General features: G+C 69.6%; 49 protein-coding genes and 1 pseudogene (1 of these 50 running past the window's edge). 15 read left to right on the top strand and 35 right to left on the bottom strand.

Annotation, left to right across the window (positions count from 1 at the left end; all coding sequences use genetic code 11):
- The 5 genes from A6A27_RS25495 to A6A27_RS45140 all read left to right on the top strand — a co-directional run.
- Nucleotides 1–545: the 3' end of an MFS transporter gene (locus A6A27_RS25495; protein WP_241825450.1), read on the top strand. 667 nt of this gene lie to the left of the window's left edge; the window shows 545 of its 1,212 coding nt (coding positions 668–1,212); its start codon lies beyond the left edge, outside the window; it ends in the stop codon at nt 543–545.
- A gap of 107 nt (nt 546–652) precedes the next feature.
- Entirely contained in the window at nt 653–1,366 is a 714-nt protein-coding gene (locus A6A27_RS25490; RefSeq protein WP_073837182.1) for a type 1 glutamine amidotransferase domain-containing protein, read from the top strand.
- Nucleotides 1,367–1,577: 211 nt separating this feature from the next.
- Nucleotides 1,578–2,075, top strand: coding sequence for a YcxB family protein (locus A6A27_RS25485; RefSeq protein ID WP_073837181.1), 498 nt, complete (start codon nt 1,578–1,580; stop codon nt 2,073–2,075).
- Between the two features lie 48 nt (nt 2,076–2,123).
- On the top strand, nt 2,124–2,444 hold the full coding sequence (locus A6A27_RS25480) for a hypothetical protein (RefSeq protein ID WP_198940443.1): 321 nt from the start codon (nt 2,124–2,126) through the stop codon (nt 2,442–2,444).
- Nucleotides 2,410–2,706 carry a hypothetical protein gene (locus A6A27_RS45140; protein ID WP_073837180.1) on the top strand — a complete coding sequence of 99 codons (297 nt, stop codon included), beginning with the start codon at nt 2,410–2,412 and terminating at the stop codon, nt 2,704–2,706. The genes A6A27_RS25480 and A6A27_RS45140 overlap by 35 nt, the downstream gene beginning before the upstream one ends.
- 45 nt (nt 2,707–2,751) lie before the next feature.
- Here the strand turns inward: A6A27_RS45140 and A6A27_RS25470 are convergent, their stop codons facing one another.
- From A6A27_RS25470 to A6A27_RS25385, 18 genes are all read right to left on the bottom strand, one after another.
- A complete protein-coding gene (locus A6A27_RS25470; protein WP_241825449.1) occupies nt 2,752–3,603 on the bottom strand; it encodes an HpcH/HpaI aldolase/citrate lyase family protein in 852 nt (283 codons plus the stop codon).
- Nucleotides 3,604–3,623: 20 nt separating this feature from the next.
- A complete protein-coding gene (locus A6A27_RS25465; protein WP_073837178.1) occupies nt 3,624–5,087 on the bottom strand; it encodes a dihydroorotase in 1,464 nt (487 codons plus the stop codon).
- 21 nt (nt 5,088–5,108) lie between these two features.
- Nucleotides 5,109–6,554, bottom strand: a complete 1,446-nt coding sequence (locus tag A6A27_RS25460; RefSeq protein WP_073837177.1) for an MmgE/PrpD family protein — start codon at nt 6,552–6,554, stop codon at nt 5,109–5,111.
- Nucleotides 6,547–7,386 (bottom strand): cyclase family protein, encoded by an 840-nt coding sequence (locus tag A6A27_RS25455; protein WP_073837176.1) that lies wholly within the window; start codon nt 7,384–7,386, stop codon nt 6,547–6,549. The genes A6A27_RS25460 and A6A27_RS25455 overlap by 8 nt, the downstream gene beginning before the upstream one ends.
- A 37-nt stretch (nt 7,387–7,423) precedes the next feature.
- Entirely contained in the window at nt 7,424–8,620 is a 1,197-nt protein-coding gene (locus A6A27_RS25450; protein ID WP_083672846.1) for a CaiB/BaiF CoA transferase family protein, read from the bottom strand.
- A gap of 79 nt (nt 8,621–8,699) precedes the next feature.
- Entirely contained in the window at nt 8,700–9,542 is an 843-nt protein-coding gene (locus A6A27_RS25445) for an IclR family transcriptional regulator (RefSeq protein WP_073837174.1), read from the bottom strand.
- Between the two features lie 45 nt (nt 9,543–9,587).
- Nucleotides 9,588–10,574, bottom strand: coding sequence for an EamA family transporter (locus A6A27_RS25440; protein WP_073837173.1), 987 nt, complete (start codon nt 10,572–10,574; stop codon nt 9,588–9,590).
- Complete coding sequence (locus A6A27_RS25435; RefSeq protein WP_073837172.1) at nt 10,561–11,025, bottom strand: Ohr family peroxiredoxin; 465 nt, start codon at nt 11,023–11,025, stop codon at nt 10,561–10,563. The genes A6A27_RS25440 and A6A27_RS25435 overlap by 14 nt, the downstream gene beginning before the upstream one ends.
- Nucleotides 11,022–11,846: an alpha/beta fold hydrolase gene (locus A6A27_RS25430; RefSeq protein ID WP_073837171.1), complete on the bottom strand. Its 825-nt coding sequence runs from the start codon at nt 11,844–11,846 to the stop codon at nt 11,022–11,024. Before A6A27_RS25430 ends, A6A27_RS25435 begins: the two co-directional genes overlap by 4 nt.
- A complete protein-coding gene (locus A6A27_RS25425; protein WP_073837170.1) occupies nt 11,843–13,207 on the bottom strand; it encodes a M20/M25/M40 family metallo-hydrolase in 1,365 nt (454 codons plus the stop codon). The genes A6A27_RS25430 and A6A27_RS25425 overlap by 4 nt, the downstream gene beginning before the upstream one ends.
- Before the next feature lie 30 nt (nt 13,208–13,237).
- A complete protein-coding gene (locus A6A27_RS25420; RefSeq protein ID WP_241825448.1) occupies nt 13,238–14,083 on the bottom strand; it encodes an SDR family NAD(P)-dependent oxidoreductase in 846 nt (281 codons plus the stop codon).
- Nucleotides 14,080–14,934, bottom strand: a complete 855-nt coding sequence (locus tag A6A27_RS25415) for an ABC transporter permease (RefSeq protein ID WP_073837169.1) — start codon at nt 14,932–14,934, stop codon at nt 14,080–14,082. The genes A6A27_RS25420 and A6A27_RS25415 overlap by 4 nt, the downstream gene beginning before the upstream one ends.
- Before the next feature lie 13 nt (nt 14,935–14,947).
- Nucleotides 14,948–15,772, bottom strand: coding sequence for an ABC transporter ATP-binding protein (locus A6A27_RS25410; protein ID WP_083672842.1), 825 nt, complete (start codon nt 15,770–15,772; stop codon nt 14,948–14,950).
- 19 nt (nt 15,773–15,791) lie between these two features.
- Nucleotides 15,792–16,910 carry an ABC transporter substrate-binding protein gene (locus A6A27_RS25405; RefSeq protein WP_073837168.1) on the bottom strand — a complete coding sequence of 373 codons (1,119 nt, stop codon included), beginning with the start codon at nt 16,908–16,910 and terminating at the stop codon, nt 15,792–15,794.
- A gap of 61 nt (nt 16,911–16,971) precedes the next feature.
- Entirely contained in the window at nt 16,972–17,358 is a 387-nt protein-coding gene (locus A6A27_RS25400; RefSeq protein WP_073837167.1) for a hypothetical protein, read from the bottom strand.
- Nucleotides 17,358–17,669, bottom strand: a complete 312-nt coding sequence (locus A6A27_RS25395) for a hypothetical protein (RefSeq protein ID WP_073837166.1) — start codon at nt 17,667–17,669, stop codon at nt 17,358–17,360. Before A6A27_RS25395 ends, A6A27_RS25400 begins: the two co-directional genes overlap by 1 nt.
- A complete protein-coding gene (locus A6A27_RS25390; protein WP_073837165.1) occupies nt 17,669–18,745 on the bottom strand; it encodes a class I SAM-dependent methyltransferase in 1,077 nt (358 codons plus the stop codon). The genes A6A27_RS25395 and A6A27_RS25390 overlap by 1 nt, the downstream gene beginning before the upstream one ends.
- A 70-nt stretch (nt 18,746–18,815) precedes the next feature.
- Nucleotides 18,816–20,843 (bottom strand): oxidoreductase, encoded by a 2,028-nt coding sequence (locus A6A27_RS25385; RefSeq protein ID WP_073837164.1) that lies wholly within the window; start codon nt 20,841–20,843, stop codon nt 18,816–18,818.
- 473 nt (nt 20,844–21,316) lie between these two features.
- Here A6A27_RS25385 and solA point away from each other — a divergent pair, with 473 nt between their 5' ends.
- Nucleotides 21,317–22,468: an N-methyl-L-tryptophan oxidase gene (gene solA, locus A6A27_RS25380; RefSeq protein ID WP_073837163.1), complete on the top strand. Its 1,152-nt coding sequence runs from the start codon at nt 21,317–21,319 to the stop codon at nt 22,466–22,468.
- Nucleotides 22,469–22,880: 412 nt separating this feature from the next.
- Here the strand turns inward: solA and A6A27_RS44405 are convergent, their stop codons facing one another.
- The 8 genes from A6A27_RS44405 to A6A27_RS25340 form a co-directional block, all read right to left on the bottom strand.
- Nucleotides 22,881–24,617, bottom strand: a complete 1,737-nt coding sequence (locus tag A6A27_RS44405) for a DJ-1/PfpI family protein (RefSeq protein ID WP_158074043.1) — start codon at nt 24,615–24,617, stop codon at nt 22,881–22,883.
- A gap of 283 nt (nt 24,618–24,900) precedes the next feature.
- On the bottom strand, nt 24,901–25,683 hold the full coding sequence (locus A6A27_RS25370; protein WP_073837162.1) for a DUF899 domain-containing protein: 783 nt from the start codon (nt 25,681–25,683) through the stop codon (nt 24,901–24,903).
- On the bottom strand, nt 25,680–26,306 hold the full coding sequence (locus A6A27_RS25365) for a dihydrofolate reductase family protein (RefSeq protein ID WP_073837161.1): 627 nt from the start codon (nt 26,304–26,306) through the stop codon (nt 25,680–25,682). Before A6A27_RS25365 ends, A6A27_RS25370 begins: the two co-directional genes overlap by 4 nt.
- Before the next feature lie 116 nt (nt 26,307–26,422).
- Nucleotides 26,423–26,803, bottom strand: coding sequence for a hypothetical protein (locus tag A6A27_RS46205; protein WP_241825447.1), 381 nt, complete (start codon nt 26,801–26,803; stop codon nt 26,423–26,425).
- Between the two features lie 135 nt (nt 26,804–26,938).
- Nucleotides 26,939–27,319 (bottom strand): VOC family protein, encoded by a 381-nt coding sequence (locus tag A6A27_RS25355; RefSeq protein ID WP_073837159.1) that lies wholly within the window; start codon nt 27,317–27,319, stop codon nt 26,939–26,941.
- Nucleotides 27,320–27,323: 4 nt separating this feature from the next.
- The gene (locus A6A27_RS25350; RefSeq protein WP_073837158.1) at nt 27,324–27,722 is read right to left on the bottom strand and encodes a nuclear transport factor 2 family protein; all 399 of its coding nucleotides are present in this window, start codon (nt 27,720–27,722) and stop codon (nt 27,324–27,326) included.
- Between the two features lie 31 nt (nt 27,723–27,753).
- On the bottom strand, nt 27,754–28,461 hold the full coding sequence (locus A6A27_RS25345) for a DJ-1/PfpI family protein (protein WP_073837203.1): 708 nt from the start codon (nt 28,459–28,461) through the stop codon (nt 27,754–27,756).
- A gap of 116 nt (nt 28,462–28,577) precedes the next feature.
- A complete protein-coding gene (locus A6A27_RS25340; protein ID WP_073837157.1) occupies nt 28,578–29,144 on the bottom strand; it encodes a dihydrofolate reductase family protein in 567 nt (188 codons plus the stop codon).
- A 248-nt stretch (nt 29,145–29,392) separates the two neighbouring features.
- Between A6A27_RS25340 and A6A27_RS25335 the strand changes: the two genes are divergently transcribed.
- Nucleotides 29,393–30,355, top strand: a complete 963-nt coding sequence (locus A6A27_RS25335; protein ID WP_241825446.1) for a GlxA family transcriptional regulator — start codon at nt 29,393–29,395, stop codon at nt 30,353–30,355.
- Nucleotides 30,356–30,699: 344 nt separating this feature from the next.
- Here the strand turns inward: A6A27_RS25335 and A6A27_RS25325 are convergent, their stop codons facing one another.
- A complete protein-coding gene (locus tag A6A27_RS25325; RefSeq protein ID WP_073837155.1) occupies nt 30,700–31,569 on the bottom strand; it encodes an AraC family transcriptional regulator in 870 nt (289 codons plus the stop codon).
- A 304-nt stretch (nt 31,570–31,873) separates the two neighbouring features.
- Nucleotides 31,874–33,118 (bottom strand): SGNH/GDSL hydrolase family protein, encoded by a 1,245-nt coding sequence (locus tag A6A27_RS25320; protein WP_198940442.1) that lies wholly within the window; start codon nt 33,116–33,118, stop codon nt 31,874–31,876.
- A 276-nt stretch (nt 33,119–33,394) separates the two neighbouring features.
- Between A6A27_RS25320 and A6A27_RS25315 the strand changes: the two genes are divergently transcribed.
- Nucleotides 33,395–33,985 carry a sugar O-acetyltransferase gene (locus A6A27_RS25315; RefSeq protein WP_073837153.1) on the top strand — a complete coding sequence of 197 codons (591 nt, stop codon included), beginning with the start codon at nt 33,395–33,397 and terminating at the stop codon, nt 33,983–33,985.
- A 276-nt stretch (nt 33,986–34,261) separates the two neighbouring features.
- Nucleotides 34,262–37,465, top strand: a complete 3,204-nt coding sequence (locus A6A27_RS25310) for a family 78 glycoside hydrolase catalytic domain (protein ID WP_158074042.1) — start codon at nt 34,262–34,264, stop codon at nt 37,463–37,465.
- 227 nt (nt 37,466–37,692) lie between these two features.
- Here A6A27_RS25310 and A6A27_RS25305 read toward each other — a convergent pair whose 3' ends face one another.
- Nucleotides 37,693–39,363 carry a ricin-type beta-trefoil lectin domain protein gene (locus A6A27_RS25305; RefSeq protein WP_241825445.1) on the bottom strand — a complete coding sequence of 557 codons (1,671 nt, stop codon included), beginning with the start codon at nt 39,361–39,363 and terminating at the stop codon, nt 37,693–37,695.
- On the opposite strand from A6A27_RS25305, the gene A6A27_RS25300 reads away from it, so the two are divergent.
- Together A6A27_RS25300 and A6A27_RS45135 are read left to right on the top strand one after the other, a co-directional pair.
- Nucleotides 39,362–39,691 (top strand): nucleoside triphosphate pyrophosphohydrolase family protein, encoded by a 330-nt coding sequence (locus A6A27_RS25300; RefSeq protein WP_073837151.1) that lies wholly within the window; start codon nt 39,362–39,364, stop codon nt 39,689–39,691. The genes A6A27_RS25305 and A6A27_RS25300 overlap by 2 nt on opposite strands.
- A gap of 1,667 nt (nt 39,692–41,358) precedes the next feature.
- Nucleotides 41,359–41,520: a hypothetical protein gene (locus tag A6A27_RS45135; RefSeq protein WP_198940441.1), complete on the top strand. Its 162-nt coding sequence runs from the start codon at nt 41,359–41,361 to the stop codon at nt 41,518–41,520.
- A gap of 190 nt (nt 41,521–41,710) precedes the next feature.
- Here A6A27_RS45135 and A6A27_RS25285 read toward each other — a convergent pair whose 3' ends face one another.
- The 3 genes from A6A27_RS25285 to A6A27_RS25275 all read right to left on the bottom strand — a co-directional run bounded on the left by A6A27_RS25285 (nt 41,711) and on the right by A6A27_RS25275 (nt 48,112).
- On the bottom strand, nt 41,711–44,866 hold the full coding sequence (locus A6A27_RS25285) for a M36 family metallopeptidase (protein WP_083672840.1): 3,156 nt from the start codon (nt 44,864–44,866) through the stop codon (nt 41,711–41,713).
- Nucleotides 44,867–45,247: 381 nt separating this feature from the next.
- Complete coding sequence (locus A6A27_RS47180; RefSeq protein ID WP_338013308.1) at nt 45,248–46,720, bottom strand: FAD-binding oxidoreductase; 1,473 nt, start codon at nt 46,718–46,720, stop codon at nt 45,248–45,250.
- A gap of 408 nt (nt 46,721–47,128) precedes the next feature.
- Nucleotides 47,129–48,112, bottom strand: coding sequence for an NAD(P)-dependent alcohol dehydrogenase (locus tag A6A27_RS25275; protein ID WP_073837147.1), 984 nt, complete (start codon nt 48,110–48,112; stop codon nt 47,129–47,131).
- Between the two features lie 111 nt (nt 48,113–48,223).
- Between A6A27_RS25275 and A6A27_RS25270 the strand changes: the two genes are divergently transcribed.
- The 4 genes from A6A27_RS25270 to A6A27_RS25255 all read left to right on the top strand — a co-directional run bounded on the left by A6A27_RS25270 (nt 48,224) and on the right by A6A27_RS25255 (nt 55,045).
- Nucleotides 48,224–48,940 carry a TetR/AcrR family transcriptional regulator gene (locus A6A27_RS25270; RefSeq protein WP_073837146.1) on the top strand — a complete coding sequence of 239 codons (717 nt, stop codon included), beginning with the start codon at nt 48,224–48,226 and terminating at the stop codon, nt 48,938–48,940.
- A 258-nt stretch (nt 48,941–49,198) separates the two neighbouring features.
- Nucleotides 49,199–52,693 carry a beta-N-acetylglucosaminidase domain-containing protein gene (locus tag A6A27_RS25265; protein ID WP_338013307.1) on the top strand — a complete coding sequence of 1,165 codons (3,495 nt, stop codon included), beginning with the start codon at nt 49,199–49,201 and terminating at the stop codon, nt 52,691–52,693.
- A gap of 186 nt (nt 52,694–52,879) precedes the next feature.
- Nucleotides 52,880–53,965, top strand: coding sequence for a CapA family protein (locus A6A27_RS25260; RefSeq protein WP_241825444.1), 1,086 nt, complete (start codon nt 52,880–52,882; stop codon nt 53,963–53,965).
- A 162-nt stretch (nt 53,966–54,127) separates the two neighbouring features.
- The gene (locus A6A27_RS25255; RefSeq protein ID WP_241825443.1) at nt 54,128–55,045 is read left to right on the top strand and encodes an NmrA/HSCARG family protein; all 918 of its coding nucleotides are present in this window, start codon (nt 54,128–54,130) and stop codon (nt 55,043–55,045) included.
- Nucleotides 55,046–55,091: 46 nt separating this feature from the next.
- Here the strand turns inward: A6A27_RS25255 and A6A27_RS25250 are convergent, their stop codons facing one another.
- The 3 genes and pseudogenes from A6A27_RS25250 to A6A27_RS25240 form a co-directional block, all read right to left on the bottom strand.
- A complete protein-coding gene (locus A6A27_RS25250; protein ID WP_073837144.1) occupies nt 55,092–55,787 on the bottom strand; it encodes a response regulator in 696 nt (231 codons plus the stop codon).
- Nucleotides 55,784–57,025, bottom strand: a complete 1,242-nt coding sequence (locus A6A27_RS25245; RefSeq protein ID WP_143194150.1) for a sensor histidine kinase — start codon at nt 57,023–57,025, stop codon at nt 55,784–55,786. The genes A6A27_RS25250 and A6A27_RS25245 overlap by 4 nt, the downstream gene beginning before the upstream one ends.
- A gap of 109 nt (nt 57,026–57,134) precedes the next feature.
- Nucleotides 57,135–57,629: pseudogene (locus tag A6A27_RS25240) on the bottom strand (prolyl oligopeptidase family serine peptidase); the annotation flags it as partial.
- Nucleotides 57,630–57,671: the final 42 nt, after the last annotated feature.

Raw genomic sequence — 57,671 nt, 5'->3', positions numbered from 1 at the left:
TGTTCGGCGCGTTCACCTACATCGCATACACCCTGACCGAGGTCAGCGGCTTCGCCGCCGCCACCGTCCCGTGGCTGCTGGTCCTGTTCGGCGTGGGCCTGTTCGCCGGCAACACCCTCGGCGGCAAGGCCGCCGACCGGTCGGTGCCCGCGACGCTCACCGCCGTCCTCGCCGCACTGACCGCGGTCCTGGTCATCTTCGCCGTCACCGCGCCGAGCCAGATCATGACCGTCGTCTCGCTGGCGCTCATGGGCGCGTTCGGCTTCGCCACCGTGCCCGGCCTGCAGATGCGGATCATGCAGTACGCCGGGCAGGCGCCCACGCTGGCCTCCGGCGCGAACATCGCCGCCTTCAACATCGGTAACGCCCTCGGCGCCTGGATCGGCGGCGTGACCATCACCGCCGGACTCGGCTACACCTCCACGCTGTGGGACGGCGCCGCGCTCAGCTTCGCCGGCCTCCTGGTCCTGCTGATCGCCACTCGGCACGCCGTGCGCCGCGAGGCAACGCCCGCCGCGGTCAACACCGCCGGCACCTGGGCCTGATACCGAGCCATGCACCTGGACACCGGCGTCCAGCTGCATGGCCACGAGACCCCATTCCGCCCGACGAACCACGACCTGATCCCGCACACCCAGACAAGGAGCCTGCCATGACCAAGATCCTGATGATCGTCACCGGCGCCGACCGCCTGACCCTCGCCGACGGCGCCAGCCACCCGACCGGGTACTGGGCCGAGGAACTCGCCGCCTCGCACAAGGTCTTCCGCGACGCCGGTGCCGAGGTCGACATCGCCACGCCCGGCGGCATCGCACCAACCGTCGACGCGATCAGCCTCGACTCCCGCGGCGGAGTCAGCGACGCCGACGCCGCCACCTTCCGCGACTACCTCGCCAGCATCTCCTACGACCTGACCAACCCCCGCGCCATCGCCGACGTGGACGCCTCCGCCTACGACGCCATCTACATCCCGGGCGGGCACGGCCCGATGGCCGACCTCGCCACCGACAGCGATCTCGGGCGGCTGCTCACCGACGCCGACGGTCGCGGCCAGGTCATCGCCGCCCTCTGCCACGGGCCGGCGGCGCTGCTCGCCGCCCGCCGCCCGGACGGCACGTTCACCTTCGCCGGCCGCCGCCTGGTCGTGTTCACCGACGAGGAGGAACGCCAGGGCGGCCTCGGCGACACCACCCCGTGGTGGGTCGAGACAACGCTGCGCGAGCGTGGGGCGACGGTCGAGACGGGTATGCCGTGGTCGAACACCGTCGTGGTCGACGACAACCTCGTCACCGGCCAGAACCCACAGTCCAGCGTCGCTACCGCCCAGCGGGTCCTCAAGAAGCTCGGCGTCCCCACCGGGAACTGATCGCACTCTCCCCGGCAGCCGCGGCCGCACCGCCGCGCCGCGGCTGCCGGCGACACCCTCGAAGGAGAACCCGTGGGCCCCGGGCCGCACCGCCACGCCAGCAGCGGCGTCCACAGGCGCCGCCCGGAGACCGGACCGGGGTGACCTACTCACCGGCCAGCGGGGCGCGAGTCAGGCACTGCCGGCGCAGGTGGGGCACTATCGTTCTGGCGTGCACATCCGTTTTGACGTCCCAGCCGATCCCGACTACCCAGGCCGCGTGGCCGCCGCGCTCAGCAGTGTTCGGCTGCGCAAGTACGGCTATATCGGCGCGGTGCTGGCGGCGGTCGGGGCGATCGGTTTCGCCGTCTCGTGGGGGTTCGCGTGGGGCGACCGGATCTCGCCGCTGTGCTTGGCGATGGTGGTGGGTGGCCTGCTGTCGATGCTGTACTCGCCGTGGGTGCGGTTGCGCGCCCGACGCCGATCCAGTCGCTACGCCGTCGAGGGCGCCTACGACATCACCGACGACAACATCATGATGCGCAGCGGCTCGGAGTCCGGCGGCATCGCCTGGGACGGGGTGGCCCAGGTAAGGGACACCCCTGAGTTCTGGATCGTGTACGTCGGCCGGATGCCGGCGACCGTGATCCCACGCCGCTTGATGTCCGCCGAGGACGCCGAGACGTTGCGAGCCTATATGGCCAAACGCGGCCTGCTCCAGGCTCGCTGAACTCATTTGGAGCTGTGTCGCGAGTCCTCTACTGGCATCCTGTCCGCCGTGCCAGACCGCGTGATGTTCGTTCAGTTGAAGACGGGCCACGACACCGACAAAGGGCCGGCGTGGATCAGCCACGTGCGGTTCAGCAAGAGCTGGCAGACGGCTTACTGGCATGGCAAGACGCTCCGGCGCGGGCGCGGCATGTCTGACGCCAACTTCTACGACGTCGATACCGACGAGGAGTATTGGATCTCCGGACCACACCGCGACCGCGCGGACACGCGCTACAGCGGCATGCGGCCCGAGATCGATGACGACGTCCGCCAGGCGTACGAGGCATTCCTTCGTGGTGATCCGCTACCAGGCCGCGAACACGGCTGACCTTCTTGGCCCAGCGCGCTTCAACGCGGGCGTGTCCGGTGAGGTTCTCCTCCAGGCCGCCGTCGCGGCCGAGTGTGGCGAGGTTGTCCAGCACCCGCACGTGGTTGACGCCGTCGTAGGCGTCGATGCCGAAGCCGAGACTGGTCACCAGCTTGACCGGCACGTCCAGCGGGGGCACGACGGCCAGACCGCAACCGAAGAGGTCAGGCGCTACCGGTGCGAGGGTATTGGGCATCGCCGGCATGGGTGGCTGGCCAAATGACGCAGCAAGCGGATCGTGTGCCGGTCCGGGCGGGACGCGCGCCAGTTATCCGGCCGACGCGTCGGCCCGCCGTACCACTTCGGCAGCGGTGCGGACCACGGCCCGGTCCAGCAGTCGGCCGTCGGCGTCGGTCGCCACACCGGAGCCACGACGTTCTGCCCGCTCCATCGCCTCCAGGACCGCCCGGGCGGACGCCAACTCGGCGGCGGTGGGGGTGAACACGTCGTTGATGACCGCGAGTTGTCCGGGGTGGATGGCGGTGCGGGCCCGGAAGCCCTGCCGGAGCAGGGCCCGGGTCGTCTGCTCCAGCCGGGCCGCATCGCGCAGCGTTGTCTCGACGGGCCCCACGGGAGGGGTGATCCCGGCTGCGGCCGAGGCGACGACGACCTGCGAGCGGATTGGGCCGAACTCCGCCCGGTCCGCCCCCGGCTGCAACCCGAGCTCACCGGCCAGATCCGCCTCACCGATGCCGAGTCGGAGCACGCGTGGCGCGGCGGCCACCTGCGCCGCGGTAAGCACCCCTCGGGCGGTCTCGATCAGCGCCACCACCTGGAAGGTCGGCGCACCCGGGCCGAGCCGCCGCTCGGCCCGGGTGAGCGCCGCGTCGACCTCATGGAGCAGGTTCGGCTCGGCCTTGGGCACCCAGATACCCACCGCCGCCGCGGAGAGGACGGCGATGTCCGCCTCGATCTGGTCACTGTTGATCCTGACCCACAGGCCAGGCCCGGTCTGCGGGGCGGCGGCGAGGAACGCGCCGACCGTCTCACGGGCCTGCTCCTTGCGGGCCGCGATCACCGCGTCCTCGAGGTCGAGTACGAGCGCGTCGGCGCCCCGCCCGGGAGCCTTGTCCAGCAGGTCCGCCCGGTCGCCCGGCACGTACAGGTAACTGCGCGCCACCGTCTGCACTCCTCGCCTCCCTACCGCTGCGGCCGGGAGATGTATCGGCCGTGCGGCTCGCCCGCGACCTTGCCGTCGACGAGCACGTGCTCGCCGCGGACGAAGGTGTCGGTCACCTTGGCGGTCAGCTCGAAACCCTCGAACGGCGTGTACTCCTGGGTCGACTCGGAGTCCTCGGCCCGAACCGTCCAGGTCACGTCCGGGTCCACCAGGCAGATGTCCGCGTCGTAGCCCTCGGCGATCGCGCCCTTGTGGTGCAGACCGAAGCGGCGCGCCGGGTTCCACGAGGTCAGCTCGGCCACCCGCTGGTACGACAGGCCGCGCCGGCTGCCCTCGGTGACCAGGCCGGGCAGCAGGTACTCGGCGCCACCGAAGCCGGACTTCGCGACGAAGATGTCGTCGCGCGGCTCGCCGAACTTCACCTCGTCCCGGCAGCAGGCGTGGTCGCTGACCACCCAGTCGATCTTGCCGTCCAGGACGTACTCCCAGAGTGCCTCGACGTCCTCGCGGGGGCGCAGCGGCGGGTTGACCTTGCCGCCGAGCCCGTGCGCGGTGCTGATGTCGGCGAGCAGGTGCCCGATTGTCACCTCCCGGCGGAAGTCGATGTGCGGGAACGCCTGTGCCATTCGCAGCGCCGCGTCGACGGCCTTGTACGAGGACAGGTGCAGCAGGTTGATCTTCGGCAGCCCGGTCTCGTGCGCCAGGTACGACGCGATCGACACGGCAAGCCCCTCCGAGTGCGGTGGCCGGGAGGCGTGATAGGCCTCCAGCCCTCGCAGCCTGCCCTCCTGCTCGACCTGCCTGGTGTAGGCGCTCATGATCTCGGCGGTCTCACAGTGCAGCGACAGCGAGATGTCGTCGGCCAGCTCGGGGAAGCGTTCCCGCGCCGCCTGCACCCCCCGCATGACGAACTCGAAGTGGGCGTAGTCGTACCGCTCGCCCTCCGGGATCATCAGGAACGAGTTCTGGTCGGCGGAGCGGCCGTGCAGCCCGTGGCTGCCGTAGAACATGAAGATCTTGAACGAGGTGACCCCGTGCTCCGCCACCAGCTGCGGGATCTCGTTGATGTGCTCGCGCATCATCGGGGCCAGGTGGAAACCGTAGTCGATGTAGGAGCGCCCCTCGGCGGCGGCGAGGACGTCCGGGAAGAAGTCGTCGTACCGGCCGCCGCGGTTGAGGTAGTACTGCCCGGTGCGCATGTAGTTCAGTGCGGTGGTCACGCCGCCCTGCACCGAGGCGCGGCTCTCCGACACGGTGTCCTCGCCCAGCGGGTTGTAGATGCCCCAGTGCTGGTGGGCGTCGACCACGCCGGGGAACGCGAGCCGCCCCCCGCCGTCGACCACCTGGGCGGCCTCGCTCGCCTCGATGTGTGGGGCGATTCGGCTGACCCGGCCGTCGGTGACAGCGACGTCCAGCAGCTCGGGTTCGGGCCGGTCGTGCCGGACGACGCGGATGTTGGTCAGCAGCAGGTCGAAGGTAGTCATGGGGTGCTCCTCGTTGTCGGTTCAGCGGCTCGGCGCCACCGGCGCGGCGTCGGTGGCCCTCTCACACGTGATCAAGCTGGTCAGCTGCCGGACGTCGGGGGCCTGGTCCAGCCGGTGGACCTCCTCCTCGATCTGGGCGGCGATCTGCGCCGGCAGCCCGGCCGCGGCGTTGTGGCGGAACTTCACCGCCAGTTCGGCCTCGCTGAGCGGGCGTTGCGGCCCGCCGCGGTTGGCAAGGACGGCCTCGGTCCACTCCCGTCCGTCGCGGGTGACCACCCGCAGTACCGCCGGGAACTGGTTGGGGAAGATGGCGTCGCACCGTTCGTCGGGCACTACCTCGACCTTTGCCATCAGGGCCCGGCGAGCCGGCTCACGGGCCAGGTCGTCGGTGAAGTCGGCCAGCCCGACGCCGAGCCCGCCGCCCCCGCACAGTCCGGCGGCGACCGCGTACGGGCCACTGAACTGCGCCTCGTAGCCGGTCTGCGGGGCGCGCTTGCGTTCGATGGGTTGCCCGATGGTGCGGATCACCGGCGACGGCACGCCGAGTGTGATCGACTCGATCTGGTCGACCGGCAGCCCCCGCTCCCGCAGCGCGATCGCCGCGTCGATCGCGGCGTGGGTGAAGTGGTTGGCCGGGTACGGCTTGAAGAAGATGCCGGGCACCGCCCAGTCGGTGCCGAGCCCTCGGACGATCTCGTCGGCGTCGAACTCTCCGCGCAGGAACGCCTGGAAGAAGCCGAACCGTCCCTCCAGCACCGTCGGTGGGCCGGTCACGCCGTGCCGGGCCAGCAGCGCCGCGCTGACCGCCGAATGCGCCGCCCAGCCACAGTGGATCCGTTTGACCGTGCCGCCGTTGCGGTTGGCCTCGATCAGTCCGGCGGCCATCGAGGCGGCCACCCCGAGGGCGTCCAGGGTGCTGTCGGCGTCCAGCCCCAGCAGCCGGGCTGCGGCGACAGCTCCGCCGAGCGTCCCGCAGATCGAGGTGGCGTGCTGGCCGTGCTCGAAGAAGACCGAGTTGCCAGCGGTCCGGTCGTAGCCGGCCATGCCGAGTCGTACACACACCTCCAGGCCGACTGCGATGGCGGCCACCGTTTCGCGGCCGGACGCGCCGGCCAGTTCGGCGGCGGCGAGGGCGGCCGGCACCACCGACGCGCTGGGGTGCAGCACCGACGGCAGGTGCGTGTCGTCGTAGTCGAGGGAGTGCGCCAGCACGCCGTTGGCGAACGCCGCCAGCGCCGCGGGCACCCGCTCGGCCAGGCCGACCACGGTGGCCTGGCCCCGGCCGCCCTGCTCGGTGACGTACGCCAGGGCCGCCTGACTGGTCGGCAGCGGGTACGCCGCCACGCAGAGCCCGATGATGTCCAGCACCCGGGCGCGGACGCTGGCGACCACCTCGTCGGGGAGGGCGTCGGCGGGTGTGTCGGCGGCGAAGGCGGCCAGGCGCTGGCCCAGGGTCGGCTCAGCCACGGCTGATCACCGCCAGTGGACGCACCGGTGAGCCGGTGGCACCGTACAGCGGCAGCGGCGACAGGATGAAGGTGAACTCGTACACCGCGTCGCGGGCGAGTTCCTCCAGCGCCAGCGTCTCGATCAGGTAGATGCCGTGTTCCACCAGGAGGATGCGGTGCGCGGGCAGTACGCTGTGTCCCTTGCCCGGCGGCAGGCACTCGAAGGCGATGGTGTCGGCTCCGGCGGCGTGTACCCGGCGCTCGGCCAGCCAGGTGGCACCGTCCGCGCCGATCCCGGGCACCCCAGACTCCTTCCCGATGTAGCGGGTGCGGTCCTCGTGGTCGAACAGCCGCCCCCAGCCGCTGCGGATGAGCACGACGTCGCCCGGTCCCACCGACGTGCCCTGCCGGCACACTGCGGCGTCGAGGTCGGCGTCCGTGATCTCGTAGCCGGCCGGGCAGCTCTCCTGCGCCAGCGCGCCCGGGATGTCGAGCAGGACGCCCCGGCGGACCATCGGCGCGACGGTGTGCACACCCAACTCGTGGAACCGGCCGCCGACCTGCGCGGCGGTGGCGTCCACCCCGCCGTGCATCCGGCCGTTGTGGGACACGTGCGCGAGGGCATCGACGTGTGTGCCGACGTGGGTGCCCATCACCAGCAGGTCGTTGGCGGCGGAGCCGCCGTCGGGCCGGACCGTGTCGCCGTGCCGGCGCGGCAGGGTGATCCAGAATGGCGGGTGGTTCGGTGACTGCGGCATGCCGACGGTGAGCGGCCGGCCCAGGTCGTAGATCGTGACGCCGGCCTGCACGGCGTCGAGCAGGCTGTCGGCGGTTCTGGCGGTGGTGGCCACGGGGGTTCCTCGCGTTTCGGCTGTCATCACGGCGTCGTCAGGCGACGATGTCGCGGGCTTTCAGGTCGGCGATCTCGGTCGGGTCGCAGCCGAGCTCGTCGACGAGCAGGGCGTCGGTGTCGGCACCGGGATCGCGGCCGGTGAACCGGATCCGGCCCGGGGTCTCCGACATCCGCCACATCACGTTGTGCATCCGCATCGGACCGAGGTCGGGGTCGTCGGCCACGGTGATCATCTCGGTGGCTTGGACGTGCGGATCCTCGACGATGTCCTTGGCGCTGTAGATCGGGGCGACGGCGGCGCCGACCTCGGCGAACGCCTGGGTCACCTCGTCGCGGGTGCGCTGACCGATCCAGGCGCCGACGTACGCGTCGAGTTCGTCGGCGTGCGCCACCCGCCCGACGCCGGTGCGGAACCAGGGCTCGTCGATCACCTCGGGGTGGCCGACCAACCGGAGGACCCGCTCGGCGATGGCCTGGGCGCTGGTGGACACGGCCACCCACGAACCGTCCTTGGTCCGATAGGTGTTGCGGGGCGCGTTGTTGGTGGACCGGTTGCCCTGCCGGTGTTCCACCACCCCGAGCTGGTCGTAGACGGTGGGACCGGGACCGACGGCGGTCATGATCGGTTCCAGCAGGCTCATGTCGATGACCTGGCCCCGGCCCGAGCGTTCCCGGTGCCACAACGCCATCATCACCGCTGACGAGGTGGCGATCCCGCAGATGCTGTCAGCCAGCCCGAACGCGGGCAGCGTGGGCGGTCCGTCGGCGGTGCCGGTGAGGTGGGCGAAGCCGCTCATCGCCTCGGCCAGGGTGCCGAAGCCGGCCCGAGAGGCGTACGGGCCGGCCTGGCCGAAGCCGGTGATCCGGGCGATCACCAGACCGGGGTTGACCTGGTGCAGCTGTTCGGGGCCGATGCTCCACCGCTCCAGCGTGCCCGGGCGAAAGTTCTCCACCAGCACGTCGGCCCGGGCGGCCAGGCGCAGCAGCAGCGCCGCCCCCTCCGGCGCGGAGAGGCTCAGGCCGATCAGCCGCTTGTTGCGGGAGATCTCCTTCCACCACAGGGGATGGCCGTCCTTGGACTTGCCGTGCCCACGCATGCTGTCACCCATCGTCGGGTGCTCGATCTTGATTACTTCGGCGCCGAAGTCGCCGAGGATCTGACAGCACAGGGGCCCGGCGAGGATCGTCGAGACGTCCAGGACCCGCAGACCTGTCAGCGGTCCGTTGCTCACCCGTTCCACCTCCCCAGTCATCGCTCGGTTCAGCGGAAGAGCATTCCGCTGAGCAGAAATTTCGGTCGTGCCTACCGGGTCAACGGCGTGCCGGTCGACCTTCACCCGGCTCACCTGCGCGCTGCGCGGGTGCCCGGAAACCCAGCTCGGCGGAGATCTCCGCCGCCGCCGCGGCGACCAGGGCGCCGTGCCCGGCGCATACCTCGGGTGTGAACCGGTTCTGGGGTCCGCACAGCGAGATCGATCCGAACACCTGACCCGTGGAGTAGCGCACCGCCGCCGCCACGCTTCCCGCACCGCTCTGCCGCTCGCCCATGCTCACCGCGTACCCCTGGTGGCGGATCCGAGCCAGCTCGGCCCGCAGCCGCACCGGTGAGGTGATCGTGGACGGGGTGACCGCCTCCAGCGGCTGGCTGTCCAGATAGTCCTCGACCTCCGCGTCGGGCAGCGCGGCGAGGATGGCCTTGGACGACGACCCGGAGTGCAGCGGATGGCTGGTGCCCAGCGACACCGACATCCGCACCTCGTGCGGCGAGAGCACCTGGTCGATGTAGACCCGGTACCAGCCCTGCCGCACCGACAAGGTGGCCGTCTCGCCACTGGTGCGCACCAGCCGGACCAGATACCGCCGGGCGATGTCCGGCACGTCCAGGGCGCGCAGCGCGGCCAGCCCCACCGTCAGCGCGCCGGCACCGAGCCGGTACCGCTTGGTCTCCTCGTCGAAGCTGAGGAACTCGTCGGCCACCAGCTCCTTGAGGATCCGGTGCGCGACCGCCTTCGGCAGCCCCAACTCCCGCGCGATCGTCGACACGCCGAGGGTCTCCGGCGCCCGGGCGGCGATGATGTTGATGACATCAAGGGCACGTCCGAGCCCCGACCGGGTCCGGCTGACGTCATTGTCAATGACGGGTGTCGTGGTCATCCTCAGTCCTTACTGTCGACGTAGGTGGGCGGGAACCGCCGGGCGTCAGGTGGGTGCGACAGGTGTGCCGGCCGGCAGACCCTCGACCTGCCGGGGTCGTTCCACCGCGATGACCAGCGCCACCGAGGCGAGTACGACCACTCCGGCAACCACCTGCCGGCCGGTCAGCCTTTCATTCAGCATCATCATGCCGAGCAGCACCGCCACCACCGGATTGACGTACGCGTAGGTGGCGGCCAATTGCAGCGGTGCGTTTCGCAGCAACCAGGTGTAGACGCTGAACCCCACGACGGTGCAGACCACCATCAGATAGGCCCATGCCAGCCAGGAGCGGCCGGTCACCTCCGCCAGCCGCAACCGCCCCACCTCGCCGCTGACCACGCTCGCCATCGCCACCGCCACCCCGCCGACGAGCATCTGCCACCCGGTGCCGACCAGATGGTCCGCCGGCGACCTCAGCCGCTGTGCCAGCGTCGAGCCCAGCGCCCACACCATCGTGGAGAGCACCACCAGCAGCATCCCGCCGAGGTGCCACTGCCCGGCCGGCGCCGCGAACAGCAGCGCCAGGCCCGCCACCCCGCCCAGTACGCCAACCGCCGCCAGCGACGACGGCCGCGGCCCGACGCCCAACCGGAGCACCAGCACCCACAGCGGCATGCCGGCCACCAGCAGCGAGGCCAGCCCAGTCGGGACGTACTGCTGCCCAAGGGCCAGCAGCGCGCTGCCTGCCCCGACCATCAGCAGTCCACTGGCCACCACCCCGCCCCACTCGCCCCGCGCCGGCCGCAGCGCGACCCGTCCCCGCCGCGACGCCGCCACCGCGAACAGCAGCAGCGCCGCGGCCAGGAACCGCGCCGAGGTGCACACCATCGGAGGCAGGCTCTCCAGGGCAACCCGGTTGCCCAGATAGGTCGATCCCCAGAGCAGGTAGATCGCCCCGAGCCCGACGCCCAGCGCGACGGGGCCGGCAGGCCGCGGCGATGCCGCCACGGGCCTCGCCGTGGCGACACGGGACAGGTCAGCGGTGTCCATCGACCTGGATCGTCACCGGAGTGTTGCCCCGCAGGGCGTTCGAGTACGGGCACAGCTGGTCCGCCAGCGCCACCGCGCGCTCCAGATCCGCCTGGGGGCACTCCGGCGCCGACACCTCCAGCACCACCGCGATGGCGTACCGGCCCGCCTCGGTCTGCCCGAGGGAGACTGAGGCGGTGACCGTGGTCGGCCCCGGTTTCGCCCCCACCTGGCGGGCGGCGATGGCCAGCGCGCTGTCGAAGCAGGCCGCGTAACCGGCGGCGAAGAGTTCCTCGGGATCGGTGCCCACCGCGGCCGGGCCCCGCTGGGCCGGCCGGGTGAGGTCGACCCGCAGCGACCCGGTCAGCGACCGGGCCGACCCGCCCCGCCCGCCCGACACCCGCACCGCCGCGGTGTAGATGACGTTCGCCGGGACCGCCGTCGCGACCTCGGCCGGTGTCCCGATGCTCATGCCGGCCCCCCTTCCAGGTCCGCCTGCACCTGCGCGGCCACCGCGTCGGCGAACGCCTCCGGCTGCTCGTCGGCGACGAAGTCCGTCCCGCCGGGGATGGTGACCAGCGGCGCGTGCGGCAGCGCGGCCCGCACCTGCGGCGTCATCCGGTCGAGCAGGTCGTCGGCCCCGTGCAGCAGCACGATGGGCAGCGCGTCCAACGCCGCGGTGTCCACGTGATGGTCGAAGACCGCCCGGTACGCCGTGGCGTAGTCCGGTCCGGTCAACAGGTACTCGGTGACCTGCCGGTTCGCCTCCTCCGGGGTCAGTCTCGGGTAGAGGCCGTACACCCGGTCCCAGATCACCCGCAGGTGCCCGCCGTCACGCGCCGGGAGGTAACCCGGGGCGTACGACCGCTTCTTCTCCGCCCGCTCCTGCTCGTCGTAGAGCGGGATGCCCTGCAGGATCAGCCGGTGCACCCGCTGGGAGGCCCGCATCATCGCCTCGGCCCCGATGATCGCGCCGGTGTGCTGCCCGAGCAGGTGCAGCCGGGGCAGTCCGAGGGCGTCGGCGATCTGCCACACGGCGTCGGCGTATTCGGGAATGGACCAGGGGCGTGGCGGCGGGTCGGACATCCCGAACCCCGGCGTGTCCAGGGCGACGACCCGCAGGCCCCGCCGGGCCAGGGGATCGACGACCGCGTCGTAGGTCGCCGAGGACAGCGGGGACTGGTGCAGGATCAGCAGTACCGGCCGGTCGGGGTCGCCGCCGTGGCGGTAGTGCACCTGTCCCCACGGCAGGTCGACGTATGCCCGGCGGGCCACCCCGCGCGCCCGGCTCACTTCGCCACCGCCATGGCCGCCATGATCTCGATGACGTGCTTGATGCCGGCGCGGTAGTCGTCCAGCCGGATGTGCTCGTTGGGACCGTCCACCCCGGAATCGGCCCGGGACACGCCGATCCCGACGATCGGGCGGTCGGCGAGCACCCCCTGGTTGCCGATCCACTGGGTGTACGGCTCGACCACCGGCTCCGTTCCGTACACCCGGCGGGCCGCGTCGGCGACCAGCGCGACGAACGGGTCGCGATGGTCGGTGCTGTTGGGCTGGCTGGTGGCCATGACCTCGATGCGCAGGTCACCGAAGCCGGTCGCCGCCAGGTGGTCCCGGAGGCAGCCCAGCACCCGCTCCGGGTCCTGGCCGGGGACCAGCCGGATCTCCAGCTTCGCCGACGCGGTCGACGGGATGCCCAGCGTCACATCGTCGCGCATGTCGCCGCCGGTGAACCCGGCGACGGTCAGCGTCGGCACGGTACGGATGGCCAGCGCCGCCTGCCGGTCGTCGAGGTCCCCGGTGAACCGCTCGACCTCGGCCCGCTTGCGGAGGAAGTCCCCGTCGAACGCCACGTTCGCCAGCAGTTCCCGTTCCGCGTCGGTCGGCGGGCGGGCGTCGTCGGCGAAGCCGGGGATCGTCACCGTACCGTCAGGGCGCTGCAACTGGGCCAGGGCGGCGGCCAGCCGGGCCGTGGCGGCGGGCAGCAGCGCGGTGTTCTGGCTGGTCAGGTCCCGGGGCAGGGTCTGCGCGGTGAGCCGCAGGTAGAGCACGCCCTTCTCGCTGAGCTTGAGCAGCAGCCGGTCGTCGCCGTCGAGCCAGGAGTTCTCCCACAGCGCCGCGTCGCTGGCCAGTCGGCCGGCGTGCGCCCGCACGAAGGAGCCGAGGCCGGGGCTGTGCAGCCACTTCTTGCCCTCGAAGATGATCCTGCTGGTGACCGGCGGGGTGAGGCCGGCCAGCCGCCAGGCCGCCACCGCGTGGATCCGGGACATGACGACGCCCTTGTCGTCGGCAACGCCGCGGGCGTAGAGCCGCCCGTCGTGGATCTCCGCCGCGTACGGCGGGCTGATCCAGTCGGCGTCGTCCCCGGCCGGCTCGACCTCCACGTCGTAGTGGGTGAAGTGCAGCAGGGCCCGATCACCGTCCCCGGGCACCTCGGCGAGCACGTACGGGTAGGACTGCTCCCAGGGGATGATCTCGGCGCTGCCGCCCCAGCGGCGTACCGAGCCGGCGATGAACTCGGCCGTGGCCGCCATCTGCTCCGGCTCCTGCCGGCGGCTGCGGATGCGGCACAGCTGCTGTAACTCCTCGACGAACTCGTCGAAGTGCGCGTCGACCGCCGCCAAGGCGGCTGCGGTGTCAGGGTGTGGCATGCGGGTTCCTCACACAGGGGTGGCAGGGGCTCAGTGGATGGTGACGCCGCCGTCGACGAAGATCGTCTGGCCGGTGATCATGGCGGCGGCGTCGCTCAGCAGGTAGGCGACCGCGTTGGCGACGTCCTGCGGCTCCGCCATCCGACCCAACGGGATCGTGGCCATCTTGTCCGCCAGGTACGCCGGGTCGCCGCGTACGTCGGAGGTCATGTCGGTGGGCACGATGGTCGGCCCGACCGCATTGACCCGGATGTGGTCCGGTGCCCATTCGAGGGCCAGCACCCGCGCCATGTGCATGACGCCGGCCTTGCTCACGCAGTAGCCCAGCGTGTTCAGCACCGCGATGTGCCCGTTGGTGGAGCCGATGTTCACCACCGCGCCGCGGGCGTCCCGCAGGGCCGGGTAAGCGGCCTGGCACATCCGGAACGTACCGGTCAGGTTGACGTCGAGGACGGTGGTGAAGTCCTCCTCGGACATCGTCGCCGCCGGCCCGCGGCGGACCACGCCGGCGTTGTTGACCAGGAGGTCCAGGTGGCCGTGCCGGTCCAGGACCGCCGCGACCAGTTCGGCGCAGGACTGCGCCGACCGCACGTCCACCAGGTGCCGGGTGTGCGCCCCGCCGGACAGGTCGCTGTCCCAGTCGTCGAGGACGTCGGCGCGGGCCACCGTGGCCCCCCGCTCGGCGAGGGTGGCGGCGATGCGGGCGCCGATGCCGCGTGCCGCGCCGGTGACCACGGCCACCCGGCCGTCGAACCGGTTCGGGTCACTGCTCATGGCCTGCTCCAGGTTCCCGGGCCCGTCACCGGCCGGGCGGGCGGACGCCCGGCCCGACCGGTGCCCCGCGCCCGTGACGACGGTCCCGTCCACGGTCGTCACGCGCCGATCACCTTGGTCTCCTCGGCCCAGAAGGCCACCCGCTTCTGCACCAGCCGGATGACGAAGTGAGCCAGCAGACCCATCACTGACAGGACCACCAGTACGGCGAACATGCCCGCGATGTCGAAGTTGTAGTTCGTCTGGAGCAGCAGGTAGCCGAGGCCTTCCTTGGCGCCGATGAACTCACCGACGACCGCGCCGAGGATGGCGAAGACGATGCCGATGTCCAGGCCGGCGAAGATGAACGGCAGCGCGCTGGGCAGCCGCACCATCCGGAAGATCTGCGTCTTGCTCGCCCCGAACACGGTCAGCATCTGGATCTTGTCGGCGTCGGCTGCCCGTAGCCCCTCGATGACGTTGACCAGCATCGGGAAGAACGAAATCACCGCCGCCATGACCACCTTGCTGGTCAGGCCGAAGCCGAACCAGACCACGAACAGCGGGGCGAGGGCGACCTTCGGCACGGTCTGGAAGGCCACGATGTAGGGCATCAGGGTGGCCTCGACGACCTTGACCTGGGAGATGAAGGTGCCCAGCAGCACCGCGGCCCCCACGCCGATGACGAACCCGACCAGCGCCTCCTGGCTGGTCACCCAGAAGTGACCCCAGAACAGGTCGTCGCCGAGCTGCCGCCACAGCGAGTCGACCACCTGCGAGGGTCGGGGCAGGACGTACTCGTCGACACCGATCAGCTGGATGCCGTACTCCCACAGCAGCACGACCACGACGAAGACCGCCGGGACCAGCCAGAGCTGCGGCTTCTCCCGGAAGTCCAGGCGGCGCCGGGCGGCGCCGGTGGCCGCCGACGTCGGTGGCTCGGCCAGCTTGTCGACCAGGTTGGTTGTTGCCATGGCTGCCTCCCCGTCAGTCGATTACGCCGGCGGCGTTGAAGTGTCGGCGGATCCGGTCCACGTAGATCCCGGCCCGGTCGGAGGACATGACGCTGAGGTCACGGGGCCGGCCCAGGTCGATCGGCATGATCTCGGCGATCCGGCCCGGTCGCGGGCTGAGCACGACCACCCGGTCGGAAAGGAAGACCGCCTCCGGGATCGAGTGCGTGACCAGCACGATCGTCTGCCCGCTCTCCTGCCAGATCCGCAGCAGTTCGACGTTCATGTACTCGCGGGTCATCGCGTCGAGCGCGCCGAACGGTTCGTCCATCAGCAGCACCGCCGGGTCGTGCACCAGCGCCCGGCAGATACCGGCCCGCTGCTGCATGCCGCCGCTGAGCTCGTGCGGGTACTTACGCTCGAAGCCGTTCAGGCCCACCATGTCCAACAGTTGCTGGGCGCGTTCCCGGTGCCGGCGGGGATCCAGCTTCTGGATCTCCGCCGGCACCATCACGTTGTCGAAGATGGTGCGCCAGGGCAGCAGGGTCGGCGCCTGGAACACCATCCCGACCTCGGGAAGGGGTTTCGTGACGTCCCGCCCGGCGATCCGCACGGTCCCCCCGGTCTTCGGGCTCAACCCGGCGAGGATCTTCAGCAATGTGGTCTTGCCGCACCCGGACGGTCCCACGACCGAGATGAACTCGCCGCGACGCACGGTCAGATTGATGTCGCTGAGCGCCTGAGTCGGGGCCGACTTGCGGGGCCGGTACTCCTTGTCCAGCCCGGCGATCTCGATCCACGAACTCTCCGACACCGATGCCGGGGTCTGCGTCGCGCGGGCCGCCGCCTTGATGGCCATCGAAATCCCTTCCGCTACGCTAGCTGGCGGTGTAGTGGGCGGCCTTGTCGAGCACCGCCGCCTTGTCGAAGTTGTTGGCACCGGAGAGCAGGTTCGGGTCCCACAGCTTCTTCATGTCGACCTCGCCGGTGATCTGTCCGGCCTCCTTGGTGTACGCCTGGGTCTTCGCCCACTCCTGGTCGCTGATCGCGCCCCAGTCGGCGAACTGCTCCGGCGTGCCGCTGGCCGGGGTCGCCGTCTTCAGCCAGGCCGTCAGGCTCTTGGTGTCGGCAGCCAGCCGCTCGTCGACGTTCTTGCCGGCCAGGATCTGCGGGAACACCTTGTAACCGATCCGCATGGCGGCGTCCGGGTTCTTCGCCGAAAAGAGCATCGCCTTGTACGCCGCGCGCAGGAACCGCGTGTACACGTCGCGCTTGCCGGCGAAGTCGCGCGCCCCGACGCTGAAGGTCAGCGAGCGGATGCCGGTGAAGGTGTCCGGGTTGGTCAAGTACTTCAGCTGGGTGCCTGAGTTCTCGATCACCGCGTACGCCTGGGTGTAGAGCGCCAGCATGTCGACCTTGCCCTCGTTGAGCGCGGTGGCGGCCGGCGCACCGACACCCACCGGCAGCAACTCGACGTCCTTGGCCGGGTCCAGCCCGGCCGCCCGGACGTAGGCGCGGGCGTACGGGGCGGAGCCGGAGGCCAGGCTGATCACACCGATCTTCTTGCCGCGCAGGTCGGCGCCGCCGGCGATGGTGCTGTCCGGCTTGACCGCCATCACCCAGGGCCAGTTCTGCACCAGGCCGCCGATCGCCTTGATCGGGACGTTCTTCTCCGCCGCGCCGAGCACCGAGCCGGAATCGGCGGCGGTGATGTCGGCGCTGCCCGAGGCGACCGCCTGCAGCGCGGCGACCGAACCGTCGGCGTTGATGGTGTCGACGCTCAGCTTCTCGTCGGCGAAGTAGCCGAGCTCCTTGGCGACCGCGTATACGGCCACCTCCTCCTTGGGGCCGATCACCGCGGAGGCGATCGCCATTGTCACCTTGGCCTCCTTGGTCCCGCCGCCGGCCGTGGACCCCTCATCGGAGCCACTGCCGCATGCGGACAGGACCAGCGCGGCGGCCAGTGCCGCCGGCAGCAAACCCCACGTGCGTTTCATCTCCAACACCTCGTCATCAGTCGGAAGGTCCGGTCGGCCGCCGATGGCGGCCGGCCGTCAATCAGGTGTTCAGCAGCGAGGCGGCGATCGCCAGGTCGTTGTAGACGTGCTGCTCGACGATCAGCCAGTCGTCGAGGACGAACACGTCCGCATAGCGGATGCCGTCGAACGGGCTGCCGTCGTGCCACTGCCCGTACAGCCGCCCGAGTGAGGTCACCGAGATCCGTCCCTCGGCGTCACCCACCAGGTACCGGTCGCGGTGTTTGCGGACCCACCGGTAGGTTCCGGTCGACGCGGCCGCCATCTGCTCCAGCGAGGAGTACTCCCGGCCGGCGGGGAAGACCAGCCGCGCTCCCGGCGCGAGGAACCGGCCGGCCTCGTCGAGCTGGCGGTCCTCGCACAACTGCAGGTAGTGGTCGACCAGTCGGACCCCGTCGTGGATATCCATCAGCCGGTCTTGCCGCTCAGCGCCGCCTCCCACTGGTCCCGCAGCGGGTGCTCGGCGGGACCGTGCTCGGTGAGGATGCGCATCAGTCGGGCCAGCAGCTCGTCCCGCTCGCGGTCGAGGACCTGCTGCTCCTCCTGCCCGGCCACGAAACCGTCGACGGCGCCCGCGCCGAGGATGTTCCCGCGGACCAGCAACGCCTCCACGACGCGCAACCGCTGCCGGGTCACGTGCAGCTCGGTGGAGAGCTGCAACAGCAGGTCGAGCAGCTTGCCGACCTTGGGGTCTCCGAAGTAGTCGAACTCGGTGCTCATCACGCCTCCGGCTTGGTCGCGGTCAGTACGGCCCAGGGGAAGTGCCACTCCGAACGGTCGCCCCAGCCCTGCGGCTGGACGCCGTTTCGGCGCTCGTCGAACGGGGTCCAGGACACATCGGTGAGCCCGGCCTCGGTGCACACCGCGATCAGGTCGGAGCCGAACAGGGCCCGGAAGAAGGGCTCGTTGTTCCGCTCGGCGTGCTCATAGATGGTGGCGTCGCGCAGCGGGTCGCCGGTGAGCATGAACTCCAGGAACCGCAGCGAGCCGCCCGGCTTGAGCAGGCGGGCCGCCTCCTCGATCGTTTCGCGGATCGCGTCGGCCGGCATCTCGTGCAGCACCATCGTCCCGGTGACCACGTCGCAGCTGCCGGCCTCGAAGCCGGTCGCCCGGCCGTCGGCCTGGCGGTAGTCGACGGCCAGCCCGGCCGCTTCCGCCTCGGCGTGGGCGAGCCGCAGCCCAGGGGCGGCCAGGTCGATGCCGATCACCTGCGCCGTCGGGTACCGGCCCACCAGCGGGCGAGTGCTCTTGCCGAACCCGCAGCCGATGTCGACCACCCGCGTCGCCGCCGGCAACTCCGGCAGCGCGGTCTCGGTGAACAGCTTGTGGAACTTGTAGCCGTCGTTGTCGCGCAGCATGACGATGCGCGCCCCGAACTCGTACACATACGCCGACATGTCGTCGGAGAAGAAGCTCCCCGGCTGGATGTGGATGTCGTAATCGGTGTACCAGTCCGGAAGGTCCAGCCCCGGGTCCAGCTCGAGGGAGCCCTTGGGCTGCTCGGGCAGCGCCTTCATCTGGTCGGTCAGCTCATCGCGGCGGCTCAGCACCGCGTCGCCGGCGAGCTTCCACAACATCTTCTGCTGTACCCGCTCCAGGTGGCTGAACCACGGGTACAGCGGGAGGCCGCGCAGCACCTGCCCGGCGTCAGCGACTGTCGTCGCCGGCGAGCCGGTGGCGCCGTACTCCTGGCGCAGAGCGGGGTAGACAGTGTCCGCCCAGCGCTTGCGCAGACTGAGGACGAAATCCACGGCGGAACGCTCATCCAAGGTGAGGCGCCCCTCGACATCGAACATGCCTTGTCTCCTCTTCGGACTGTGGTGGGGGACGGTCGGACCAGGCGGGCCGGACGACCGGGTGGACGGGTCAGTGAGCGTGCAGCACCCGCTGCGCGGAGGCGGTGTCGTAGCTGCCAAGGAAAGCGCCCGCCAACCGCCCCTCGTAGACGGCCTCGAAGGCGGTCCGGGGGGCGTTGGCGTCGCCGACGAGGTGGACTCGCGGGCCGTCGGGCAATGCGTCGAGCTGTCGGTACAGCTCGTCGGCGGCGAGCGCCGAGCCGGCATCGATTACCGCGTTGACCTCGTCGAGGCGGAGGTCGTCGCCGGCGAGCGGGCCGGTGAGGGTGACCGCCGAAGCGCCGGCCGCGCGGACGGTCCGTAGTGGATGGGCCACGACTCCCAGGTCCGCGAAGCGTTTGAGCAGTGCCAGCCGCGAGTACGTCGTGATCCGGGCGCTCAACCCGGCGGTGGGGGAGACCAGGTGGACGCGGGCTCCGCGCCGAGCGAGGTTTTCCGCGATCGAGGCCGCCGCCCAGGTGCCCTCGTCGTCGAGAACCACCATGGCGCCAGAGGGCCGGAAGGCCGGATCAGCCAGGCGGTCGACCGCCTGCCAGAGGTCGATCACCGGTGGGCCGTCCGGCAGCGACCGGCGGGCGGGTCGGGACCCGGTCGCCAGGATGACGTCCTGGTAGTCGCCGGCCAGCACCTCCTCGACGCTGATCCGGCGGCCGAGCCGTACCTGCACACCGGCGGCCTGCACGTCGCGCGCCAGGTCCTGGGTGAGCAGGCCGAACCGCTGCCGTCCGGGCACCCGCGCGGCCAACTCCACCTGGCCGCCGAGCCGTTCGCGTGCCTCGACCAGGGTCACCTGGTGCCCGGCTCGCCGGGCGGCGATCGCGGCCTCCAGACCGGCGGGACCACCGCCGATCACGAGGACCCGGCGGGTACCGGCCGGCCCGGGCAGCTCCGGCCAAGCCTGCGACCATTCCCGCTCGGCGCCGACCTCCGGATTGACCACGCAGGAGATCGGCAGGCTCGCCTCCAACCGGCCGATGCACCCCTGGTTGCAGGCCAGGCAGGCGCGTGTCTGGTGCTGGCGGCCCTCGGCCGCCTTGCGCACCAGGTGCGGGTCGGCGATGTGCGGACGGGCCAGCCCGACCAGGTCGGCCTCGCCGGCGGCGATCAGCTCGGCCGCCTCGGGCAGGCTGTCGAGCCGACACACCGCCAGCACCGGCAGGTCGGGGAACTCTTGCTTGAACAACGCGGCGTGGTGCCGGAACGGGGCGTGGCCGAAGGTCATGTCGGCGATCTGCGTCGCCAGCGTGTAGCTGCCGTGATAGGCGGAGTGGCTGACGTGCACGTACGCCAGCGGGAACTCGGCGCGCAGCTTGCCGACGATCTCCAGCACCGCCGCCGGGTCGAGTCCGCCGGGCAGGAACTCGTCGGCGCTGACCCGCAGTCCGACGGGCAACTCGGGAGCGGCGGCCAGCACTGCCGTCAACACCTCCCGGGTCAACCGCATTCGGTTGTCGAGGCTGCCGCCGTACTCGTCCACGCGCGTGTTGGTGTGCGGGGAGAGGAATTGCTGGAGCAGGTGGCCGTGTCCGGCATGCACCTCCAGCCCGTCGAAGCCGGCCTGCCGCATCCGCCGGGCGGCTGCGGCGAACGCGTGGACGATCACCGCGATGTCCCGACGTCCCATGGCATGCGGTACGTGCGCGCCGGCCGCCCAGGGCACCGGGGACGACGACCAGGCGGCGGTACGGGTGGCATCGCCGTTGGCCTGCCGACCGGCATGCATGATCTGGGCGAAAATGTGCGCGCCGTGGGCGTGGACCGCCTCGGCCGTCGCTGCGTACACCGGGATCGACGAGTCGTCGAAGCTGCCGAGGCTGATGCTGCGCCCCGCGCTGGTCGGGTGGACCCGGATCGCCTCGGTGATGATCAGGCCGACGCCGCCGCTGGCGCGCTCCTCGTGGTAGGCGACGAGCCGCTGCGTGGGCACGTTGTCCCGGCCGAAATTGGTGGTGTGCCCGGGGACGAAGACCCGGTTGCGGAGCTGGACGGAGCCGAGCTGAACTGGGGAGAGGAGGGTACGGAGCTTGTCATCAGGCATGCTCGGCCTTCCTGTTCGGGCCGTGCTCGGCTGGGCCGAGGAGTGTTCGTGTGAACCGTACGCCGTTCGATTGAGTGGAACGGTAGGACTGGCGTTCGTGGCCGTCAATGGGCTACCGACGAGTAACATTCGGGATCGAAGCCCGGTTGACCTGCTGTTCTGCCCAGCCGAACGGCCGACAGAGACGCTTATCTATCAGTCGGTCCGGTCGTACCCGGCGGCCGCGTACGCGTGCCGGACCCGTCCCGCCGCACGCCGTCGGGCCCACTCCGACGCCCGGGTGACCGCCGGACGGTGCGGGTCGGGCGAAGGGTTCAACTGACCCTCACACCAATGCCCGACCAAACGGCGTTGCGAGCTGACCAAGGGGCGGTTCGCTGTGCGAGAGGCGCCCGTTTGGATCTTGTGCGGCAGCAGCGTGCCAGGCGGGTAGCGTCCTGGTCGAATGACGCAGGGAGACGGGAGGCGTAGAAATGGCGGCTTATGACGTCATCGTCGTGGGGCTCGGCGGCATGGGCAGCAGCGCCGCCTACCACCTGGCCGCGCGGGGGCAGCGTGTGCTTGGTCTGGAGCAGTTCGGGCCGGCGCACGACCGCGGCTCCAGCCACGGCGGCTCGCGTATCACCCGGCAGTCGTACTTCGAGGATCCGGCCTACGTGCCGCTTCTGCTTCGAGCCTACGAACTGTGGGACAAGCTGGAACGCGATGCCGGACGGGAGATCATTTCGCTCACCGGCGGAGTGTTTGTCGGCCGGCCGGAGAGTCACACCTTCGCCGGCAGTCTGCGCGCTTCGCGCGAGTGGGACCTGCCGCACGAGATCCTCGACGCAAGCGAGCTACGTCGCCGCTTCCCAACCTTCAGTCCCCGGAATGAGGAGGTGGGGCTCTTCGAGGCCAAGGCTGGCTTCGTCCGCCCCGAGGCGACCGTGACCGCTCACCTCGAGCTGGCCGGACGGCACGGCGCCGACCTCCGCTACAACGAGCCGGTACTGCGATGGCAGGCGCTGCCCGACGGCGGCGTGCGAGTGACGACCGATGGGGGTTTCTACACAGCTGGCCGGCTCGTCGTCTGCCCCGGGGCGTGGGCCCCGGCACTCCTCGCCGACCTCGGTGTGCCGTTCATCGTCGAGCGGCAGGTCATGTACTGGTTCCAGCCGGAGACCGGGGTGGGCCCCTTCCAGCCCGAGCGGCATCCCATCTACATCCACGAGGACGGCGCCGGCACCCAGATCTACGGCTTTCCGGCCATCGACGGGCCCGACGGCGGTGCCAAGGTGGCGTTCTTCCGGCGCGGTCAGGTCTGCACCCCGGAGACCATCGATCGGCAGGTGCACCCGGAGGAGATCGACGACATGCGGGAACACCTGGCCGGAGTCCTGCCTGCCCTTCCGGGTCGATTGCTGCGAGCGGCGACCTGCATGTACACCAACACGCCCGACCAGCACTTCGTGATCGCGACGCACCCGGAGCACCCGCAGGTCACCGTGGCCTGCGGATTCTCCGGCCACGGCTTCAAGTTCGTCCCGGTCGTCGGCGAGATCCTCGCCGACCTGGCGACGAGCGGCTCGACGGTCCACCCCATCAGCCTGTTCGACCCGCGGCGCGACTTCCAAGGTCACGTCTGAGCCGGCCGAGACTGACCACTGTCCGCCGCGCCGAACAGGAGGCCGACCGAGGCCGGGGTGTGCCGGATCCGCGCCAGGCCGACAGATTGGAAGGCCGCGCTTGGAGCGCCACACGCTGGCCCCCAACGCAAGCCCGGGCGAAATGATCGGCGAACTCGACCGCGCTTGCGGGAGGGTTGTGACCCAAGGATGCGCCGACGCCCCACAGCACCTGGCGGATCACGAGCAGAGGCAGGCTCGCGAGCGGGAACATGCTGCTCAGACGGCCTGCATCGGGATGGTGCGCACGTTGCTGAGCCGGGTTGGTCGCGTTCAGGGTCGAGGGTTCGTGTCGCTGTTCAAGATGGTCCTCCTGGTTAGGTCATGGGCGAGGGCCGGCAAACGGGAGGTGGCACTTGGGACCGAAAACTCCTCACGCGGCCGCCGGAGCGGGGTGGTCGTCCACCTGCACCGGCCGGCGTGCCCGGCGCCGCTGGACGGCCAGCCCACCGGCGAGCAGGGCCAGGCCGGCCAGTGCCAGGACGATCGGGCGGAGGGTACGGTCCCAGGGCCAGCCAGGGCCGGTGAGCGTGATGTCTCCCGCGGGGTACTCCAGCAGTTTGGCCCGCCACGCCGCCGAGGCGACGTCGAGGTTGGCCGCGATGTCGCGCAGCGGCCCGTCGAAGGCGAAACCGGGCGCCGCGTGCAGATACGTCGGCCCGAGGTCGTGCGTCGCGGGCGCGTCGTGCCGGGCGGCGGCCGCCGCGCCGGGCACCAGCAGCCGGTCCAGCTGTGGTGCCTCCGCAAGCGTCGCCCGGGGCACGAACGTCAGCCCGTGCCGGGAGCGGACGGTTGCGGCCCCCGGCGACAGCGCGAGCGTCCGGGCGGCGTAGACGGCCTCGGTGTAGGTGACGAACACCGAGGCGAGTTCGAGCTCACCGACGCCCTCCGTCAGCAGGACCCCGGCCGTCGGCGCGTCCCAGCGGTACGACAGGTTCAGCGCGGCGATCGCGTCGCGGACACCGAAGCGCTGCACGGGAATCGGCAGGGGGGTTCCGGGCGAGTAGTGGCGCCAGCCCACGGCCTCTGCCGCGGCGGCGGCAACCTGCGTGCCGGCCAGGCGCTCGATCACCCGCAGCGTGCCGTCGATGCCGGAGAGTACGCCAGCCGTGCTGACGACTTGACCGTCGTCGACGTAGCGGACGCCGCGCTGCCACCGCACGTCAGGGAAGTCCTTTTCCAGGCCGTCCAGGTAGTACCAGTGCGACGTCGCGGTGTGCCCGTCGAGCACCCCGGCTGCCGCGGTGACACCGCCGCCCCAGCAAACGCTGAGCATCAACGCGCCGCCGTCGGCCTGCCGCCGGAGGAAGTCCAGCACCGCCGGCTCGTCGGTGCGTGGCATGGCAGGCACCACGACCACGTCCGCGGCGCGGCCGCCGAGCCGGGTCGCCAGGGACTCGAACGTGACATCGGGCACCAGGTCCAGACCGCCGGTCAGGGTGACCGGCGTCGGGGTCGGGGCGGCGGTGGGGACGTTGAAGCGCCCCGTGACGGCCAGCACCTCGAACGGTCCGAACGCGTCCGCGATGTTCGCCCCCTCGGCACCGAGCACCACGACTGCGGTCGGCAGCGCCGGGTCGAAGGGACGTGATACCGGCGCCGGAGCTCCCGGCGAGGGCGCCGGCGCGTACACGCTTCGCGTGTTCACCGCGGCGACCGTCGCACCGACCGATACCGGCAGTACCGCCAGCGCCAGCACCACCGCGCCGATCCGTACCACGACGCGCGGCAGCCGGTGCCCGCCGTGCGTGTACTCCGACCGCCGCCGCAGCATGACCGCGACCATCGCGATCACCATCAGCACGTGGCCGCCGGTCATGACGACTCCGGCGGAGACGGCGCCGAACCAGTACGGCACGAGCAGCACGATGAACGGCGCGTACATCGCGGTGGTCATCTCGCCGATGCCGGCCCAGCCGTGGCCGCGGATCCGCATCCACACCGCCATGCCGATGGCCATGTCGGTGGCCATCGTGAGCGTGTGCACGTCCGTTTGCGCGATCGTGACCGGCAGCGCCAACGCCCACAGTGGTCCCAGCGCGAACATGCCGGCCAGCATGGCCGCGACCATCTCGAGGAGATGGACGCAGAACCGGAAGACGGGTTGCATCGTGGTCTCCAAAACCGTTGATTGTGAGGGAACGCCGTGGCTCGGCCGGACCGCCGTTTGACGCGCCGATCGTCCGCCGGCCTGGCATTGCCCGGAACTCGGTGTCAGCCGATCTGTGGACAGCCCACACGTCGCGGTACTGCGTTCGGGCCCACCGGTCTGCGCCGCCCAGATCGTCGTGGGCCTGTCGGCCAGCGCACTTCCCGAAGGGCACCAGGAGCGCCAGCCGTGAACAGATTGATCGGACCGCCCGCCCTCACACGGCGCCGTCGACGAAGGCCCGTCAGTGTGGGTGGCCGTGTCGGCCGAGGGTCTCCACGGGAGTCGCGCCGGGGCGGGTCCACTGCGGCACGGGGCGGCTGGTCGGGCCCCCGGTGGCGTTTCCGTCCGCGTCCGAGCGCCAGAACCAGCACGCGTTCCGCCCCTCGGGCCAGCCATCGGGGTTGTCCTCCCACGCCTCGCCGCGGCCGTAGGGCGTCATGTCGAGCAGGCGGAAGGACCCGTTGACCGGCTCGGTGCCACGGCCCGTCGTCGAGTAGGTGAGGAACACGCGGTCGCCGTCGCGCAGAAAGCAGGTGAGGTAACCCATGCTGCCGCCGACCGGCGCATCCACGTCGTGCACCGAGTACCAGGGCTGGGTGTAGCCCATGAACTCGACGTAGGAGGCCACCTCGTCCCAACGGCCAGTGGTAAGGATGGCGAACGAGACGCCGCGGGCGTTGAGGTAGACGGCGTCCTTCAGGTGCCAGGCCGTGGTGGTGCAGCCCTCGCACTGCCCCTGGTGCGGCGCGCCGTCGTACCACATGTGCTGGTAAACCACGAGCTCGTCGCGGCCCTGGAATAGGTCCAGGAACGGGACCGGACCGTCGGGACCGACGACCTTGACCGTCCCGTCGAGCTCCACCATCGGCAGCCGACGCCGGGCTGCGGCGATGGCGTCGCCCTCGCGGGTGTGGGCCTTTTCGCGCCCCAGAAGCTCGTCACGGGCGGCCTGCCAGGTGGCCAGGTCGACCACGGGCGGGCGGCCGGGCAGCGCGGCGGCCGGGTCGCCCGTCGTGGTCGTCATCGTGTTCTCCGCAGTGTGTCGTGGCATCGATAGGTCACGTGCGTGACCGAGCTGGCTGCCCGCGACTTGACCTGCTCGAGATTCAGCGGCGGGACGCCGTCGAAGAGTCGCGTGCCGCCGCCGAGCGTCAACGGCACAATGTGCAACCGCAGCTCGTCGATCAGGCCGGCGGCGAGATACTGGTTGATCGTGGTCGCGCCGCCCAGGATCGACACGTCGCCGTCCCCAGCCGCCTCGCACGCCTGTCTCAACGCGGATTCGATTCCGTCGGTGACGAAGTGGAACGTGGTGCCGCCGTTCATCGGCAGCGGGTCGCGCGGGTAGTGGGTGAGCACAAAGACCGGAGCGTGGAACGGTGGATCGTCGCCCCACCACCCCTTCCACTCCCGATCCCACTCGCCACGCACGGGGCCAAACATGTTGCGCCCCATGACGAATACGCTGGCCGCCGTCATCTGGTCTACCTCAGCTCGGTTCTCCTCGGCGGTTTCGAAGATCCAGGCGTGCAGCTTGTTGCCCCAGCCGTCTCCGCCGTCGTCACCGAACGGGCGCTCCTCGGTTTGGTTGTGCCCGGCCGAGTAACCGTCGGACGAGATCGACAGGTCGCAGGTCACTTTGCTCATTGCTCTCTCCTCTACGGGTGCGTCGCCTGTTTAGATCTCTGGCGTTACCCTTCGCAAGTCACCAGGCCATGAACGCTTCCTTTGTGGGCGGCCCACCGGACCGACCCGAACAGGTCTCACGTGCACTGTCCGCCGTGCACGAGTACACCCGTCTCCCTCCGTCCCAAGTGGCCGCAGGGGTTAGGACGGTCTGACGGAGGCAGCGGTGCCGAGAGCGACGATCTGTCTGCGGCCTCCACGAGCGTGGCGACGCCTTCGGCGGTCCATGGCCCGGTCGTGATGACGGTGACGTGGTCGATGCCCAGGTCGGCAAACGCCGCGCAGCGGCTCACGAAGTCGGCGCATTCCTCCTCGGTCGTCGTGAAGCCGTGCGCGAACTTCTCCAGCGTCTCGAAGTAGTCCTCGCGCGCGCCCGGCACGAACAGCAGCAAAATCGACGCCCGCTCGCCTGCCTCGTTGCAGAATACGTGCACGCCACCCTCGGGAACGAACAGCAAGCCGCCGCGTGCCAGTGATCAGGTAGTGAACCGTGCCGCCGAGGCGGCGGTACCCCAGTAAGGCTCCGAATCAGCGGGGGACCGTGCCCGCTCAGTTCACCCGTGTCGCGGCGGCACCTGGGCTTGTAGGACACGTCAACTTCCGTTGCCGTAGGGACGAGTAATGATCTCCAGGTTGTGGCCGTTCGGATCTTCCCAGTACACGCCGCGACCGCCGTCGTTGGTGTTGATCTGGCCGGCCTGCCGGTGAAGGGGATCAGCCCAGTACGACAAGCCGCGCTCGCGGATGCGGCCGAAGATCGCGTCGAAGTCGGACTCGCCGACGAGGAACGCGTAGTGCTGCGGCCGCACGTTGGGGACGGCCAGGAAGTCCAGCGACACGTCGTTGTCGAGATGGACGACCATGAAGTGGCTGAACGGGGTCGGCTCTGGCAGGCCCAGGATCTCGGCCAGGAAACTCGCCGACGCGGCGGCGTCATGCGCATGGACGATGGTGTGGTTGAGCTGTACAGCCATGACGTCAAATTCCTTCCGGGGGTCGGAAGGCACCGATCGGGCTGAGCTGAATGCCGGCGAGCTGCCACCGTTCGCCGGCGCGGACGGCGATGTGCGTCGCACGGAACTGCCCGTCCGATGGCTGCCCACGATAACTCGCCTGCTGAGTGTGCAGCCCGATTACGACGGCCGCGTCGCCATAGGCGCGCACCGTGACCTCGCCCCAGGTCAGCGATGTGGTGATCAGGTCTTTCGTGCGGTACCGGTTCAGCCATTGCTGCTTGTCCAAGACGAAGCCCAGTGGCCCGACCAGCGCGAAGTCGGCGACGGTGAGCGCGTCGAGCGTCTCGACATCCGCGCGCTGCTCGGCCTCGGCCCAACGCCGGCCGAGCTCGAGTACATCGGCAGTGGTGGGATCGGTCATGACATTTCCTTTCGCTTCGGTCATGCAGGGATCACCTGCCCGTACGCACGAAGTCGATCAGTCGGTTCCAGGCGATCCTCGGCTTGACCAGCGTCTGTTTGAAGTCCGTCCGATCGTCGAGCAGCTGCTTGGCGCGCTTGCGGACCGGTCCGGAGGCCTTGCCCGTGTGGCCGGCGTCGAACGGTGGCTGCGGGTCGTATTCGATGGTGAGTTGGATCGACTCGGCCAACTTTCGTCCGGCGATTTCACCGACCAGCCAGAGCCCCAGGTCGATGCCAGCTGACACGCCCGCCGCCGTGACGACCTTGCCGGTTCGCACGATCCGTTCGTCCGGCCGGGGCACTGCGCCCATCAACCGCAACGGTCCCATCGCGGCCCAGTGGGTGGTCGCAGGCTGGCCCTTCAGGATTCCCGCGGCGGCCAGGATCACCGCGCCACTGCACACGGAGGCGGTCCACGTCGTGGCCTCGTGGACGGACCGCAGCCAAGCGAGGACCTTCTTGTCCACCATCGCGGTTGGCGTCGTCGGTCCGCCCGGCACCAGCACGAGATCCGGTGCCGGCGTCTCGGCGAGGGTGTGCGTCACGCCGAGCAGCAGGGCACCCCCGTCGGCGAGCAGCGGGCCGGTTTCCGTGCCCACGAAGCGAACATCGGCGCCCGGCATGCGGCTGAGCACCTCGTACGGGCCGACCGCATCGAGGGCGGTGGTGCCGGGATAAAGCAGGACCGCGATCTGCATCTCGGCACGCTCCCTTACATCGAAGCTGAACATCGCTCCTGCCGCGGCTCACTCTGCTGCTCCCTGCTGTGTCAGCGTCATGCTGTGAACGCGCGTATGAAGTGCAGGTATGTCCGTCAGGCGGCGCGTTCGTAGATCAGGAGGTGAACGCCGTCGCCGAAGGTTCGTGCCGAGGCGACCCGCAGACGCTTCGTCCCGCTCGTGCCGCCGAACAGGCGCTTGCCCGCGCCGACGATGATCGGATACACGAGAAGGTGCAGGGCATCGACCAGGTCGTGCTCAATGAGCGCTTGAGACAGCTGCGGGCTGCCGTGCACCAGAATATCCCGCTCGTACTGTCTCTTGAGCTCGGTGACCTCCTCGATCAGATCGCCCTTGAGGACCGTCGTGTTCTCCCACTCCGGGTCCTTCAGCCTAGAAGAGACGACGTACTTCGGCATTCGGTTGAATCTGTCGGCAAACTCGCCCTCGTATTGCGGCCAGGATGCCGCGAACAGCTCGTACGTGACGCGTCCGAGCAGCTGGGCATCTGCCGCCATCGTCTCGTCGACCTTGAACTGTTGGCCCTCTTGGCCGCGGGAGAAGTGATCGCTCCAGCCCGTGCGTGCGAATTGCTCACTGCCGCTGGGGGCCTCCACGACTCCGTCGACGGATATGTATTCGGTTACTACCAGCCTGCCCATGCGGTGTGTCTCTTTCGGTAGAGGGCGTGGGTGTTGTTGACAAGGCGCCACGCGAAGCCGGGCGATCCGTCAGCGACAGCGTTAATACGGCCGAGAGCACCCTCTCGCCGGGCGCGAGTTCGGTGTAGCTCCACGAGGTCGAACCGTATTCGCCGCGCACCTGTGGGAACAGGTGCGGCGGCCATCATGTCCGAGATTCTGGGAAACGTGTCCTGCCGGACGGCCTCATGCGCTCCTACGATGGCACCGTGGACGAGCGACGTGTGGTCGTCGTCGGCTATGACGGCATCGAACTGGTGGACGTTGCGAGCGTCACCAGCTGTCTCAACATGGCCAACCGGCTCGGCGTGACGCCCGCGTACGCCGTGCGGTTTGCCACGCTGTCCGGCGGCGCGGTGCGCTGTGACTCCGGGCTGGAGCTGTCCAGCCAAGTGGCGCTGCAGGATGTGAGCCGCACGCACACCCTCGTCGTCTCCGGCGGTCTTGGGCACGCCGCGGCCGCCGCGGACCGCAGCCTGCTTGCTCAGGTCCAGAGGTTGGCCCGCAGTTCGAGCCGCGTGGCGTCGGTGTGCACCGGTGCGAGCGTGCTGGCTGCGGCTGGGCTGCTGGACGGTCGGCGGGCAACCACCCACTGGCACCATACGGCCGAGTTGGCCGCCGCGTATCCGGCGGTCCGATTCGACCCTGCACCGATCTTCGTGCGGGACGATCACGTGTGGACGTCCGGCGGCGTCACCGCGGCGCTTGACCTCACCCTGGCGTTCGTGGAGGCCGACCACGGCGCCGAGTTGGCCCGATGGGTGGCCATGGGCATGGTCACCTACCTGCAGCGACCGGGCAACCAGGCGCAAATGAGCATGTTCGTGCGTGCCCGGCGCCCCGAGCACGCCGTGGTGCGGCGCGTCCTCGACCACGTCACGGCCAATCCCGATACGGAGCTCTCCACCGCCCGGCTCGCCGCAGTGGCCGGTGTAAGCGAACGGCACCTCACCCGGCTGCTCCTCGCCCACGCTGGGCAGACCCCGGCCCGGCTCGTCCGCCAAGTGAGGCTGGAGGCAGCGGCCACCGCCCTGGTCACCACCGACCAGACCGTCTCGTCGATCGCCAAGGCGACCGGGTTCCGCTCCGGCGAAACCCTGCGCCAGGCGTTCAGCGCATGGTTCGGCATCTCGCCGACGCAGTACCGAACAGTCCACCGTCGGAACTCTTAGCGTCTCTGATCAGCTTGGCGATCCTGAGTCGGATGGGCTTCCGGGATCGTTTCCCACCGTGGTGGGGCCGCGTGGGCGTGGAGGTGGAATCCTGCGCCCAGGGCGGCTCCTCGTGGCCGGTGGCCGGTGGTGGGTGTGCTGATCGTGTTCACGCCCTGGTATCGGTGGGCTGCGCGGGGCAGCCTCCGGTCCGTTGGTACGTGTCCCTCCGGACGCTTGCTCGCCCGGCCGGGAGGCCTTGACGAGTCATAGAAGCGTCAAGTGAAGCCACCGGGTAGCGCATGATCCGTAATCGGACGCCGGGGGCCGGCGTGTCTGGTCTCCAGCACATCCCGCAGGGTCCGTCACATCGGTTCGACGGGCAGCCACAGCTCGCAGGTCGCGGTGCTGAAGTCGTCCGCGCGCTCGAGGATCGCGACGATCGAGGGCCCTGGCCGCAGACGCCACGGGTTGGAAGGGAACCACTCGGTCGCGGTCGCGGCCCACGTCTTCTGCAGGGCCTGCGGATGGGGTCCGGCGGTGCGGAAGACCGCCCACATGCCGGCCGGTACCTCGATGGTGTCGAGGTCGTCGGGGGCTGGCGTGTCCCGGGAAACAGCGACCGCGTGCAGGTAGGTCAGTTCGCTGCCCTCCGTGCCGTCGGGGTCGAGGTCGTCGCAGACCTGCAGCAGGCCGCCCGGCTCGGTGTCGCCGAGGGCCTTCAGCCGCAGATGCGCCTCCGACGGCAGTGCCGTGATGTGCTGCTGGATGTGCGGGTTGATGCCTTGATGAATCAGCGGAACCCGGGCTGCGTGTCCGACGAGCCGGAACGCGGGGCGGTCGACGATGCGGGTGTCCATGGGGATGCTCCCTTCGACGGTCAGGCGGAACCTGAGCTGCGGTTGTGTGCGAAGGGGGCCTCCGTCGCGGCGAACGTCACCTGGGTTGGCGCCGTGGACCGCCCGGAACGCACGTCCGAACGCCTCGGCCGAGCCGTATCCGTGCCGGACGGCGATGCTCAGCAGATCGTCCTCGCCTCGGACGACGTCGGCAGCGGCGACGGTCATGCGGCGCCGGCGCACGTACTCCGACAGCGGCATGCCGGCCAACGACGAGAACATCCGCCGCAGGTGGTATTCGGTCGTGCCGACCGCCCTGGCCAGTCCGGTGACGTCGAACTCCTCGGTGAGGTGCTCCTCGACAAGGTCGACAAGCCGGTTGAGTGCCGAGATCACGAGGCCTCCTTTCGACGTCAAGCCTGGCCGAAGGACCCCGGTCCCGCCCGACCGTTGCGGTCCGATCCGATCATGTACCTGCACCGTCGCGGCGCCAACGCATTACCGGTCAGGACGCTTCGCTCAGCGGCGGCTTGCACGTTCCGGTTGGGGATGACGTGATGGATCGATTCGCGGGGGTACGGCAGTTGTGCCCGAACGCTCTTCGTAGGGCCCGCACCGACGTGGCGCGGGCCCTACGACGGTCTTCACAGCCGCTGACAGGGGTGGGTGCGAGAGCTGCCGACCTAGAGCGCTGGTGTCGCTACCGGTTGCACTCGAGCTGCCTGAGGTCGATGGCGTTGGCCATCGCCTGGTAGCCGGCGTCGCTGGGGTGCAGGTGGTCGCCGACGTCGTAGGCCGGCAGGAACCGCTTGGGGTTCGCGGGGTCGCGGGTGACCTGGTCGAAGTCGATGATCCCGTCGAACTCGCCGCTCGTCCGGATCCAGGTGTTCACCTCCTCACGGATGACTTCCTTGGCGGGGCTGTAGTAGCCGGCGCCCTCGAACGGGGTCAGCGTGGCACCGAGGATGCAGGTGTGGTTGGTGTGGGCGCGGGCGATCAGGATCCGGTAGGCGGAGATCAGCTGGTCGGCCGACGTTGCGACACCGCCGCCGATGTCGTTGATCCCTTCCATGAGGATGACGGTGCGCACGTCGGGCTGGGAAAGCACGTCTCGGTCGAATCTGGCCTGGACGTTCACCCCGGCGCCGTCGGTGAGAACCCGGTTGCCGGAGATGCCTTCGTTCATGATGCCGAACTGGTGCGCCGGGGGCTGTTCCGCGATGCGGCGGGCGAGGTAGTCCGGCCACCGGTGGTTGGCGTCGCGGGTGGACCCGTAGCCGTCGGTGATGGAATCGCCGAGCGTGGCCACAGTGTCGACCTGCTGCCGCGTGTCGACGACCAGCGCATCGACCCAGTACCAGCGGGTCGCCTGCTGGGTGAAGGCCGTCCCATCGGTGTCCGCGGCGTGATCACCAGGCCCGGAGATGTAGTTGGTCTGCATGGCCAGGTTGTGTCCGGTCAGGCTGCCGCTGGCGCCCCTGACGTGGATGCTGACCGTGAGATTGGTGTCGCCGGGCACGTCACCTGGCAGCGGGTCGCTGAGGACCTCCGCACCGTTCGGAACAGTCACCGTCTCGCTGCCGGCGAAGGTGACCTGCCGGTTGGTGCCCGGTACGACCCCGGCGCCCTCGCTCTGAACGCCGACGTAGACGGAGTCGAAGGTCACGATGCGGTCACCGAATACATTCGACAACGAGATGCGCAGATCGCTGCCACCGACGCTGGTGTGGATGATGTTGCGGACCGTCTGGTCGGCGAACGACCCGCCGACACGGTCCGCGCTGGCGCCCCAGGTGACGACCTGGTCGGTGGTGACCGAGGTCGCCCGTGTGGAGGCGTCGGAGCTCGGCTCGGCGGCGACTGGTCCGACGAGGGCGGCGACGGTTGCCAGGCCGGTGGCGATGGCGAGCCCGGTGGTAACTAAGGGCATGCGTGGCTGGTTCATCAGGAATGACTCCCTCAGTGAGTTCTGCATGACCGCACTTGGCCAAGCAGGATGGATCCCGAGGCGACCGGTCGAGCAGGGACCGTACGTTCGGCGGTCAGGCACCGGGATCGCCGGCCGTTAGTCTGATCGCCAACGCGCGGACCACGCTAAGTGGCCTAGCGATGACGCACGGCCATCTGGTCCTGCAATTGAGACGAACGGCTCCAACTGGGCGATGAGCGGTTCTCGCGTGCCGACAAGCGGCCACCGCCCGGACGATGGGAGGATCATTCGGTGACGCTCGAAGCGCAGCGGGAGCGCATCCTCTCGGGCCGGATGTACAACGACCTCACCGATGAACTGGTGCAGGCTCGGCAGCGGGCCGTGCTGCTGACCACTGAGTACAACGACAGCTTCGGGCAGCCGCAGGAGCAGCGCGAGGCGATCCTGCGGCGACTGCTCCGCGCGGTTGGGCGGGAGTGCCATTTCGAGCCGATGTTCCGCTGCGAGTTCGGCTTCAACGTCAGCGTCGGCGACCACTTCTACGCCAACTTCGACTGTGTGATGCTGGACGGGGGTGGCATCACCATCGGTGATCATGTCCTTTTCGGCCCGCGCGTCGGCATCTACACCTCGAACCACGCCGTCGATGCTGCCGAACGGGCAGCCGGCGGGTGTTACGCCAAGCCGGTCACGATCGGCGACCACGTCTGGATCGGCGGCGGCGTCACCATCAACCAGGGCGTGGCTATCGGCGACAACACAATCATCGGTTCGGGGAGCGTGGTCACCCGCTCGATCCCGTCCGGTGTCATCGCCGTCGGATCGCCGGCCCGGGTGCTGCGCGAGATCACCGATGCCGACAAGACGGGTTACCGGCCTTGATGCACGCCGAGCTGGATGCGAAAGCTGCCGTCCCGGCACGGGCGCACCACTTCGACGGGGTTGAAAACGCGATGTCGGCCGTCGCTCTTCGCTGAGGTGCTGGGCGTCGTGCCGGCAGCCAGGGAAGGTGCCTGGTGGACCATGGTCATCGAGGGGCCATGGCCGGGTCCGGCCAGGATCTTGTGACCGAGGTCACCGATCGTTAGCATGGCGAGGCGTTGGAACGTTTCAATAGAGGGGACGCAGATGTTCCTGAAGCACGCCTCCCGTCCACGCGTGGCCACTCGGACGCTGGTCCTCGCGCTGACCGTCGCGCTCGCCGTAGTTCTCGAACTGCCCATCGCGTCGCAGAGCGGCGCCGCGCCCGGCAACGCCTTTCCGTCGGCGCTCACGGTCGGGCAGCGTTCCGGGCCGGCGGACGTCGACGACGTCGATGCGCCGCTCCTCGGCTGGCACGTTCCGACGGCACAACAGACCGCCTACCAGGTCCAGGTGGCGGAAACCTTCTCCGGCCTGAAATCCGGCAAGGACCTCGTGTGGGACTCCCGGAAGGTGACGTCCCCGCAGAGCACGAACGTCGCGTACGCCGGGCCGGCCCTCGACCGCGGCGAGCGCTACCACTGGCGGGTGCGGACGTGGGACGGCGCGGGGAAGGTGTCCCCGTGGTCGCAGCCGGCCGGCTTCGGCACCTCCCTCGGTGGTGACTGGGCGCAGAGCAACCCGATCTGGCTCGGCGATCCCGCGCCCCTGCAGTGGAGCGACTACACGATCGAGACGACGTTCTCGATCACCACGCAGAACGCGACCATCGTGTTCAACGCGCAGGACCCCAGCAACTACCTCATGTGGCAGCTCAGGGGGGACGGCGTCAACCAACTCGCGCCGCACCAGCGGGTCAACGGCACCTTCCAGGAGCTGAAGACGGTCCCGCTGGGCGTCGCGCTCCAACGCAACACCGACTATCGGCTGCGGATCGGGGTTTCAGACTCCACGGTCCGCACCTGGCTCGACGACCGACTCATCGACACCATGCAGAACGTGCGGTTCACGCGCGGCAGCATCGGGTTCCGCACCGGCGGCAGCGAGCGCAACAGCTGGGACAACCTGACGGTCACCGCAGCCGACGGGCGCAAGCTCTACGCCAACGACTTCGAGGCTTCCAGCTCCGACTTCGCGTGCGGCACGGTGGCCGGCGGGCGGCTGAACGTCGGCACCAGCCAGAACTGCGTCTACGGGCTCGGAAGCGCGGACTGGGCCTTCCTCCGCGGCGAGTTCAACACCGCTGACAAGGAGGTCGCCTGGGCGACCGTCTTCGCGACCGGCTCCTCGCCCGAGCCAGGCCGCCAGTACGTCTACAAGCTGTGGCTCAACGGCGACTTCGTCGGCCTGGGCCCCACGCGGTCCATCGCCGGTGAGATTCGGTACGACGGCTTCGACGTGACCGACCTGGTCCGGCAGGGCGGCGCCAATGCACTCGGCGCGCTCACGTGGACCACCAGCGACCGGCGCTTCCAGGCGCAGCTGGTCGTGGAGTACGCCGACGGCACGCGGCAGACGTTCGGCACCGGGGAGAACTGGACCACGCTCAACGGCTCCGGCGTCTACCCGTCGGCTGGCTCGATCGGCACGGGCTACTACACCGCGCCCAAGGAGAACGTCCAGGTGGCGGCGTACCCGACCGGCTTCGACGAGCCCGGCTTCGACGACTCCGCGTGGCAGCCGGCGGCGGCGAAGGCGCCGTACACCAAGCTGGTCGCCACCCCCACGGACAAGGTCCGGCAGCGGCTGGAGCACCCGGTCGAGGTCGTCGAGAAGGAGCCGGGCCACTACTTCGTGGACTACGGCCGGACCTGGCTCGGCGGCGTGAGCCTCGACCTGGACGGCAACACCGGCCAGGTCCTCGAGCTGCGCTTCGGCGAGGAGCTCTCCGCACCGCAGACCGTCCGCTACAACATGCGGACCGGCAACCAGTACCAGGACCGCTGGACGCTCGTCGACGGGCCGCAGCACGTCGAGACCTGGGGCATGCGGGTGTTCCGCTATCTCGAGGTGATCGGCGCGCCGGCCGGCCTGGGAGCCGAGGACTTCCCGGCCCTCGCGCAGGTCTACCCGTTCGACGTCGACAGTGCCGTCTTCGACTCCTCCGACGACGCCCTCGACAAGGTCTGGCGCCTGTCGCGCAACACCGTCGAAGCGGCCAACCACAACCTCTACGTCGACTCCTGGACCCGGGAGCGCGAACCGTACGAGGCCGACAGTTACCTGCAGATGATGGCCAACTTCTTCACCTCCCCGGACCCGTCCCTGGGCAACTACTCCATCGACTACCTGCTCACCCGGCGCACCTGGCCCACTGAGTGGCCGATGTACACGATCCTGGCGATGCACGACAGCTATCAGCAGACCGGCGACGTGGCGCAACTGGAGCGCAGGTACGACCAGCTACGGGAGAAGTTGCCCGACCAGTGGATCGAGGAGAGCACCGGCCTGATCCGCAAGAACACCGGATCCGATGGCTGCAGCAGCCGGACCGACTGCGACATCGTCGACTGGCCGGCGTCGGAGCGCGACGGCTTCGTCTTCCGGCCCTACAACACCGTCATCAACGCCATCGGCTACCGCAGCTTCATGGACATGGCGGAAATCGCGAAGGCGCTGGGCCGCGACGACGACGCCGTCTCCTTCAACGCTACGGGGGAGCGGATCCGCTCCGCGATGAACGAGCTGTTGTGGGACGACGCGAAGGGTGCCTACCGGGACGGCCTGAACGCCGACCGTACTCCGGTCGAGCACTGGGCGGTCCACGCCAGCGTCTTCGCCAGCGCGTTCGGCGTCCCCGACGCCGATCAGGCGGCGCGCGCCGCCGACTACATCGGCTCGCGCGGCATGCAGTGCAGCGTGTACTGCGCCGCGTTCCTCATCGAGTCGCTCTACAACGGCGACCGCTCCGACCTGGCCTACCAGTTGCTCACCAGCAGCGGCCGTCGCAGCTGGCTCAACATGATCGCCACCGGAGCGGGGGCCACGGCGGAGGCGTGGGACGCCTCCCTGAAGGCGAACATGACCTACTCCCACCCGTGGGCCGCGTCGCCGGCGTACAACATCCCGCAGGGCATGTTCGGCCTCCGGCCGACCACGCCCGGCTACGCAACATTCGACCTGCGTCCCCAGCCGCAGTCGGTCAGCTGGGCGAGCGTCACGCTGCCCACCCTGAAGGGCCGGATCGGCGCGGCGTTCCACACCCATGACGGTCGCACGGACGTCGGCGCACACGTGCCCGGCAACACGGTCGCGTCGGTCTTCGTCCCGGCCGGGGACGCGGCCACAGGTGTCGTGTACGTCGACGGCCGCGCGTGGCCCACGGTACGCGAGCGCGGGTACCTACGCGTCGACGGCGTCGCGAGCGGCTGCCATGTCTTCAGCACGGCCCCGGGCGGTGAGCCGAAGGACGACGAGCGCCTCACGTCCGTCTGCCACTGAACCCGCCGGTCGTCGGCGGGGACGGGCAACCGTCGGGTCCGCTCCCGCCGCATCGCGTGCGCTTCCTCGGTGCTGTGACGAGTCGCGACGCCGAGCGAGCGGGCCGAACTCCGATACGTACCGATATCAGCTGCAGCGCAGGTGCCGAACGCCAGACGCCTGGTGGGATCGTCGTAGCGACCCCACCAGGCGCGGCCGTTGCGGTCAGGGCTACCGGCCGCGGGTTCTTATGAGCGTTTCCACTGCTGGTTCGCGCCGCCGTTGCAGTACCACACGATGACGTTCGTGCCGTTGGCCGTGCCGCCGCCGTTCACATCGAGGCAGTAGCCGGTCTGCACGCTGGTGATCGTGCCGTTGCTGTTGATGTTCCACTGCTGGTTCGGCATTCCGTTGCAGTCCCAGACCTGGACCTGCGCGCCAGCGGTGGTACTGGCGCCAGTTACGTCGAGGCACAGCTTCCCGTACACCACCAGGGTCTTCGACGGAGTCTGCAGCCACAACTGGTTGGCGCTGCTCTTGCAGTCATAGATGAACAGCTTCGTGCCCCAGGTGGTCGAGGAGTTGGGCACGTCGAGGCAGCGGTTGGAGGCGACACCGCGGATGGGCGCGTTGAAGGTTCCGCCGCCGCCCCACGACCACTGCAGCCGGTTGACCCCGGAAGCGTTGTTGTTGATGAGGGTGTAATTGGGGCCGAGCCTGGTCATGCTGTAGCCGTCATTGGCGCGCAAGCCCGGCCAGTAGACCGAGCCCATGCCCAGCAAGCGAAGGTTGTCGCTGACGGCCTGGATGTAGGCGATGTAGGCGTTGCCGTTGTCCGGGCCGTTGTAGTTCAGCCCGCTCGTCATGGGCGCACCCCACTCGTCCAGAACGGTGCGAAAGGCGCACGAACCGATCCGGTTCCGGAAGTCGGTGGCCCAGGCCGCGTAGCTGGCCTCGGTCGGGTTCCAGAACCCGTAGAAGTGCAGCGAAAGGAAGGTTCCGGACAGCCGGCTGTCGGCGCACACGCTGGTGACGTTGTCGTTGTACCCGGTGCCGCTGACGAAGATCCGGTTCTTCGGGACCGACGGGTAGGTGCTGATCCACGAGGCGGCGACGTTCGCCCAGGCGCTCTGGGTGTACCCGTGGGGCTCGTTCATCGGCTCGAAGTGGACCAGACCGTTGCCGGCGTACTTGTTGACGACCGTGGTCCACATGTTCCAGAAGGCGGTGGTGTTGTCGATCAGCCCGTCCTTGTGGGCGGAACCCTCCCAGTAGCTGAGGATGACCTTGAAGCCCTTGGCGACGGCGGCATCGATGGCACCCGTGTACGGAGCCCAGCGAGGCCCGTTGACGGTGTACGGGTTGATCGGCAGCCGAACGGTGTTCGCGCCGAGGTTGGTCTCGAACGCTCCGATGATCGAGGTGGCCTTGGTGTACGTGGTGGCATAGTCGTCGGTTGCCGACACGCCCGAGAGAACGATCGGGTCCTCGGCGTAGTTGTCCCTGGGGTCGGCCCAGTTGACCCCCTTGAACTGACTCGTGTTCGCGAGCGCTGGGCTGCTCGCGCCCACCTCGACGACGACCATCGCGGCGAGCAGGGCGACGAGGGAAGCCACCGTGACGCCCTGTCGCGGAAAGCGGCGCAAGCCTCGCCAGAAAGCACGCATGCGCAACATGGACAGCCCCTTCCAGGCACGTGGGTGGCTGCGCGATAGGGCCGCAGGCGACGAGCAGCGCCGCCCGCGCAGAAACCCGGACAATGTTGCAGGAAACAAATCGACAGGAGTCGAAGTGTCCGCCAATTCCCCGTCAACGCGGGCGGAAACGGCTCCGGCGTTGTGCTTGCTGGGCGGCTTCCTCGCGGTCGTCGCAAGACCCGGCTGGTCGGGTGAGGGGGTTCGGCCATACTGGTCCGCCATGGACCTGGACGAGTATCAGCGCGGCGCCCTCCGTACTGCCGCTGCGCGTGACAAGAGGAACGAACTGCTCCATCTGGTGCTCGGGCTGGTCGGCGAATCGGGTGAGATCGCCGAAAAGTTCAAGAAGTGGGTCCGAGACCTCGACAGCGACGAGTCGCGGATCGACCGTGCCGACATCGCCAAGGAACTCGGTGACGTGCTCTGGTACGTGGCGGTGCTCGCCGACTACCTCGATCTGTCGCTGGACGCCATCGCTGCGGCCAACCTGGCCAAGCTGGCCAGCCGCCAGGACCGTGGCGTGCTGGGTGGCAGCGGCGACAACCGCTGAGCCAGGGGTTTGCCCATGTGGTTGTGAAGCCGTGTCCGGGTGAGAGCCGTTTCGGGGGCCGGTAGCGGGTCTTGTTGCGGAGCGTCCCGTACAGGACGCCGCACCGGCAGCGGGCCAGGCAGAACGCCGACGCAGCCACCACCGCCTCCGGCCCTGCGCCGAGCTCGGGCGAGGCCACGTCGGGCATGCGCGCCCAGCTGACGGCGAGCGCCGCGGCGTCGCCGAGCGCGCACGCCACCGGAATCCACAACGGCAGCATCAGCCGGTCGTACTCGGTCGCCACAGGATGGGCTACCAGCATCGCCACGCCGGTCAGCCCGGTGAAGATCCACAATGCGGCGACCGAGGGCATCCGGCGTACGAGAACCACCACGGCGAACACCAGCGCGACGACTGCCTCCGGATGGGGGACCTGAGCGGCTCCCTGCTCCGCCCAGAAGGCGATGTTCCGGTCGATCAGCCAGCTCACCAGGTGGGCGATGTCGGGACGCGCGAAATGAGTGGTCGCGAAGTCCTGGATCGTCTCGTTGAGCCCCGGCAGGCTCAGGACCACGCTGAGGACCTGCCAGGCGACAACGGCGAGCAGGCCCACGCCGCCGGTCGCCAGCGCGGGCCGACGCTGCGGCGTCCGCACGAGGAGCGCCACCGTGCTCGCTCCGACCAGCGTCAGCGCCATCGCCATGCCACTTGCCGATCTGACCGCGAACAGCCACACCAGCGCGACCGCCACGGTCGACAGGCCGAGCTTCGTACGACCGCGCCACGTCACCATGACACCGGTGATCACGGCCAGGTAGCCGGCCAGCACCCCGCTCTCGGTGAGCAGACGGGTCATCCAGAATCCGGGCGGCAGCACGAACAGCAGGCCCGCCGCGAGTACACCCGCCAGCCGTAGCCCGGTCGCCATCCAGACCGCCAGGTAGGCCAGCACCGCGGCGGCGATGGCCAGCAGCATCGTGGCGGCCACCATGCCGGTCCAGGCGCCGAGCACCGCCACGAATGGCGCGGCGAACAGGGGATAACCCGGCCGGCTGTCGAAGATCCCAATGTATCGCGGCGAGATCTCGTCGCTTTGATACTCCTTGCAGGAGGGCCCGATGCCGCGCTCCCGCTGTGAGCGGTTGATGTCACGGCACACCTGGCGGGCCGCCTCGATCCGGGCCTCGTCGGGGCTCTTCCCGGTGAAGATGAGCGCCTGACGCATGTACCACATGCTGTCGCCGGAGCTGGAGATCCGCCTAGCCTCGTACCGGGCCAGGAACAGCAGCGACGCGATCACCAGCACGAGCAGGAGCCACGCGGTCTCCACGACACCGCGCCGCCGGCGCCCACTCTTCTCAACCCGGTTCACCGCGCGGGACCTCTCGCTTGTGCCACGCACAGGAGACGGAGTAACACCGCACCGAGGTTGCTCGTCCTGCTCGGGAGGCCGATGAGCGTCGTGGACTCGACGCGCTCGTGGCGGGGTGCTGTCGTTCGGTCCGGCGATCGTTCGACGACCGGGCGTCGCTGGTGCGACTGATCACCGGCGAGGCGACCCGGCGTGCCGGCATCGATGCCAGGGCGCGGTACGGTTCGACAACTGTGGACGGACAGGACGCGCCGCGTCAGGCAGCGTTCGCCCGTGTTCGCACCGCGATGCGATCAGACCTGCCAGGATGGGCCGCATGTCTTCTGACCTTGAGCACTCGTCCCGGCCTGCCGGCCAGGCTCTGGCCAACGACTACGACAGCTTCGCCGAGGCGTACGCGGCCGAGACCGAGTCCAACCTCATCAACGGCTACCACCTCCCGCACCCGGTGCCCGCGAGGCGTTCCCCGACCTCGTGACCTCCCCCTCGGGGTACATCCTGTGCTTCCTGTCTTCGTCCTCGAGGCAGCCTAGTGCGACAGCGCGCAACGCCCCGGGATACCGGCCTTCGCCGCCGACCCGGCTAACCGCTGACGGCTGCGGGGGTGGTGTGGCCGGGCTACCGGCGCACACCACCCCGCCTCGGGTTCGAAGGAAGGTGTGCTCAGGTCACTTGGTGTCGATCGCGGTGAGGGTGAACGGGACCGCGGCGCCCAGCCACAGCTGGGTGAGGACGTAGCGGGTTCCGCTGGGAATCGTGCCGGACTCGTCCGCGGACGAGGAGGCCGCCGCGCCCAGCAGGGTGCATGACTCGTCGTAGAAGTACAGGTCGAAGTCGTACGGGGCAATGCTGTCGCTTTGCACGTGCGCCTCGTGGGCGCCGTCGCCGAAGCTGTCCGGCAGCTGCGTGACCCAGCCGTCCGCGCCCTGCGCCGGTGCCGCCGGCACGGCACAGGTCGTCTTGAACGCCGTGGCGGTGATGCCGGTGGCGTCGTCGGCCGTCCCGGTGGACGGGTTACCGGTGGCGATCACGCCGGTGTCGGTCACCGGCGCGTCCGGCGGTGACGGGGGCAGCGGCTCGACTCCGGTGGCGGTGGGGGAGAAGACCTGCAGCTCGGCGGTCTGCACGTCCGTCTTGGTTTCGCCGAGCGCGGTGTCGGCCCAGAACCGCACGTACTGCGCCTGTACCGGCTTCGGCAGGGTGAACTGCTTGTAGTGCAGGTCGGGCGCGGTCGGCCGAGGCGCCTGGTAGGTGAAGGCGTCTGCCTTGGTCAGGGCGGTCTGCCAGTTCGCCCCGTCGGTGGAGGTCTGCAGGGTGAACCCGCGCAGTCCCTCGAATCGGGCGGTGGCGAAGGCGCTGACCTGGATCGACGAGATCTGGGCCGGGGCGGCCAGTTTGATCACGGCGTTCCCGGTTCCCGGGGTGGTCCTCCAGGTGCTGGCCTCGGTGTCGTCGATCAGGCGGGCGGCGCCGGTCGTGGTGGTGGACACGATGGTGGCGCCGTTGGCGGCGGAGGCCAGGTTGGGTGCCAGGGCGAACCGCAACGCCGAGATCCGGCCGGCGGTGACCTTGATGTTCGGGAAGGTCCGGGCGCCGAAGCCCTCGGCCGCGATCGTCACCGAGTAGGTGGCGGCGGTGACCGGCGCGGAGAACCTGCCGTCGGCGGACGAGGTGCGCAGGGGCGTGACCCTGGCTTCGAACACGCCGAGCATGATGCGGGCGCCGGGGATGGGCTTGCCGGTGGCCGCGTTGACGACGGTGCCGGTCAGGGTGCCGTTGCGGGCTGGGTTCGGGTGTTCGTAGGAGGGGGTGGGGTCGGTGTCGTCGCCGCCGTCGCTGGTGGCGTGCAGTCCCAGGCCGCGTTTGGCGAAGGCGCCGTAGACGACGTCCACGAGTGCGGCGTAGTCGGAGCGGCTGTGGTGACGGTTGTCCAGGGCGGTGCGGAGGGCGTCGCGCATGTCGATGAACGACGGGTCGGCCGGGGACAGTGGCATCGCGTCGGTGACCAACCGTGCGGCGATCTCACCGCCAGTGGCCTCCCCGTACCGGGCGACGAGGGCCTTGCGCATGTCCCACAGGATGGTGGTCCAGATCTCCCCGTCGGAGTGGACCTCGGGGCCGCCGAGGTCGTAGCCGACGTCGCCGTAGCCGGTGGGGTTCTGGTCGTAGCTCCAGTTGCGGATGCCGCGTTCGGTGTTGCCGGTGGCGTGCTGGCCGACCACGGCGGTGGTGGCGAGCGTGTTGCCGTAGAGGTAGTTGAGGGCGTACCAGTCGCCCCAGCCCTCGCCCATCGAGCCGGACTGGTGGGTGTTGAGGGCGTTGTCCTCGCCGCTGACGTACCGGTTGGACAGCCCGTGCGCGTATTCGTGCTCAATGACGGAGGCGTCGAAGTTGCCGTCCGAGTACGGCCCTTCGAAGGTGTCGTTGACCGGCTCCCACAGGAACATGCCGCTCCAGGCGGGGATGCCGTCGGGGAGGGTGAGCATGTAGGCGTTGTCCCGGCCGGTGTAGGTGGGTGCGCCGCCGGTGGCCGCCCCGGCGTGGACCAGACCCAGCACAGGGTCGCCACCCTGCCCGCCGTTGCCGCCGTTGTTGACCTGGAAATTGCCTGCGGACTCGGTGAAGCCCAGCGCCCGAAGCTCGTCGTGGATGCGGTTGTGGTGCCAGAACAGGTTGGTCGCCGCCGGATCGAGATCCTGGACGTAGGCCGGCGGCACGGACTGGCCCTTGCTGCGGGCCCAGTTCGCGGTGTACGCGTAGTTGAACTGCCCGGTGAGGCTCACCGGCCGCGGCCCCTGGTCGGCGGGGACCAGGAAGTTCGAGTAGTTGGCGTAGGTGTTGGCGTTGTTGCCGAGCGTCGTCGGGCCCGCCAGGCCCGCCAGCCCGGACGGGTCGACGTAACCCGAGGAAGACTGGGCGGTCGGCCCGAACGATTTGACCACCGGAGCGCCGCCGGCCGGGGCACCCGGGTAGTTCTCGTACACGGTGCCTTCGGCGTCGTGCGCCACCAGGGACGCCTGGTACAGCGTTTCCCCGGTCGCCGCGTCGACGACGATGTCCCACGCCTGGTCGAGGGCCTTGATGAACAGCACCCGGTAGGCGGGCCGGGCGCCGTCCCGGGTCGGGAACGCCGCCTTCTGCACGTAGGACTCGCCGGCGAACGGTCCCTTGGCGAACATCTGGAAGCCGGCGCGGTTGCCGACCGGCACAGCCGTGTAGGACACCCCGGGGGCGAGCTTGCCGGCCACGCCCTCCAGCGCTCCTGTCGCGGAGAGCTTGTGCGTGGCCAGCAGCGCACCGCTACGGGCGGAATTGCCGGCGTAGGAGAGAACCTTGCCGTCGCTGGTCACCGCCACGCCGAGGCGGCCACCACGCACCGCCGGCAGGCCGGCGTACGTCTGTGCGAAGTTCACCACGTGCGTGCCGGTACCGACGAGTTCGTGGTCGCGTACGACAGCGAGCGACGCGACGTCCGCCGCCGTGAGGCCGAACGCGTCACGGTTGGCGTCGATGAACGACCGGGCCACCGAGGCGGGATCACCCGACCTGGGCCCGGTGAGCCAGCCGCCATCCTTGCGGATCGTCCGAGGCGTGCCGAACCGCCCGTCCCAGCTGACCCGCGTACGGGCGCCCGCAGCGGCGACCAACTCGCGCGCCGCAATGACCTGCCCGTCCGTGGGCAGCACGGACTGGCCCGCACGCCGGACATCAAGCCTGCCGACCCCCGGCGAGCCGACGTCAACGACGGCCGAGGCGACAGCAGGACTGAGTGTGAGAACCAAGGCGAATGCCGTCCCGACCGCGAACGGTCGACGAATACCCATCGAGACTCCTCTGCGGGTCGGTACCTGCCTGCGCCCGTGCCGGTGCCGACTGTCTGTCGTACAAGACATCGGCGGTGACACCTGCGCCGCAACAACCGAGGTGCAGAGGGGATGTTTGTGTGACGGGAGTGGTGATCGCGACCGAGGCACCTGCGGGTAGGTCGGCCAGGCCTACCCCACCGTTCGGGATGTTCGGATCGACGTGCTGGCGGCGCTTGCCCGCGGGAGCCCGCACAACCCTGATGCCGGCTTGATCCTGTCAAGTCCGCTCAGCATCGACATCGACCTCCGCCCCAATGCCGCGTCTGCTGTCGACATTGGGGCGGAGGTCGATGCTGAAACACTTGAGCTGGCGGCTGCGAGCAATGAAACGCCTGCCGGTCAGTATGACGCGGGTGGGATGCTCTGCTCGTACTGGAAGACGTTGTGGGGGTCGTACTTCGCTTTGATCTTGCGCAGGCGGTTGAACTTGGATCCCCAGTAGGCCGTTTCCCAGTCCGCCATTCCAATGTTCGGGACGTTGACGTAGGCGCCGTTCACGTAGGGCCGTAGTGCCTGGCTGAACTCGGCGATCCAGGCCTGGGCGATCGGCGTGATGGCGTCGCCACTGTTTGGCACTCCACGAGTGCCCCAGCCGGCACCGGGCTCGGAATAGAAGAGCGCGTTGCGATGCGGAAACGCCGAGCCGCCGCGGGGTTCGCTCGTTTGCGCCCCGGTGCCGAAGGCCTGGGTGAAGAAGTTGCTGTCATCTGTGGGGGCATCTTCCATGAATGCGCGGATCACGCTGATCGCCTTGCTCGGGAACGGCTTGCTGGTGAACTGCGAGAAGAACTTCGAGTCCGCGGGCTCGTTCTCGGTCGGTATCTGGAATCCGGCATATATGTCGCCCCAGCGCCCGGTCTGCACGGTGACATTGGGCTTGCCAAGTGACAGGATCGGGGCCAGCAGTTGCTTTACCTGTGCCTCCGATCCGTCCGCGAGAACCCCGAACAGCAGGATCTGGGGTTTGTGGATCTCGAGCTGGGTGCCGAGGCGGTTGTCGGCGAACGGTGCCGTGCGCTGCCATGTGTCGAAGACCCCGTGCAGGTCGTCGAGGCCTTCCCAGGTTGCTTGCAGGTAGGCCACACTTTTCAGTGGAGTCACCTTGTAGGTGAGTGAGGTGACGATCCCGAAGTTGCCGTCTCCCGCTCCGCGCAGCGCCCAGAGCAGGTCCGAGTGGTTCTTCAGGTCTACCTCGATCGCCCTGGCGCCGTCGGCCCCCCACAGGACGACAATCTCCGCCCCTATCAGGTTGTCGCAGGCCATGCCGAGGTAGCGGGTGAGGAAGCCGAAGCCGCCACCGAGAGTCGCACTGGACAAGCCGACGCTTCCCTCCGTTCCAGTCGTCACCGCAAAGTCCTGGTTCCCGAGGGTGGTCACCGCCTCCAACTGGCTGAGCCCAGCACCGACTGTTGCGGTGCGAGTGGCAGGGGCGATCCGGGCCGACTTCAGCTCGCTGACGTCGATCACGATGCCGTTGTCTACGTTCGACCAGCCCTCGAGGCTGTGGCGGCCGCTCCGCACCCGCAGCGCGACGTCGTTCTGCCGCGCCCACGTGAGGGCGTTGACCACGTCCTGGGTCTGCTGGGCGAAGACGATGACCAGCGGATAGTGAACGAACAGCTCGTCCCAGCCGAGGCTCGCACTCGCGTACCCGGGGTCCTGTGGACGGACGATGCGGCCGGTCAGCTTCGCCGGCGGGGATTTCGCGCTGTAGGACGAGCCCGAGCCGTCGGCCGCAAAGCCCGGGGTGCCTCCGGCGGCAACGCCCGGGTAGCCGACCGCGCCGGCGCCAACGACCGCGCCGGCGCCCACGGCTGCCGTCGTCTTGAGCAGTTCGCGACGAGAAAGGTCGCCATGGTCCGTCTCCTCTCGATCGGGTTACCCAAAACTCGACTAACGTGACCTTCAACCACTAACCAGCCCAAACCCAACGTATAGGGACGACTTCTCCGGCGATCTGAGGTTTACTCTCAGAACCCGGTCGGGTGATGTTGGCCCGCCGCTTGACTGGTTCGACAACGACGACCCGGCGGTGATGGGCGTGGTTCGGTGTGACCAGGCGGTCGTGGGTGTAGGTCGTGAGGCAGCCGTGGACGATTCCGACGAGGCGGTTGCCGGATCTGGCGTAGTACCGCGTTGTGGCTGACGTCGCGGGCGCGGAGTTCGTTGCAAGAGGCGCGCCGGCGATCGTCCCTGTTCGGATGAGCGGTGGTTGGCAGGTCAGATGGTGATCACGACTTTCGCCCGGGCGTGTTCACCTTCGAGGTACCGGATGGCTTGGGGCACCTCGTGGAGCGGATAGGTCCGGTCGATGACCGGGGTGAGGCGGCCGGCCTCGGCGTGGGCGCGGAGCGTGTCGAGGTGTTGCCGGCTGGGTGCCGTGGAGAGTGTGACGATGCGATGTCGAACGAAGGGTGCCAGCAGCCGTCCACGCGTGATGAGCCAGACCGGTCCGATGAGACTGCCGCCGCGGTACACGCCGCCGCCGGAGAGCACCAGCGTCCCGGCTGGGGTCAGCACCCGCCGTAGGGCGCGGAGCGTGCGGTTGCCGACCAGGTCGAACACGACGTCGTGGCGGCGGGCGTCGTGGGTGAAGTCGTCTCGGGTGTAGTCAACGACGTGATCGGCGCCGAGGGAGCGGACCAGGTTGACGTTGCGGGTGCTGCACACCCCGGTCACGGTCGCGCCGAGCGCCTTGGCCAGTTGGACGGCCAGGGTGCCGACGCCGCCGGAGGCGCCGTTGATGAGGACGCGGTGGCGGGGCTCGACCTGCGCGACGTCGCGCAGTCCCATGAGCGCGGTGATACCGGCCAGCGGCAGGGCGGCCGCCTGCTGCGGCGTCAGGTTCGCCGGCTTCGGCGCGACGAGGTTCTCGGGCACGCACACGTACTCGGCGAACGCGCCGTTGGCTTCGCCGAGGTCGCCGAAGACGGTGTCGCCCGGGCGCACCTGTCGAACGTGGGTGCCGACGGCCTCGACCCGGCCGGCGAAGTCGCGGCCACGGATGCGTGCTCGGGGCTTTGATCGGCCCATGGCCAGCCGTGCCATCCGTGGATCGCCACGCATGGCATGCCAGTCGTACGCGTTGAGCGCGGCGGCCTCGACCCGTACGAGCACCTCGTCGGCGGCGGGCACCGGCGCGTCGACGTCCGCGAGCCTCAGGATCTCCGGCGGGCCGTATCGGTCCTGGACGATCGCTTTCATTTCCCCTCCCTCAGGTGTACGGCGTACACCCCCATGACAGTAGGCTAGGTGTACGCCGTACACCTGTCAAGGCGGTTATGGTTCAACCGTCGCCGGAAGACGAGGACCGAGATGGTTGAGCAGGCTGAAACGCTGCGCCGGACGCCGCTGAGCAGGGACCGGATCCTGCGCGCCGCCGTCGCGCTCGCCGACGAGGCCGGGATCGAGTCCCTCAGCATGCGCAACCTCGCCCAGGATCTGGGCGTCGTGCCGATGGCTCTCTACAAGCACGTGGCCAACAAGGACGAGTTGCTCGACGGCATGATCGACGTGGTCGTCGGCGAGATCGATCCGTTGATGCCCGACGCTGACTGGAAGCACAGGGTTCGCCGGCGCATCCTCTCGGCGCGGCAGGTGCTGCAGCGCCACCCCTGGGCGCCGCTCGCGATCGAGTCGCGGAACATGGCGACGCCGGCCATCCTCGCCTACCTCGACTCGATGGTCGGGACGTTCCGGGCCGGCGGGTTCTCCGCCGACCTCGCCCACCACGTGATGCACGCGATGGGCAGCCGGATTCTGGGCTTCAGCCAGGAGTTGTTCGACGCCTCCAGGCGCGCCGGGCGGTCCGGCACGGCCAACCCGGACCCGCCGGCTGCGCTACCACCGGAGGTCGCGGCCCGGTTTCCGCACCTCGCGGAGATCGCCACAGCGGCGTCCCACGACGACGCCTCGGTCGTGGGGCAGGGCTGCGACGACCAGTTCGAGTTCGAGTTCGCGCTGGACCTGCTGCTGGACGGCATCGAACGGCTCCAACAGCAAGGCTGGACGTCGTCGCGCCGCCCCCGGTGAGGCGGTCAGGCTGGGCGCGTAGCGATCCGGCGTAAGTCTGTGAACCCATTCGTCAGCTTCGAAGAGTCTACAAAGGGGCCGCATTCCCAGGCGTTGACGCGGTGTTACTCCGCGGGCGATCCCGCGCGAAGCTGTCACGCACAGTGAGTGCCTCTTGACACATCCAAGGCCTTGTGTGAATGTGCGCAGATAGCCGGGGAGTCGCGCACTAACGGTCGTCAGCGCGGAGGCTGGCGTGCCGTCTTCGAGAGGAGACACATGCCTAGCAGACGAACGCTCCTATCGGGACGGCCTGCCGTCACGGTCCGGGTGCGCGCGCGGCGGAGGGGAATGCCCGCACGGCTCGGCGCGTTCTTCGCCGCTGCGAGCGTCGCGGTTGCGACCACATTGCCCATCTCTCTCGCAACTGCGGCTCCGGCAGCCGCAGCGGCAGTCCCACTGCCGGCGATCTGGCCGCCGCCCCAGTCCGTCGAGGACAAGAAGAACCTGGTTCCGGTCACGCCCAACGCTGCGCTCGTGACGGGTGCGAAGACCGATCCTTCGGCGGTCGCCGTGGTCAACCAAGTGCTGACCGAGGCGGGTGTCACGAAGGTGCGGACCGTGTCCGACAAGGATCCGGCCCCGGACGCCGGGATCGTCCTCTACATCGGCGGGCCGAGCGAGAACTCCGCCTCCGACGGGGCCCTCCAAAAGATCGGCATCGCCGACGACGCCACCGGCCTGCCCCGCGACGGCTATGTCCTGGGCATCGGCAAGGGTAGCGACGGTAAAGCGAGGGTGGTCCTGGACGGAGTCGACCCGACCGGTACGTTCTACGCCGCGCAGACGCTGCGTCAGCTCCTTTTGCCGCACTCCGGTCGGGACGTGTTTCCTGCCGTTGCCATCCGAGACTGGCCGGCCATGCCACTGCGTGGGGTGATCGAGGGTTTCTACGGGCGGCCGTGGTCGCAGCAGGACCGGCTGAGCCAGCTGGAGTTCTACGGCCGTACCAAGCAGAACATCTACGTCTACTCGCCGAAGGACGACCCCTACCTGCGGGAACAGTGGCGCCAGGCGTACCCGCCGGACAAGCTCGGCCCGATTCAGCAACTCGTGGCGACGGCGACGAGCAATCACGTCGAGTTCACCTATGCGCTCTCGCCTGGGCTGTCCGTCTGTTACAGCTCTGACAGCGACCAGCGAGCACTGGTGGACAAGTTCCAGTCGCTGTGGAACATCGGAGTGCGTTCGTTCGCGATTCCGTTGGACGACATCAGCTACACAACATGGAACTGCGCCGAGGATGCGGCCAGGTTCGGCACGGGCGGCGGCGCGGCGGGCGCGGCGCAGGCGTTCCTTCTCAACCGGGTGCAGCACGAGTTCATCGCCACCCACCCCGGCGCCGAGAGGCTGCAAATGGTGCCGACGGAGTACTACGACGTCAGCGACTCGCCCTACAAGACCGCTCTCCGTACCAAGCTCGACCCGGCGGTGATCGTCGAGTGGACCGGTGTAGGGGTGGTGGCTCCGGTAATCACCACCGCCCAGGCCAAGAGCGCGCGCGATGTCTTCGACCACGACATCCTGGTGTGGGACAACTACCCGGTCAACGACTACGTGACCAACCGGCTGCTGCTCGGCCCGTACGTCGGGCGCGAGCCCGGCATCGGGCAGCATCTCGTCGGTGTGACGGCCAACCCGATGGTTCAGGCCGAGGCGTCGAAGATCGCGGAGTTCACGTCCGGTGCCTTCCTCTGGAACCCGGCGGCGTACGACGCGGCGCGGGCGTGGGAGGCGGCGCTGCAGGACATCGGTGGTCCGGCATGGCCGGCGCTGAAGGTCTTCGCCGAGAGCAACTACTCCTCCAACATTGATCCGATCGAGTCGCCGACCCTCAAACCGATGATCGACGCGTTCTGGTCGGCCTATGAGCGCGGCGAAGGACTCAAGAGTGCGGCAGCCAGGATCGAGGACTACTTCGGCCAGATGGCGGGCAGCCCGGCCGCGCTCCGTACCGGGCTGCGGAACCAGGCGTTCCTGGACGAGGTCAAGCCGTGGCTGGACAAGCTCGGCCGCTACGGTCAGGCGGGCCAGCACGCCGTGCGGATGCTGCTGGCACAGCGGGCAGGCGACGGCAACACGGCGTGGGCCGAGCGCCAGGCGTTCAACACGGCGCGGGCCCAGGCCGATGCGATCAGTCAGAGCATTGCGCCGGGAGTGCTGCCTCCGTTCCTCGAACGGGCCGCGTCAGCAAGTGACCGCTGGCTCGGGGCGACCGGCGGAGGGGCGAGGGGCACGACCTCGATGGGGCAGTGGCAGGCCAACTCGCCGGGCAACATGGTCGACGGGGACCTCACCACGTTCTACTGGAGCGACCGGGCCGCGGCCTCCGGCGCCTACGTGGGCGTCGACCTCGGGTCGGTTCAGCAGGTCAGCACGATCGACCTCTACATGAGCAAGCCGACCAGCCCGACGGACTACATCCGCCGGGGCACGCTGGAGTTCTCCACCGACGGATCCACCTGGACCGCCATCGGCACCTACACCGACCAGCCGGAGATTCACGCCAGCGTCCCCCCAGGGACCAAGGCGAGGTATGTCCGGATGCGCGCGACGGCGGCACAGGACACCTGGGTGGTGGTCCGGGAGTTCCAGGTGGCCGTGGTTGGTGGCACCAAGCTGACGGCGACCGGCACTCCGCCGCCAGCCACCGGATCCAGCCTGGCGAAGGCCGTCGACGGTGACGTCGGGACCCCGTATGTCGCGGACCGGGCACCGCAGCCCGGCGAGTCCCTCCAGGTCAGCATCTCGCCGGCCCGTCCCGTCGACCAGGTGGTGGTCCTCCAGTCCGGCGCCCCGGCGGCAGCTGCGGTCCAGGTGCGCGCCGCCGACGGCACCTGGTCCACCATCGGCGTCCTGTCCGGTGGCTACACGCAGCTCGACGCGGCAGGCGTGAAGACCGACGCGATTCGGCTCGCCTGGCAGGACGCCTCCGCCGCACCGCGGATCAACGAGCTGATTCCATGGTTTGCCGACACTCCGGTCGTTGATCTTTCCCTCGACCCGGCGATGGTTGACGTCGAGGCGGGCGGGCAGCCCGCGAGGACGACAGCACACCTGATGCCGGCCCGCGTTGCGGACCTCACCGGCACCCTGACCGTCACCGCACCGGAGGGGATCTCCGCGCGACCGGCGAGCCAGCCGACCACGATCTTCCGTGGCCAGGACACGGCTGTCCCCGTGGCCGTCACCGTCCCGGCTGGCACGCCGACGGGGACGTACGACGTTCGGGTGACCTTCAGCCCAGCGAGTGGTGATCCGGTCAGCGCGGTGCTGACGGTCCACGTCTATCCGAAGACCGGTGACACCAACGCCGCGCTGGCCACGAACGGTGGCACCGCCTCGGCGTCAACCACCGAACAGAACCTCCCACAGTTCACCCCCGATCATGGAATCGACGGTGATCTCACGACCCGCTGGTCGTCCAACCACGCGGACAACGAGTGGCTGCTGGTGGAACTCGCGAAGCCGCAGCGGATCGGCAGGGTCGTGCTGCGCTGGGAGACGGCCTACGGCCGGGCGTATCGGATCGAGACCTCTGCCGACGGCACGACCTGGACGACCGTGGCGGCCGTGACCGCGGGTGACGGCGGGACAGATACCCTGCGCTTCGATGCGCCGGCGGCGAAGTTCGTCCGGATTCAGGGTGTTCTGCGCGGCACGGGATACGGCTATTCGCTGTATGAGATGGAGGTCTACCCGGTCGCGCCGTAGCGGAGGTTGCCCGAGACGTAGCGGTGGTGGGCCGGCTGCCAGCCCTACCAGCTTCAGCAGGCCGTAGCTCAGACCGGAGGCGAAGCTGTCGCCGCCGTCATCAGGCGGTGCCGCTGAACAGCCCGTAGACGTACCTCCCATGAGCTGTTCTCCGGTGTCCTTCCTCGGCCCCACTATCCTGAGCGGGTGATCAGCAAGGTGCGGGTGGCGATGGCGGCCGTCGCGGTCGGGGCAGCATTGGCCGGGTGCGCCACCGAAGGCCGCCCGGCGGCCGAGTGGAAGCCCCCAGCCGCCACGACGTCGAACGCCACGGCATCGCCGAGTGGCACCGAGCCGGGCGTGGCCCCGCCGGTCGAGCTGCGGCTGGCTTTCGCGGGCGACGTGCACTTCACGGGCCGTACGCTGCGTCTGCTCGACGAACCGCAGGCGGCATTCGGTCGCATCGCCGCGGTGCTACGCGACGCCGACCTCACCCTGGTCAACCTTGAGACGGCGGTGACGAACCGCGGCACGCCGCAGCCCAAACGCTATCAATTCCGATCGCCGGAGACCGCGTACTCGGCGCTTCGCGGGGCGGGGATCGACGCGGTGTCGATCGCCAACAACCACACCCTTGACTACGGCCAGGTGGGGCTGTTGGACACCCTCGACGCGGCGGCGGACGCGGACTTCCCGGTGTTCGGCGCGGGGCGCGACGCCGACGCGGCGTATGCACCCTGGCTGAGCACCGTGAAGGGCGTGCGGATCGCGGTGCTGGGGATGTCGCAGGTGCACGAGCTGGCCGCGCAGTGGAAAGCGACGGAATCCCGGCCGGGAATCGCGATGGCGTTCGACGAGGCCCGGGCCACCGCCGCGCTGCAGGCAGCCCGCCAGCAGGCTGACCTGGTGATCGTCTTCATGCACTGGGGCGTCGAGGGCAACTCCTGCCCAACCGGGGAGATGAAGACGTTCGCCCGCCAGATGGCCGCCGCCGGAGCGGACATCGTGGTCGGAACCCACGCGCACACCCTGCTCGCCGACGGTTGGCTCGGTAGGACCTACGTGCACTACGGGCTCGGCAACTTCCTCTGGTACAGCGGGTCGCACAGCACCGACTCGGGGGTCCTGCGGCTGACCGTGAGTGCGCGGATGGTGACGCGCACCGAGTTCCTGCCAGCGACGGTCTCGGGCACCGGGCAGCCCGTGCTCGTGTCCGGCGCGGCCCGCGAGCGGATCGAGGACAAGATCGCCACGGCACAGCGGTGCACCGGCCTCACGACGAAGCGGCCTTGACACCGTCACCGCGACTGCTCCATCGACTGCCCGGCGGGGACAACGCCGGGCCGGCCGTTTGGCAGCTGCCCGGCTCGGGCGCTCAGCAGGCCGAGCGCCGCCCGCGTGGTGGCGACAGCAAATCTGCGAACGCGCGCAGGGGTGGGGTGACGGCCGAGGCGCGTGGATATTGTGGTGCGCGGCGACGACCAGTCGCCGCCGCTTGCTCGCCGAGAAGAGGTGTCTGTGATGGCCGATGCGCCGATCTTGGTGCTTGGGGCGACCGGCGGTCAGGGCAGCGCCGTTATCGAGGCGTTGTTGGGCCGCGGGGCCCGGGTGCGGGCGTTGGTGCGCGACCCGAAGCGGGGTGCGGCTCGCCGGTTGGCCGACCGGGGTGTCGAGGTGGTCGCAGGTTCGCTGGACGACCGCAGCTCGCTGGCCGCGGCGATGGCGGGCACCGGGGCTACCTTCGCGCTCACGACTCCATTCGAGGCGGGCGTGGATGCCGAGGTGGCCCAGGGGCGGGCGATCTTGGCAGCGGCCGGCGAAGCCCGGCTGCCGCATCTGGTGTTCAGTTCCGTGGCCGGCGCGGATCAGGGAAGCGGGGTGCCGCACTTCGACAGCAAGGCGCGCATCGAATCCGAGCTGGCTGCTGGTGACGTCCCCTACACGATCTTGGGGCCGACGTACTTCTTCGACAACGCCCTCGGCGGGGCGGATCGCATTCGCAGTGGGGTGCTCGATCTGCCGCTGCCGGCGGATCGGCCGCTGCAGCAGCTTGCCCGCACCGACCTCGGCGTCTTCGCCGCGCAGGTACTTCTCAACCCCGCCCCCTATGTCGGGCGGCGCATCGAGCTGGCCAGCGATGCCCCTACCCCCGCCCAGATGACGACCGCGCTGAGCGCGGCGCTGGGACGGGAAGTGCACCACGAGAGGGTGCCGCTGGCCGAGATCGGCAATCCGGACATGCACGCGATGTGGGCGTTCTTGAATGGGCCGGGTTACCAGGTCGACATCGCCACGCTGCATGCCGCCTACCCCGAGGTTGGTTGGACCAGCTTCGCCGATTGGGCCCACCACACGTTCGGATCCGTTCGGTAAACGCTCCCAGGCGCCTTCGCTGGTCCGGCATGCTGCCGGCGGCCCGCTACCGGAGCGTGCTCCCAGCGTCGTATCCGTCCGGGGTGACCAGGCCGTTCTGGTAGGCGAAGACCACCAGCTGGGCCCGGTCCCGCGCGCCGACCTTGACCATCGCCCGCGAGACGTGGGTCTTCGCGGTGAGCGTACTGACCACCAGGCGGGTAGCGATGTCATCGTTGCTCAGGCCAGCCGCGACGAGTTGCACCACCTCCCGTTCCCGGGCGGTGAGCAGGGCCAACTCCGGTGGCGCCGGCCTCGGCCTGACGGCCGGCTGATCCGCCCCGACCGAGCGTCTGATCACCGCTCGGGTGACGCTGGGCGACAGCAACGCGTCGCCGCGGGCAACCACGCGTACCGCCTGCACCAGCTCGTCCGGGTCGGTGTCCTTGACCAGGAAGCCGCTGGCCCCGGAGCGGAGGGCGGCGAACACGTCGTCCTCCTCGGCGAAGGTGGTCAGTACCAGCACCCGTACGCCGGACAGTTGGGCGTCGCCGGTGATCCGGCGGGTCGCGGTGACCCCGTCCACATCGGGCATCCGGATGTCCATGAGCACCACGTCCGGGCGGAGCTCCCGGGCCAGCGCCACCGCCGTACCGCCGTTGCCGGCCTCGCCCACCACATCGATATCGGGTACGCCCTCCAGCAGCGCCCGGAACCCCGCCCGCACCAGGGCCTGGTCGTCGACGAGCAGCACCCGGATCACCGCGCCCCACCTTTCAGCGTCTCCCGGGCCGGCGGCGTCCCCTCCGGCGCACTCCGGGGCAGAATCGCCCGGACCTGGAAACCCCCGCCCGGCTGCGGCCCCGCCTCGAACCGGCCGCTCAGTGCCTCGGCGCGTTCCCGCATCCCGGTCAACCCCCGCCCGCCGGCCGGCGTCCCGCCGGCACCGGCGCCCACCCCGTCGTCGCGTACCTCCACACACAGTGAGTCCGGCACCGTTCGCAGCAGCACCTTGGCACGAGCGGCCGCCCCGGCGTGCCGCAGCACGTTGGTCAGCGACTCCTGCACGATCCGGTACGCCACCTCGTCTAGCGCTGCGGGCAACCGCTCGCCGGACAGATCGCTGGTCAGCTCGACCGGCAAACCCGCCGCCTGTACTGCGGCCAGCAACTCGGGCAGCCGGTGCAGTCCCGTGTCCCGCTCCGCTTGCCCGCGCCCGCGCAGGTCCGGCCCCGCCGAGCCCGGCCTGCCGTCGGAGCGCAGCTGGCCGAGGGTCGCCCGCATCTCGGCCAGCGCCGCCTTGCCGGTGCCCCGAATGCTCACCAACGCCTCCCGAGCCCGCTCCGGCTCTGCGTCCAGCAGCCGCAGCGCGGCAGCGGACTGGACGGTAATGGTGGCGATCGCGTGCCCCACCGTGTCATGCAGGTCACGGGCGATCCGCAGCCGTTCCTCGGTGACCAGGCGCCGCGCCTCCAACTCGCGCTCCCGTGCTGCCTGGTCCAGCCGGTACCGCACCTCCGCGGTGTGCGCGGCCCGGCTGCGCATCAACGCGGCGAGCAGCATCGCCACCGCCAGCGTCGCGGCCTGCGGCAGGAACGCGGCGAGTAGTTCCAGTGGCGGCATCTCCCGGTGCACGATCAGCACGACCGCACCGACGGCCAGGAAGAACACCGGTACCGGCACCGCCCACCACAGGCGCCCGGCGCGGGCCGCGTCGTACAGCGGTACCGCGAGCACCACGGCCGGCGGGAAGCCCGGATAGTTGAGGGCGTAGAACAGCAGCAGCACCGCTGAGACTGCGTACAGCACGGCGGTCGGGTACCGCCGGCGCAGCAGCAGCGGTACCGCCATCGCCACTCCGAGCAGGTACGCGAACCGGTCCCGGTCGACCGAGCCGTCCTCGTTGCCGGTCGCTATCGCAATCTCGGCGGCGACCAGCACCGCGAGCGCGATTCCGGCGTCCACCATCCACCGCCGCAGCACTGGCCCGCCCGTCAACACGCGCTCACCGTATGCGCCCGCACGCTCGATCCGCCATGGGCCATCGCGCCGACGAGGATCGCAAACCCCTGTTCACGCTGCGGTGAGGCCCGCCCAACCCGGATGGGCGTCATCGCAGCGTCGCCCTGAAGAAATCGACCACCAGGTCGGTCACCTCCTGCGTCGATGGTCGCTGTCCGGGGGTGGCCAGGGTGTGCCCGGTGCCGGCGACCTCGACGAACTGTGCCGGCACGCCGGCGGTGCGCAGCCGCTCGGCGAACCGGACGGACTGGCGCGGCGCGACGTCCTCGTCCTGCCTGCCATGCAGGATCAAGAACGGCGGCGCGTTGCCAGTGACGTGGTTGATCGGGCTGGCCGAGTGGCGGGTAGCCGTGGAGGTACCGATACCGGCCCAGAGCAGGAACCGGATGAACGGCGGCGCGTCGGCGAAGTCATTGAGGTCGGTGGGGCCGAACATGTCCACCACGGCCTGGACCGCGCTGGACTGCTCGGCGTACGGGCCGGTCCCGTCCTGCCGGCCGGTCAGACCCAGCATCGACGAGAGCCAACCACCGCCACTGGCACCCCATGCACCGATGCGGGATGGGTCGATACCGAGGTCGGCGGCGTGGGCCCGGGGTCAAGCCCCTGGAAGTGGTGTAACGGC

This window comes from Micromonospora sp. CB01531, assembly GCF_001905095.1.
GTDB lineage: Bacteria > Actinomycetota > Actinomycetes > Mycobacteriales > Micromonosporaceae > Micromonospora.
Note: the sequence above shows the minus strand (reverse complement) of the source record. Positions and strands in the feature narration are given on the sequence as shown.

Excerpts from the sequence above, each read along its gene's own strand:
- A6A27_RS25415 (WP_073837169.1), bottom strand. The coding sequence starts at position 14,934 with ATGGCAACAACCAACCTGGTCGACAAGCTGGCCGAGCCACCGACGTCG.
- A6A27_RS25440 (WP_073837173.1), bottom strand. The coding sequence starts at position 10,574 with ATGGACACCGCTGACCTGTCCCGTGTCGCCACGGCGAGGCCCGTGGCG.
- A6A27_RS25390 (WP_073837165.1), bottom strand. The coding sequence starts at position 18,745 with ATGTTCGATGTCGAGGGGCGCCTCACCTTGGATGAGCGTTCCGCCGTG.
- A6A27_RS25400 (WP_073837167.1), bottom strand. The coding sequence starts at position 17,358 with ATGGATATCCACGACGGGGTCCGACTGGTCGACCACTACCTGCAGTTG.
- A6A27_RS25370 (WP_073837162.1), bottom strand. The coding sequence starts at position 25,683 with ATGACGACCACGACGGGCGACCCGGCCGCCGCGCTGCCCGGCCGCCCG.
- A6A27_RS25275 (WP_073837147.1), bottom strand. The coding sequence starts at position 48,112 with ATGAAAGCGATCGTCCAGGACCGATACGGCCCGCCGGAGATCCTGAGG.
- A6A27_RS25385 (WP_073837164.1), bottom strand. The coding sequence starts at position 20,843 with ATGCCTGATGACAAGCTCCGTACCCTCCTCTCCCCAGTTCAGCTCGGC.
- A6A27_RS25265 (WP_338013307.1), top strand. The coding sequence starts at position 49,199 with ATGCCTAGCAGACGAACGCTCCTATCGGGACGGCCTGCCGTCACGGTC.
- A6A27_RS25345 (WP_073837203.1), bottom strand. The coding sequence starts at position 28,461 with ATGCAGATCGCGGTCCTGCTTTATCCCGGCACCACCGCCCTCGATGCG.
- A6A27_RS25350 (WP_073837158.1), bottom strand. The coding sequence starts at position 27,722 with ATGACCGATCCCACCACTGCCGATGTACTCGAGCTCGGCCGGCGTTGG.
- A6A27_RS25365 (WP_073837161.1), bottom strand. The coding sequence starts at position 26,306 with ATGAGCAAAGTGACCTGCGACCTGTCGATCTCGTCCGACGGTTACTCG.
- A6A27_RS45135 (WP_198940441.1), top strand. The coding sequence starts at position 41,359 with ATGTCTTCTGACCTTGAGCACTCGTCCCGGCCTGCCGGCCAGGCTCTG.
- A6A27_RS44405 (WP_158074043.1), bottom strand. The coding sequence starts at position 24,617 with ATGCAACCCGTCTTCCGGTTCTGCGTCCATCTCCTCGAGATGGTCGCG.
- A6A27_RS25405 (WP_073837168.1), bottom strand. The coding sequence starts at position 16,910 with ATGAAACGCACGTGGGGTTTGCTGCCGGCGGCACTGGCCGCCGCGCTG.
- A6A27_RS25425 (WP_073837170.1), bottom strand. The coding sequence starts at position 13,207 with ATGCCACACCCTGACACCGCAGCCGCCTTGGCGGCGGTCGACGCGCAC.
- A6A27_RS25270 (WP_073837146.1), top strand. The coding sequence starts at position 48,224 with ATGGTTGAGCAGGCTGAAACGCTGCGCCGGACGCCGCTGAGCAGGGAC.
- A6A27_RS25395 (WP_073837166.1), bottom strand. The coding sequence starts at position 17,669 with ATGAGCACCGAGTTCGACTACTTCGGAGACCCCAAGGTCGGCAAGCTG.
- solA (WP_073837163.1), top strand. The coding sequence starts at position 21,317 with ATGGCGGCTTATGACGTCATCGTCGTGGGGCTCGGCGGCATGGGCAGC.
- A6A27_RS25445 (WP_073837174.1), bottom strand. The coding sequence starts at position 9,542 with ATGACCACGACACCCGTCATTGACAATGACGTCAGCCGGACCCGGTCG.
- A6A27_RS25410 (WP_083672842.1), bottom strand. The coding sequence starts at position 15,772 with ATGGCCATCAAGGCGGCGGCCCGCGCGACGCAGACCCCGGCATCGGTG.
- A6A27_RS25490 (WP_073837182.1), top strand. The coding sequence starts at position 653 with ATGACCAAGATCCTGATGATCGTCACCGGCGCCGACCGCCTGACCCTC.
- A6A27_RS25465 (WP_073837178.1), bottom strand. The coding sequence starts at position 5,087 with ATGACTACCTTCGACCTGCTGCTGACCAACATCCGCGTCGTCCGGCAC.
- A6A27_RS25300 (WP_073837151.1), top strand. The coding sequence starts at position 39,362 with ATGGACCTGGACGAGTATCAGCGCGGCGCCCTCCGTACTGCCGCTGCG.
- A6A27_RS25435 (WP_073837172.1), bottom strand. The coding sequence starts at position 11,025 with ATGAGCATCGGGACACCGGCCGAGGTCGCGACGGCGGTCCCGGCGAAC.
- A6A27_RS25355 (WP_073837159.1), bottom strand. The coding sequence starts at position 27,319 with ATGGCTGTACAGCTCAACCACACCATCGTCCATGCGCATGACGCCGCC.
- A6A27_RS25320 (WP_198940442.1), bottom strand. The coding sequence starts at position 33,118 with ATGAACCAGCCACGCATGCCCTTAGTTACCACCGGGCTCGCCATCGCC.
- A6A27_RS25340 (WP_073837157.1), bottom strand. The coding sequence starts at position 29,144 with ATGGGCAGGCTGGTAGTAACCGAATACATATCCGTCGACGGAGTCGTG.
- A6A27_RS25305 (WP_241825445.1), bottom strand. The coding sequence starts at position 39,363 with ATGGCGGACCAGTATGGCCGAACCCCCTCACCCGACCAGCCGGGTCTT.
- A6A27_RS25285 (WP_083672840.1), bottom strand. The coding sequence starts at position 44,866 with ATGGGTATTCGTCGACCGTTCGCGGTCGGGACGGCATTCGCCTTGGTT.